General features: G+C 60.9%; 49 protein-coding genes (1 of these 49 cut by a window edge). 28 read left to right on the top strand and 21 right to left on the bottom strand.

Annotated elements, in window-relative coordinates; genetic code table 11:
* Window positions 1-270 precede the first annotated feature (270 nt).
* A complete protein-coding gene (pdxT, locus tag I2G43_RS04210) occupies window positions 271-858 on the bottom strand; it encodes a pyridoxal 5'-phosphate synthase glutaminase subunit PdxT (RefSeq protein ID WP_195535205.1) in 588 nt (195 codons plus the stop codon).
* 20 nt (window positions 859-878) lie between these two features.
* Entirely contained in the window at window positions 879-1,769 is an 891-nt protein-coding gene (gene pdxS / locus I2G43_RS04215; RefSeq protein WP_117797685.1) for a pyridoxal 5'-phosphate synthase lyase subunit PdxS, read from the bottom strand.
* Window positions 1,770-1,914: 145 nt separating this feature from the next.
* Between pdxS and I2G43_RS04220 the strand changes: the two genes are divergently transcribed.
* Both I2G43_RS04220 and I2G43_RS04225 read left to right on the top strand, forming a co-directional pair.
* Window positions 1,915-3,354: a PLP-dependent aminotransferase family protein gene (locus I2G43_RS04220; protein WP_195535206.1), complete on the top strand. Its 1,440-nt coding sequence runs from the start codon at window positions 1,915-1,917 to the stop codon at window positions 3,352-3,354.
* A 539-nt stretch (window positions 3,355-3,893) separates the two neighbouring features.
* Window positions 3,894-4,775, top strand: a complete 882-nt coding sequence (locus I2G43_RS04225) for a hypothetical protein (protein WP_195535207.1) — start codon at window positions 3,894-3,896, stop codon at window positions 4,773-4,775.
* 241 nt (window positions 4,776-5,016) lie between these two features.
* Here the strand turns inward: I2G43_RS04225 and I2G43_RS04230 are convergent, their stop codons facing one another.
* Together I2G43_RS04230 and I2G43_RS04235 are read right to left on the bottom strand one after the other, a co-directional pair.
* A complete protein-coding gene (locus I2G43_RS04230; protein WP_070097113.1) occupies window positions 5,017-5,580 on the bottom strand; it encodes a ferritin family protein in 564 nt (187 codons plus the stop codon).
* Between the two features lie 154 nt (window positions 5,581-5,734).
* A complete protein-coding gene (locus tag I2G43_RS04235) occupies window positions 5,735-6,628 on the bottom strand; it encodes a DUF5131 family protein (protein ID WP_195535208.1) in 894 nt (297 codons plus the stop codon).
* A 190-nt stretch (window positions 6,629-6,818) separates the two neighbouring features.
* Between I2G43_RS04235 and I2G43_RS04240 the strand changes: the two genes are divergently transcribed.
* From I2G43_RS04240 to I2G43_RS04270, 7 genes are all read left to right on the top strand, one after another.
* Window positions 6,819-8,039 (top strand): iron-containing alcohol dehydrogenase, encoded by a 1,221-nt coding sequence (locus I2G43_RS04240; protein WP_195535209.1) that lies wholly within the window; start codon window positions 6,819-6,821, stop codon window positions 8,037-8,039.
* An 8-nt stretch (window positions 8,040-8,047) separates the two neighbouring features.
* Complete coding sequence (locus tag I2G43_RS04245) at window positions 8,048-9,427, top strand: aldehyde dehydrogenase (RefSeq protein WP_195535210.1); 1,380 nt, start codon at window positions 8,048-8,050, stop codon at window positions 9,425-9,427.
* Window positions 9,428-9,852: 425 nt separating this feature from the next.
* Window positions 9,853-10,179 carry an HIRAN domain-containing protein gene (locus tag I2G43_RS04250; RefSeq protein ID WP_195535211.1) on the top strand — a complete coding sequence of 109 codons (327 nt, stop codon included), beginning with the start codon at window positions 9,853-9,855 and terminating at the stop codon, window positions 10,177-10,179.
* 18 nt (window positions 10,180-10,197) lie between these two features.
* Entirely contained in the window at window positions 10,198-10,377 is a 180-nt protein-coding gene (locus I2G43_RS04255; RefSeq protein ID WP_195535212.1) for a hypothetical protein, read from the top strand.
* 66 nt (window positions 10,378-10,443) lie between these two features.
* Window positions 10,444-10,989: a metallophosphoesterase gene (locus tag I2G43_RS04260; RefSeq protein ID WP_229071564.1), complete on the top strand. Its 546-nt coding sequence runs from the start codon at window positions 10,444-10,446 to the stop codon at window positions 10,987-10,989.
* 64 nt (window positions 10,990-11,053) lie between these two features.
* Window positions 11,054-11,818, top strand: coding sequence for a ChbG/HpnK family deacetylase (locus I2G43_RS04265; RefSeq protein WP_195535214.1), 765 nt, complete (start codon window positions 11,054-11,056; stop codon window positions 11,816-11,818).
* Between the two features lie 140 nt (window positions 11,819-11,958).
* Window positions 11,959-13,716 carry a DUF2130 domain-containing protein gene (locus I2G43_RS04270; RefSeq protein WP_195535215.1) on the top strand — a complete coding sequence of 586 codons (1,758 nt, stop codon included), beginning with the start codon at window positions 11,959-11,961 and terminating at the stop codon, window positions 13,714-13,716.
* A 78-nt stretch (window positions 13,717-13,794) separates the two neighbouring features.
* On the opposite strand, the gene I2G43_RS04275 is transcribed toward I2G43_RS04270, so the two are convergent.
* From I2G43_RS04275 to I2G43_RS04285, 3 genes are all read right to left on the bottom strand, one after another.
* Window positions 13,795-16,476 carry a DEAD/DEAH box helicase gene (locus tag I2G43_RS04275; protein WP_195535216.1) on the bottom strand — a complete coding sequence of 894 codons (2,682 nt, stop codon included), beginning with the start codon at window positions 16,474-16,476 and terminating at the stop codon, window positions 13,795-13,797.
* Between the two features lie 109 nt (window positions 16,477-16,585).
* A complete protein-coding gene (trmB, locus tag I2G43_RS04280) occupies window positions 16,586-17,425 on the bottom strand; it encodes a tRNA (guanine(46)-N(7))-methyltransferase TrmB (RefSeq protein ID WP_195535217.1) in 840 nt (279 codons plus the stop codon).
* 118 nt (window positions 17,426-17,543) lie between these two features.
* On the bottom strand, window positions 17,544-18,416 hold the full coding sequence (locus I2G43_RS04285) for a hypothetical protein (protein WP_195535218.1): 873 nt from the start codon (window positions 18,414-18,416) through the stop codon (window positions 17,544-17,546).
* Between the two features lie 267 nt (window positions 18,417-18,683).
* On the opposite strand from I2G43_RS04285, the gene I2G43_RS04290 reads away from it, so the two are divergent.
* The 4 genes from I2G43_RS04290 to I2G43_RS04305 all read left to right on the top strand — a co-directional run bounded on the left by I2G43_RS04290 (window position 18,684) and on the right by I2G43_RS04305 (window position 23,188).
* A complete protein-coding gene (locus tag I2G43_RS04290; protein WP_195535219.1) occupies window positions 18,684-19,406 on the top strand; it encodes a helix-turn-helix domain-containing protein in 723 nt (240 codons plus the stop codon).
* Window positions 19,406-20,302: a DUF4097 family beta strand repeat-containing protein gene (locus I2G43_RS04295; RefSeq protein ID WP_195535220.1), complete on the top strand. Its 897-nt coding sequence runs from the start codon at window positions 19,406-19,408 to the stop codon at window positions 20,300-20,302. The genes I2G43_RS04290 and I2G43_RS04295 overlap by 1 nt, the downstream gene beginning before the upstream one ends.
* A gap of 102 nt (window positions 20,303-20,404) precedes the next feature.
* Window positions 20,405-22,309, top strand: a complete 1,905-nt coding sequence (locus I2G43_RS04300; protein ID WP_195535221.1) for an elongator complex protein 3 — start codon at window positions 20,405-20,407, stop codon at window positions 22,307-22,309.
* The gene (locus I2G43_RS04305) at window positions 22,310-23,188 is read left to right on the top strand and encodes a spermidine synthase (RefSeq protein WP_195535222.1); all 879 of its coding nucleotides are present in this window, start codon (window positions 22,310-22,312) and stop codon (window positions 23,186-23,188) included.
* A gap of 27 nt (window positions 23,189-23,215) precedes the next feature.
* On the opposite strand, the gene I2G43_RS04310 is transcribed toward I2G43_RS04305, so the two are convergent.
* From I2G43_RS04310 to I2G43_RS04350, 9 genes are all read right to left on the bottom strand, one after another.
* Window positions 23,216-25,660: a DEAD/DEAH box helicase gene (locus I2G43_RS04310; RefSeq protein WP_195535223.1), complete on the bottom strand. Its 2,445-nt coding sequence runs from the start codon at window positions 25,658-25,660 to the stop codon at window positions 23,216-23,218.
* Window positions 25,661-25,776: 116 nt separating this feature from the next.
* Window positions 25,777-27,081, bottom strand: a complete 1,305-nt coding sequence (locus I2G43_RS04315; protein ID WP_195535224.1) for an ATP-binding protein — start codon at window positions 27,079-27,081, stop codon at window positions 25,777-25,779.
* The gene (locus tag I2G43_RS04320) at window positions 27,074-28,834 is read right to left on the bottom strand and encodes a TerB N-terminal domain-containing protein (protein WP_324249495.1); all 1,761 of its coding nucleotides are present in this window, start codon (window positions 28,832-28,834) and stop codon (window positions 27,074-27,076) included. The genes I2G43_RS04315 and I2G43_RS04320 overlap by 8 nt, the downstream gene beginning before the upstream one ends.
* Before the next feature lie 89 nt (window positions 28,835-28,923).
* Entirely contained in the window at window positions 28,924-29,640 is a 717-nt protein-coding gene (locus I2G43_RS04325) for a DUF554 domain-containing protein (protein WP_195535225.1), read from the bottom strand.
* Window positions 29,641-29,758: 118 nt separating this feature from the next.
* Complete coding sequence (locus I2G43_RS04330) at window positions 29,759-31,171, bottom strand: hypothetical protein (protein WP_195535226.1); 1,413 nt, start codon at window positions 31,169-31,171, stop codon at window positions 29,759-29,761.
* A 39-nt stretch (window positions 31,172-31,210) separates the two neighbouring features.
* Window positions 31,211-31,504 (bottom strand): hypothetical protein, encoded by a 294-nt coding sequence (locus I2G43_RS04335; RefSeq protein WP_195535227.1) that lies wholly within the window; start codon window positions 31,502-31,504, stop codon window positions 31,211-31,213.
* The gene (locus I2G43_RS04340; protein ID WP_195535228.1) at window positions 31,455-32,057 is read right to left on the bottom strand and encodes a hypothetical protein; all 603 of its coding nucleotides are present in this window, start codon (window positions 32,055-32,057) and stop codon (window positions 31,455-31,457) included. The genes I2G43_RS04335 and I2G43_RS04340 overlap by 50 nt, the downstream gene beginning before the upstream one ends.
* Window positions 32,058-32,147: 90 nt before the next feature.
* Entirely contained in the window at window positions 32,148-32,657 is a 510-nt protein-coding gene (locus I2G43_RS04345) for a hypothetical protein (protein WP_195535229.1), read from the bottom strand.
* On the bottom strand, window positions 32,654-32,950 hold the full coding sequence (locus tag I2G43_RS04350) for a hypothetical protein (RefSeq protein ID WP_195535230.1): 297 nt from the start codon (window positions 32,948-32,950) through the stop codon (window positions 32,654-32,656). Before I2G43_RS04350 ends, I2G43_RS04345 begins: the two co-directional genes overlap by 4 nt.
* Before the next feature lie 345 nt (window positions 32,951-33,295).
* Here I2G43_RS04350 and I2G43_RS04355 point away from each other — a divergent pair, with 345 nt between their 5' ends.
* The 3 genes from I2G43_RS04355 to I2G43_RS04365 are packed head-to-tail and all read left to right on the top strand — an operon-like array spanning window position 33,296 to window position 36,921.
* Window positions 33,296-34,897 carry an FAD-binding oxidoreductase gene (locus tag I2G43_RS04355; protein ID WP_195535231.1) on the top strand — a complete coding sequence of 534 codons (1,602 nt, stop codon included), beginning with the start codon at window positions 33,296-33,298 and terminating at the stop codon, window positions 34,895-34,897.
* A 2-nt stretch (window positions 34,898-34,899) separates the two neighbouring features.
* The gene (locus I2G43_RS04360) at window positions 34,900-35,715 is read left to right on the top strand and encodes an electron transfer flavoprotein subunit beta/FixA family protein (RefSeq protein ID WP_195535232.1); all 816 of its coding nucleotides are present in this window, start codon (window positions 34,900-34,902) and stop codon (window positions 35,713-35,715) included.
* Window positions 35,716-36,921, top strand: a complete 1,206-nt coding sequence (locus I2G43_RS04365; protein WP_195535233.1) for an electron transfer flavoprotein subunit alpha — start codon at window positions 35,716-35,718, stop codon at window positions 36,919-36,921.
* Here the strand turns inward: I2G43_RS04365 and I2G43_RS04370 are convergent.
* Entirely contained in the window at window positions 36,918-37,730 is an 813-nt protein-coding gene (locus I2G43_RS04370) for an HD domain-containing protein (protein WP_195535234.1), read from the bottom strand. The two genes, I2G43_RS04365 and I2G43_RS04370, sit on opposite strands and share 4 nt — an antisense overlap.
* A gap of 128 nt (window positions 37,731-37,858) precedes the next feature.
* Here I2G43_RS04370 and I2G43_RS04375 point away from each other — a divergent pair, with 128 nt between their 5' ends.
* The 4 genes from I2G43_RS04375 to I2G43_RS10640 all read left to right on the top strand — a co-directional run bounded on the left by I2G43_RS04375 (window position 37,859) and on the right by I2G43_RS10640 (window position 41,361).
* A complete protein-coding gene (locus I2G43_RS04375) occupies window positions 37,859-38,551 on the top strand; it encodes an AzlC family ABC transporter permease (RefSeq protein ID WP_195535235.1) in 693 nt (230 codons plus the stop codon).
* The gene (locus I2G43_RS04380) at window positions 38,541-38,864 is read left to right on the top strand and encodes an AzlD domain-containing protein (RefSeq protein ID WP_195535236.1); all 324 of its coding nucleotides are present in this window, start codon (window positions 38,541-38,543) and stop codon (window positions 38,862-38,864) included. The genes I2G43_RS04375 and I2G43_RS04380 overlap by 11 nt, the downstream gene beginning before the upstream one ends.
* 142 nt (window positions 38,865-39,006) lie before the next feature.
* Window positions 39,007-40,029, top strand: a complete 1,023-nt coding sequence (locus I2G43_RS04385) for a 2-keto-3-deoxygluconate permease (protein WP_195535237.1) — start codon at window positions 39,007-39,009, stop codon at window positions 40,027-40,029.
* A 189-nt stretch (window positions 40,030-40,218) separates the two neighbouring features.
* On the top strand, window positions 40,219-41,361 hold the full coding sequence (locus tag I2G43_RS10640) for a sensor domain-containing diguanylate cyclase (protein WP_195535238.1): 1,143 nt from the start codon (window positions 40,219-40,221) through the stop codon (window positions 41,359-41,361).
* Between the two features lie 110 nt (window positions 41,362-41,471).
* On the opposite strand, the gene I2G43_RS04395 is transcribed toward I2G43_RS10640, so the two are convergent.
* Together I2G43_RS04395 and I2G43_RS04400 are read right to left on the bottom strand one after the other, a co-directional pair.
* Complete coding sequence (locus tag I2G43_RS04395; RefSeq protein ID WP_195535239.1) at window positions 41,472-42,407, bottom strand: DMT family transporter; 936 nt, start codon at window positions 42,405-42,407, stop codon at window positions 41,472-41,474.
* Window positions 42,408-42,506: 99 nt separating this feature from the next.
* Window positions 42,507-46,253, bottom strand: a complete 3,747-nt coding sequence (locus I2G43_RS04400) for a phosphoribosylformylglycinamidine synthase (RefSeq protein ID WP_195535240.1) — start codon at window positions 46,251-46,253, stop codon at window positions 42,507-42,509.
* Between the two features lie 184 nt (window positions 46,254-46,437).
* Here I2G43_RS04400 and I2G43_RS04405 point away from each other — a divergent pair, with 184 nt between their 5' ends.
* Window positions 46,438-48,000, top strand: coding sequence for a cation:proton antiporter (locus I2G43_RS04405; protein WP_195535241.1), 1,563 nt, complete (start codon window positions 46,438-46,440; stop codon window positions 47,998-48,000).
* Between the two features lie 121 nt (window positions 48,001-48,121).
* Here the strand turns inward: I2G43_RS04405 and I2G43_RS04410 are convergent, their stop codons facing one another.
* Both I2G43_RS04410 and I2G43_RS04415 read right to left on the bottom strand, forming a co-directional pair.
* On the bottom strand, window positions 48,122-48,871 hold the full coding sequence (locus tag I2G43_RS04410) for an SDR family NAD(P)-dependent oxidoreductase (RefSeq protein ID WP_195535242.1): 750 nt from the start codon (window positions 48,869-48,871) through the stop codon (window positions 48,122-48,124).
* 225 nt (window positions 48,872-49,096) lie between these two features.
* Window positions 49,097-50,440: a homoserine dehydrogenase gene (locus tag I2G43_RS04415; RefSeq protein ID WP_195535243.1), complete on the bottom strand. Its 1,344-nt coding sequence runs from the start codon at window positions 50,438-50,440 to the stop codon at window positions 49,097-49,099.
* A 249-nt stretch (window positions 50,441-50,689) separates the two neighbouring features.
* Here I2G43_RS04415 and I2G43_RS04420 point away from each other — a divergent pair, with 249 nt between their 5' ends.
* The 7 genes from I2G43_RS04420 to I2G43_RS04450 form a co-directional block, all read left to right on the top strand.
* The gene (locus I2G43_RS04420) at window positions 50,690-51,856 is read left to right on the top strand and encodes an ABC transporter substrate-binding protein (protein WP_195535244.1); all 1,167 of its coding nucleotides are present in this window, start codon (window positions 50,690-50,692) and stop codon (window positions 51,854-51,856) included.
* A gap of 271 nt (window positions 51,857-52,127) precedes the next feature.
* Window positions 52,128-53,315 (top strand): ABC transporter substrate-binding protein, encoded by a 1,188-nt coding sequence (locus I2G43_RS04425; RefSeq protein ID WP_195535245.1) that lies wholly within the window; start codon window positions 52,128-52,130, stop codon window positions 53,313-53,315.
* Window positions 53,316-53,454: 139 nt separating this feature from the next.
* Window positions 53,455-54,336: a branched-chain amino acid ABC transporter permease gene (locus I2G43_RS04430; protein WP_117736810.1), complete on the top strand. Its 882-nt coding sequence runs from the start codon at window positions 53,455-53,457 to the stop codon at window positions 54,334-54,336.
* 9 nt (window positions 54,337-54,345) lie between these two features.
* Window positions 54,346-55,425: a branched-chain amino acid ABC transporter permease gene (locus I2G43_RS04435; RefSeq protein WP_195535246.1), complete on the top strand. Its 1,080-nt coding sequence runs from the start codon at window positions 54,346-54,348 to the stop codon at window positions 55,423-55,425.
* Entirely contained in the window at window positions 55,415-56,275 is an 861-nt protein-coding gene (locus I2G43_RS04440) for an ABC transporter ATP-binding protein (RefSeq protein WP_055287178.1), read from the top strand. Before I2G43_RS04435 ends, I2G43_RS04440 begins: the two co-directional genes overlap by 11 nt.
* A 12-nt stretch (window positions 56,276-56,287) precedes the next feature.
* Complete coding sequence (locus I2G43_RS04445) at window positions 56,288-56,989, top strand: ABC transporter ATP-binding protein (protein WP_035137222.1); 702 nt, start codon at window positions 56,288-56,290, stop codon at window positions 56,987-56,989.
* Between the two features lie 176 nt (window positions 56,990-57,165).
* Window positions 57,166-57,460, top strand: the beginning of a protein-coding gene (locus tag I2G43_RS04450) for a copper homeostasis protein CutC (RefSeq protein WP_195535247.1). Its footprint extends 383 nt past the window's final position; only the first 295 of its 678 coding nucleotides appear in the window; it begins with the start codon at window positions 57,166-57,168; its stop codon lies beyond the right edge, outside the window.

A 57,460-nucleotide genomic window follows, 5' to 3' on the forward strand; every position in this document is an offset into this window, starting at 1 on the left:
GGCATGACCAGAAGGTCTATGCCGTCCTCTTTTCATGCCAATTTGTTCGCTCTGGCGGGCGCTCGCTGTCCGTCCTCTACCTGCGGCGCCGTCACGGTTCAAAGTAAACGTTGGACGTTCTTGTTTGACTAGTCGTTTAAGAACGTCCCCAACGACTAGTCAGAATGAGAGTGGATAATCTCCCGGTTTTGGCCTGAATGTTGGCTCAAGGTGGGAGATTATCCACTCTCAATTTCTATGTGTCCGAAAATCCACTTTCGTTTTATCTGCCTACATTTGCAGGAATAGTTCGTGGAGGCGGGTGTCTTCGTCGAGTTCGGGGTGGAAGGTTACGCCGAGCTGGTTGCCTTGGCGGGCGGCAACGATACGGCCGTCGACTTCCGCTAAGGCCTTGGCGTCGCCGTGGACCTCGACGATGCGGGGCGCGCGGATAAACGTCAACGGCACTTCACCGTCGATGCCGACTACCTGCCCTGTGGTTCGAAAGCTGCCGAGCTGTCGGCCGTAGGCGTTGCGCTCGACGAGCACATCCATGGTCGCCAAACGTGGCGTGCCCTTATCGTCATGGGCGGCAAGATCGTGCGCCAGCAGAATCAAGCCGGCGCAGGTGCCCATGACGGGCATGCCCTCAGCAATGCGGGCGCGAAGCTCGTCGAGCATGCCCAACTCCTCAAGCAGCTTGCCCTGAACGGTTGACTCGCCGCCGGGAAGTACCAGGCGGTCAAAGTTTTGCTTCAAATCGGCTGTCTGTCGCAACTCGACGCAGCGCGCGCCCAGCTCGGACAGCCTTGCCTCGTGCTCGGCAAAAGCGCCTTGGACCGCCAGCACGGCGACCGTCTGGTCTGCGTAATCGCTCATGTGCGATCCTTTCTGCCGGACTAGCGTCCGCGCTCCTCCATGATGATCTCGATCTCGTCGGCGTTGATGCCGACCATGGCCTCGCCCAGGTCCTCCGAAAGCTCTGCGATGAGCTTGGCATCGGTGAAGTTGGCGACGGCCTTGACGATGGCGGCGGCGCGCTTGGCGGGGTCGCCACTCTTAAAGATGCCCGAACCCACAAAGACGCCCTCGGCACCCAGCTGCATCATCAACGCAGCGTCGGCGGGGGTCGCCACGCCGCCGGCGGCAAAGTTTACGACGGGGAGCTTGCCCGTGGCGTGAACCTCGCGTACCAGCTCGACCGGAACCTGCAGCTGCTTGGCTGCTTCAAAGAGCTCGTCGTCGCGCAGGGCGACAACATCGCGGATCTGCTTTTGGATCTTGCGCATGTGGCGCACGGCCTGGACGACATCGCCCGTGCCCGGCTCGCCTTTGGTGCGGATCATCGTGGCGCCCTCGGCAACGCGGCGCAGCGCCTCTCCCAGGTCGCGAGCACCGCAGACAAACGGGACGTCAAACTGGGTTTTGTCGATGTGATAGACATCGTCGGCAGGGGAGAGGACCTCGGACTCATCGATGTAGTCGATCTCGATGGCCTGCAGGATTTGCGCCTCGACGATGTGGCCGATGCGGCACTTGGCCATAACGGGGATGGAGACGGCCTCCTGAATTCCCTTGATCATCTTGGGGTCACTCATGCGCGACACGCCGCCGGCGGCGCGGATGTCGGCCGGGATGCGCTCGAGCGCCATGACGGCGCAGGCGCCCGCCTCCTCGGCGATGCGTGCCTGCTCGGGCGTGGTGACGTCCATGATGACGCCGCCCTTGAGCATCTGCGCGAGTTCGCGGTTGAGTTTGACGCGATCGGCCTTGCTAGTCTGTTCTGCCATGGTTACTCCCTTGTGTGGCATGTGTATTGCTTGACGGAACATCCTATAGGGGAGCTGGGTATAGCGGAATAATCAGTTTTAGAGATAATAGTAAGGTCAGACTAATACCAGATTGAATGACACGATAAGGTCAGGTGGCAAGTTCATGCTTGACTACGATTTGGAACAACGCGGCGAAGCATCGCTCTACGAGTATGTTTACCAGCAAATTCGAGACGATATCGTTGCCGGGCGCATTGCGGCGGGGGAGCACCTGCCCTCCAAGCGTGCCTTTGCCAGTCATCTGGGAATTAGCGTTATTACTATCGAGAATGCATATAGTCAGTTGCTTGCCGAGGGCTATATTTGCTCAAAGCCGCGTCGTGGCTACTACGCATGCGAGCTTCCCGAAGCCCCGGTTCTGGCTTCGGCTGCGGAGGATGCCGATCGAGATTCCGCTCCTGTGGGTCTCAACGCACAGGATGCTGGTGGACAGCCTGAGCAATTCGCTCCGCTCTCTCCATCTGCCTTGGAAGCCGCGCGCCTCTGGCAAAGTGCTCTGCGGGCAACGCTGACGTCCGAAGATGAGCGCGAAATCTTCTCGCCCGCGCCTGCGCAAGGTACCGCTCGGCTTCGACATGCAATTGCGCATCATCTTCGCGGGACGAGGGGTATGAATGTCAATCCAGACAACATCGTCATCGGTGCGGGCGCCCAGTTGCTCGATACGATGCTGGTGCAGCTACTTGGCGCGGACAAGATATACGCTGTCGAGGACCCGGGCTATTTGCGTCTGACGCGCATCTATCAGGCCATGGGCTGCAAGGTGCGGCATATTCCGCTGGATGGTGAGGGCGTTAACTTGGGTGAGCTGCTCGATGCCGGGGCGGATGTTCTTCACCTTATGCCGTCTCATCAATATCCGACTGGCCTGGTGACGAGTATCGCGCGTCGCTACGCACTGCTGAGCTGGGCTGCCGAGCGGCCGGGTCGATATCTCATTGAGGACGATTTCGATTGCGAGTTTCGCCTTGCTGGCAAGCCGATCCCCGCGCTCGCATCGATCGATGCTGCCCAATCGGTCATCTACACCAATACCTTTTCTAAGAGCCTGTCATCGGCCTTGCGTTTGGCGTATATGGTCCTGCCCGATGAGCTCATGGAACGATTTAGGCGTGAGCTGGGTTTTTATGCCTCGTCGGTCAGCTCCGTAGATCAGGTTGCGTTGGCGCGCTTGCTCGAATCGGGCGATTACGAGCGCCATGTGAACCGGGTGCGCGTTCGTGCTCGTGAGGTGCGCGATAGCTTGACGACGCTTGTGCGGAAGGCATTTCCGGCGGGGGAGGTCTCGATTGAACACGCAGACGCGGGTCTTTACTGCACCGTGGTTGCGGAGTGCGAAGCGGGCGGAAACTCTTTTGCACGGGCCCTCATGCACTCGAGTATCCCTTTTATCGATATCAGTGACTGTTTTTGGTGTACCGATGGCGCATCTGTCCCTGAAAACTCAACTCAAATTCTTGTCCAGTATGACGATCTGAGCCCGAAGGTGCTTAATACCTTGGAATTGCAGCTAACGGGGGCGCTCTGTAACCTAAGTGAGTAGACTTGTGGCACTTTGGCGACTAGGCAGTTTTGTAACAAGCTATCTACCTGTGGTTTTGAGAAGCAGAATGACCGGTCTGCTCGGGGTGTTCCAAATAGTCTACTCACTTGCCGCGCAAAGCTTCGGCATGAGAAATAAAAGGGGTTTTCAACAGGGCTTCGTCCAGTTCTCGGCAAGCTTTTGGTCAGTTGGGGAGGGCTGTTGAAAACATAGTAGTCCGTTCGACGCCATTTTTTGGTGCGTTCGCGCCAATGCGAGACCGATTGGGTTGAAATTCGTGTTTTCCTGTGCTTATGAAGGATCTGCTTTGTGACATATCGGCTTTTAGGTACTGGCGTTTGCCCCCTCAGGTCCGCGCTTTGTGTCCGCCGCTTCCACGGCCGGAAGAAGACCGGCAGCGATATAATCTCGCCCGTAACCCGACGGCTGCGGTTGCGCTCGGCTTTCCGTTGTATACATTGGTTCGGACGAGAAACAAGCGGACTTGTCCTGCCAGCATTAGGCAGCGGCTGTTCCTCGGTGAGCTCCCCAGGGAATCCGTGCTGGAAACGGAGCATGGATTTTTGATTACGTCTCCTCTACTGACGGCATTCATCATGTTGCGGCATCTGACGGATCTTCAGCTTCTTTTGGTATTGGCGGAGATGTGCGGCTTGTTTGCGGTGTGCGCTCTGCCGGCGGCGCTTGAGGCGGAGCTTACGCGCGCAATTGATTCGGGCGCGATTTCGACAGCGTTCGGTTGGGTGCGCTGCCCGTCCGAAGACGGCACCGCTTCAAATTTATGGCGTCGAGACGCTTTGGTTTTGGGCGGAGACCTTGACCGTTTTTGTTCAGATGTTTGCGGGATGCGTTACGGCAATAGATTTATGGCGGTATCGCAACTCGTTCCATTGGGTGCCGCGTCGCCTTTTGAGGTCGAGGCGTATTTGTTGCTTGGACTGCCGCGAGCCCTGGGAGGCGAAGGGTTCTGCGGCATAGAGCTCAATGTCGAAGTGAAGCTAAGCACAAGTGCTCGAGCGATTGTGGGAAAGTCCCGTGTATATATCGACCTACTTCTTTCTTCGCCGGACGGCAGGCGACAGGTGGCCATTGAATGTCAGGGGAAGGCCTCGCACGGACGCGCAGGGGATGGCTTGCGTGACGCTGACCGCATGACAGCCCTTCAGGCCATGGGCTACGATGTACTTCTCCTGACACACAGACAGATATCCGATGAGGGTAGATTCCGCGCGATTGTTAAGGCCGTATGCAGGATGCTCGATGCTGAATATCGTGATAAAAGCTCAGATGAGCAAAGGGCTGAGACATTACTTCGGTCTGAACTATTCGTTGACTGGACAAAATTGGGAGTAATTGACGGAAAGATGCCCGTTAGACACAAAACAGCTCGATCGTGGACGGCTGCGGTTCTAAGTGAGTAGACTTTTGGCACTTTGGCGACCAGGCCGTTTTGCAACAAGTCATTTACCTGCGGCTTTATAAAGCAATATGGATGGTGTGCTCGGCAAGTTCCAAAAAGTCTACTCACTTAGTTTTTGACGAGAAACCGATGCCTAAGGTGGTCTTATTTCAGGGAGTTAACAAGTTCGTGAGGCACGAAAAAGGCCCGAACCGTGCGGTCCGGGCCTCATCGAGCTAGAGATTGTCTCTCAGGCGGCTGTCTTAGCCAAAGTAGCGCTTGAGCAGGCCGGCGAAAGCCTTGCCGTGGCGGGCCTCGTCGCGAGCCATCTCGTGCACGGTATCGTGGATGGCATCGAGGCCAGCGGCCTTGGCGCGCTTGGCAAGATCGGTCTTGCCGGCGGTGGCGCCGTTCTCGGCCTCAACGCGCATCTCGAGGTTCTTCTTGGTGGAGTCGGTCACGACCTCGCCCAGGAGCTCGGCGAACTTAGCGGCGTGCTCGGCCTCCTCGTGGGCAGCCTTCTCCCAGTACAGGCCGATCTCGGGGTAACCCTCGCGATGAGCGACGCGAGCCATGGCCAGGTACATACCGACCTCGGAGCACTCGCCCTCAAAGTTGGCGCGCAGGTCGGCAACGATGTCCTCGGAGACGCCCTCCATCTTGGCGACGCCCACGACGTGCTCGGCAGCCCACTCGAGCTGGCCCTCCTCCTGCTTCAGGAAACGAGAACCGGGAACGCCGCACTGGGGGCACTTGAAGTCCTCGGGCAGCTGGTCGCCGTCGAACTCTTCCACATAACCGCATACGGGGCAAACAAACTTCATGATTCGATCCTTTCGATCGATGGCGATGGGGCGCTTGTCCGGTCCCGTAAGGGCCCTCTCCGGACGCGCGTCTTGACGAGTTCTATTATCCATAAATGAGACCGAATGTGAAGCCTATTAGGAATGATTTTTAATAAAACAATTTTGATACTGTCTTCTAACAGCGCCCGCATAGTCCGCAGCGGACGCAGCCGTTGCAGATGAACTTGCTTCCGCAGGTTTCGCACCACTCATAATACGGTGGATCCCAAAGCTCCGAGCTGGGGATTTCCAAGCCGAGCGGGTCCCTTAGGTCCCATTCGATTTGGCTGCCGCGGTGCTGGAGGCCTGATTTCCATGCCTGCTCGCTTTGCAGATTTTTGCCACGAAGGTGATAGGTTTGCCCGTCCTTAACGAAGGTGCTTCCGGTTTCGATGAAAGCGAACGTTGCATCTGCCGCCACGCATTCGGCATACAGCTGGCGCACCCATTCGTAATGGCAGGGGCGTGCTCCCGCGTAGTTTTCTCCGCCTGCGATGACCTGCTCGATCCCATCGGGCTTTCCAAGGCTGCCGGGGGCGGCTTTCTCGACCGACACACTTCCGATAAATGGCGCGCACATGATGCCGCGGTGTGCTGCGGGCGTGGCGAGCAGGAGGGGAATCCGCTCATCTGCCCGGCGCTGGTTCTCGCAGGTTACGTTGAGCATGACGTTTCGCCAGCCATCGCCCCAGTCGCCGGGAAGGCATTCGCTAAAACGCTCGGGACGTTTGGTCAGAATAAAGAACTTTACATCGGGCCTCTGGCGAATGATGTCCCATACTTCTGGTCGCCAGGGATCGGCCTCGGGCAACAGGAAGTCGCTCGTCATGCAGATGCGGATAAGCTCGCCGGCGCGAACTTTGTAGCTGCCGTCCCGGCGGCGTTGGAGGGGATAGGTAAAGCCCGACTTGCTTTTGCTAATCACGGAGGGGTCGATACCGCGTTGTCCGTCCATGTAATACATGTAGCAGTTGTCGCATCCCTCGCTGACGCGCGTGCAGCCATGCCAGGGGTTCCAGATGTCGTGCATCTTGATGCCTCCTTTGCGGTAGATGCGCGTCTGATGGACTCTGAAAGATTAACACCGGCAGATGAGCGCGATGGCCCCGAACAATATGAAGATGTTGATTGATTAACGATTAATGGGTCGCTTGCGTTCCGCGATGAGTACAATCGGTCGAGCAAATGTTGACCCATCAACAAATGAAGGAGTTTCCTTTATGCATCTAGCCCGTCGCGCCTGGTGCCGAACATATCAGACGGTTTTTCGCATCGCATTGCCGATCCTGCCCTATACCGAGCCGCGTATTTTGGAGCATGCCGAGGATGTGCCCGCGGTGCTTCAAAAGCGTTCGATTCAGCGTGTGCTCATCGTGACAGACCCTGGCATTGCCCGTTTGGGGCTCACGGCGCCGCTCGAGCGCGCGCTCGCGTCCAAGGGGATTGGCGTTACGGTCTATGCCGATACGCGTGCGAACCCCACGGTTTCGAATGTGGAGGAAGCGGCGGCGCTGTATCGCGAGAACGACTGCCGGGCCATTATCGGCTTTGGTGGCGGTTCGGCTATGGACTGCGCCAAGGGCGTGGGCGCGCGCATTGCGCAGCCAAACAAGCCCATCAACAAGATGCGCGGCCTGTTGCGTGTCCACCGTCTCCTGCCGCTGCTTATCGCGGTTCCCACTACCGCCGGCACGGGAAGCGAAGTCACGCTCGCGGCGGTGATTACCGATGACGAGACGCACTATAAGTACCCCATCAACGACTTTGTGCTCATCCCGCGCTTTGCGGTGCACGATCCCGAGTTTACGCGTGGCCTGCCTGCTGCCATTACGGGACAGACGGGCATGGATGCCCTGACGCATGCCGTAGAGGCCTTTGTCGGCCGCAGCACTACGCCCTACACGCGCAAGATGGCGCGCCAGGCGGTTCAGCTCATCCACGACAATTTGCTCGAGGCCTATGAACATGGCGACAACATGCGTGCGCGCCGCAATATGCTTTCGGCGGCGTATAAGGCGGGCGTCGCATTTACGCGCTCCTATGTCGGATACGTGCACGCCATCGCGCACAGCCTGGGCGGCCGATACGGCATTCCACACGGTTTGGCCAACGCTATCATCCTGCCGCACATGCTTCGCGCCTATGGCGACACCGCCGCTCCCAAGCTTGCCGATCTTGCTCGCATGGCGGGCATCGCGCCGGCCACCGCGCAGGACAGTCTTGCCGCCGAGGCCTTTATCGATTGGGTCGATCGCATGAACGAGGCCTTGGGAATTCCTAAATATGTCTCGGGTATTCGTCGCTCCGATATTCCGCAAATGGCGGCCCATGCCGATGCCGAGGCCAATCCGCTGTATCCTGTCCCGCTTTTAATGGACCGTTTGGAGCTCGAGCATATGTACGAGGTCGTCGCGGGTGGTATGTTTGAGGACGAGAACTAGGAGGGCCCATGAACACCGAGGAAATCGCATGCATCGTTAGCAGTCAGCGCGCCTATTTTAAGACGCATGCCACGTTCGATGTCGATGCTCGCCGCCGCGCGCTCGTGCGCCTGCGCGATGCGGTGCGGGCGCACGAGGACGATATCGCCCGGGCGCTCAAGACCGATTTGGGCAAGTCGCACGACGAGGCGTATATGTGCGAGATCGGCACGTCGCTTTCCGAGATTCGCCATCAGATTGCGCATGTGGCCCGATGGAGTCGCGCACGCCTGCGCCCGTGCGACCTCGCCAATGCCATTAGCGTGTGCAGGACGCAGCCGGTTCCCTATGGCGTGACGCTGATTATGGCGCCTTGGAACTACCCGTTTTTGTTGACGCTCGAGCCGCTCGCCGGTGCACTCGCTGCGGGCAACACGGTGGTCATCAAGCCGAGTGCCTATGCGCCGGCTTCAAGTGCGGTGCTCAAGCAGATTTGCGAGGAAGCGTTTAATCCGCGCCTGGTGACGGTCGTCGAGGGCGGCCGTGCCGAGAACGAGGCGCTGCTCGATGAGCGCTGGGACAAAATCTTCTTTACCGGCAGCGTTCCGGTCGGCAAGCTTGTCATGGAGCACGCGAGCAAAAATCTCACGCCCGTGACGCTTGAGCTGGGTGGCAAGAGCCCCTGCATCGTGGACGCCTCCGCAAATCTGAAGGTCGCGGCGCGGCGTATCGCCTTTGGTAAGTGGCTCAACGTGGGCCAGACCTGCGTGGCGCCCGACTATCTGCTGGTTGACGCGCGCGTGCACGACGAGCTATTGGGCCTCATCAAGGAGGAAGTCCGCCGCATGTTTGGCGAGCACCCGCTCGACAACGAGGACTACGGCCATATCGTCAACGCCAAGCATTTCGCGCGCGTGCGCGGGCTGATCGATCCCGACAAGGTTGTGCTGGGAGGTGCGGCACGCGAGGCCTCACTCAAGATTGAGCCGACGATCCTGGACGGCGTGACGCCCGAGGATGCCGTGATGCAGGAGGAGATTTTCGGCCCCATCTTGCCGGTGCTGACGTTTGAAGGTCTAGACGAGGCCGAGGCGTTTATTATGGAGCGTCCGACGCCGCTGGCCCTGTACATCTTTAGCCGGGACCGCGCGGTGCAGCAGCGCTTTGTGCGCTACGTGCCCTTTGGCGGCGGCTGCGTTAACGACACGATCATGCATCTGGCTACGAGCCATATGGGCTTTGGCGGCATGGGCGCAAGCGGCATGGGACAGTACCATGGCCGTGAAAGCTTCGATGCGTTTAGCCACAAGAAGAGCATCGTGAGCAAGGCAACCTGGCTGGACGTGCCGTTCCGCTATGCGCCCTACGCAAGCTGGAAGCACAAGTTCGTGCGCATGTTTGTGCACTAGAAAAAGGCGCGGGCAATACGAACAGGTGTTCCTATTGCCCGCCATTTGCGTTAGACTACTGCCACGGGGTACGGATGGGCCAACTCTCTTTAGAAGGGAATTGGTATGAGCGTAAGCGATGTTATTTCGTTATTGGCGTTGTTAATCGCGGCTATCGAACTCGGCCTGTTTATCGGCCGAACGAAATAGCCGCCCCCGCGTAAGCGAAGACGGCCACTTCTCACGATGTAAACGTGTATCGGAGTTGGCAAGACCCGCTGCCACGGGTGCCATCCGTGCTCCTATCTTATCTGCAAGCGCTCTGGCATGCAAGCGTTGCGACAAACGGTCGAAAAGACCCGGGTTGGTCTATTTGTGTCCGCACGAGTTCGTAGACTTCTCAATAAGGTTAAGTGCCGGTTATTCCGGCCGTTAGAGGAGCTGCCATGTACGAGCCTTCACGTGTTCTTTTATCGTTTCACATCGCTGGATTTCAGTATGCCGACGGCGCATTGGTTCTGGGCGATCTGAAAGCGGGCGATAAACTGACACTGTGTGCCGAGCGCGATAATCCCCACGATCCCGAGGCGGTCGCGATCTATTTCGGCAAGATCAAGCTCGGCTATGTTCCGGGAAACGAGGTTGGCCCGCTGTCCGTGATGATGTATTACGGGCACGAAGATGTGTTTGAAGCCCGCGTGCAGCAGGTTGCGCCCGAGCGCAGCCCCTGGCATCAGGTGCGCGTTGGCCTTTACGTGGCGGATGCCCGCTAGCCGCTAGGGGAGGCTGTCATGTTTGATGACGACGACCTGTTTGATCTGACGGATGAACCGTTTGAGTGGGACTTGCTGCTCGATGACGATGAGCTGGAGCAGGATCGAGAAAAGCGGAAGGATAAGAACGCACGGGACGACGTATCGAAGAAGAATGACAAGCGCCGCCGTGGACTGTTTGGCGGGCTCTTTGGGTAACCGCTGCGCCAAAGCGTCTGTATACTAGGCACGTGTTAGACGCGTTGCGAAATGAGGACACAGACGATGATGTGGTTTACCGCCGACCTGCACCTGGGCGATACGAATATCCTGCACGATATGGATCGGCCGTTCGCCTCGGTCGAGGAGATGAACCGCAAGGTTATTGACGCCATTAACGAGTGCGTTGCTGCGGACGACCGCCTCTATATCCTGGGAGACTTTACGTATCGCTTGCCCATGGCGGAGGCCGTGCTCCTGCGCGAGCGCATTGCCTGTCAGAACGTGACGCTCATCCGCGGTAACCATGACGGCGATTGGGAAGATCCGGACGCACCGCACATTTGGGATGACGTGCGCGATTACCTGGAAATTGCCCCCGGCTATGCCAAGGGACATCGCCTGGTTTTGAGCCATTACCCCATGCTCAGTTGGAACGGCAAAGCGCGTGGCGCCATTATGCTGCACGGACATATCCACAGCAGGGGAGACCGCACCAACACGCGCAACCGTGATCGCGAACGCCCCATCTACCGCTACGATGTGGGCCTCGACGCCAATGGCTACAAGCCCGTAAACCGAGACCAGATCTTGAGCTTCTTTGGACTGTAGCTTTCAAACCGCCATAAAGGGGACAGGCACCTTTGTGGTGGTTTTTCCATAGATTGGAGTCGTTGTGAAACAACTGCTTATTCGTGCCGACGATATCGGTTATTCGTACGCTGTTGATTTGGGGATTGCCCGTAGCGTCAACGAGGGTTTGGTGCACTCGGTGGGCCTTATGCCCAATATGCCCGAGGCGGAGCGTGGTTGGTCGCTCGTGGCCGATGCCGGCATTGCGGTGGGCCAGCACACCAACGTGTGCCTGGGCAAGCCGTGTGCCGACCCGGCGCTCATCCCGAGCATGCTCGATGAGAACGGCGAGTTCCATAGCAGCCGTACCTTCCGCGATCACTTTAAGCGTGGCGAGGAACTGATTGACTTCGACGAGGCCTGCATTGAGATTCGCGCACAGCATGACCGCTTTGTCGAGATCGTGGGTCGCGAGCCCGATTACTTTGAGGCCCACGCTGTCATGAGCAAAAACCTCAATCGAGCGATTTCGGCGGTGGCACAGGAGCTGGGCCTTAAGGAGCAAAAGGCGAGTTTCGACCCCACGGCCGTGGTACGCTGCGGAGACACCGATCTGCGCATGGTGATGCGCTCGATGGAGCCGGGCTACGAGCCCAAGGACTCGATTATGCAGACGGTTCGCGAGATGGACGATGGCGAGACGGTCGTCTTCGTGTGCCATCCGGGTTATCTCGATCGTTTTATCCTCGAGAACAGTTCGCTTACGACCGATCGTACCAAGGAAGTCGATGCGCTGATCGACCCCGAACTGCGGGCGTGGCTCGAGGCTCAGGACGACCTGCGTCTGATCGACTACCGCGACCTGTAAAGCACCCAAACCACCACGATGGGGACAGGCACCTTTGTGGTGGTTTTGGCGCCGTTGCCATTATGGCGGCGGCGCCTTTTTTGTCCGCGCGGCGCGGTAGAGTGTAGGCGATTAGAATTTGCGTCCATCGAGGAGCTGCTATGAACGAGATCAAGTGCCCGCATTGCGGCGAAGTCTTTAAGGTCGATGCATCCGGCTATGCGGATATCGTCAAACAGGTGCGCGATACGGAGTTCTCGCGCGACCTGGATGAGCGCGTGAAGGCCGTCCAGCGCGAGGGCGAGCAGGCACTGGAGCTTGAGCGCTCACGCTCGGCTGCCGCCTTACAGGAGGCGGAGTCGGAGCGTAACGCTCAGCTCGTTGAGCAGAAAAACGCCGCGGCTCAGGAGCTGGCGCAGGAAGTTGCCAGGCGCGACGCCGAGCTGGCCGAGCTGCGTGCCAAGCTCGAGGGCGCTGCCGCAGAGCGCGAGAGCGCAAGCCAGCGTGCGGCGGTTGAGGCTCGTGCCGATGCGCAGAAGGAAAACGCTGAGCTGCAGCGCGAAATTGACAACCTGCGTGCGCAGCTGGGACGCAAGGACGACGAAGCCAAGCTTGCCGAGGCCGCGGTGCGTAACGCCGCTCAAAACGACCTGGCCGCCCGTGACGCTCAGATTGCCGAGCTGCAGGCAAAGCTCTCCTCGGCGGACAAGGCCCAGGAGATGGCGCTTGCCGCCGCGGCCGCCGAATCGCAGCGCGAGCTTGATGCTGCTCGCAGCGAAGCTGAGCGTACGCTTGCCGACTATCAGGCGAAAGTGAAGGAGAAGTTCTTCACCGCAAAGGCTCAGTCCGAGCAGGAGGCAGAGGGCCTGCGCGCCCAGCTGCGTGAGCAGGAGCTGACGGCAAAGATGAACCTGTCGGAAGCAGTCGCCGCGGCGGAGCGTGAGCGCGACGAGGCGCGTGCCAAGCTGACGAGCGAGCTGGCAGTGCGCGATTCACGCGAGGAGCAGGCCAAGGCAGCACACGAGCTCGAGCTTGCGCAGGCCAAGCGCGCGAGCGATGAGCTGATCCGCTACAAGGACGAAGAGATTGAGCGCCTGAAGGACATGAAGGTGCGCCTGTCCACCAAGATGGTGGGCGAGTCGCTCGAGCAACACTGCGAGACTGAGTTCAATCGCTTGCGCATGACGGCGTTTCCCAACGCGTATTTTGAGAAAGACAACGATGCGTCCGAGGGTACCAAGGGCGACTTCATCTTCCGTGAGTGCGACGCGAGCGGCAACGAGATCATCTCGATCATGTTCGAGATGAAAAACGAGAATGACGAAACCGCGACCAAGCACAAGAACGAGGACTTCTTTAAGAAGCTCGACCACGACCGTCGTCAGAAAGGCTGCGAGTACGCGGTGCTTTGCACCCTGCTCGAGCCCGAGAGCGAGCTCTATAACGCCGGCATCGTGGACGTGAGCTACCGCTACGAGAAGATGTACGCGATCCGCCCGCAATTCTTCATTCCCATGATCACGCTGCTGCGCAACGCCGCTATGGGATCGCTGCGCTATAAGCAGGAGTTGGCGGAGTACAAGCAGCAGAATATCGACGTCACGAACTTCGAAGCCAAGATGGAAAAGTTCAAGAATGATTTTGGCCGTAACTACGAGATTGCGAGCCGCAAGTTCCAAACGGCAATCGACGAGATTGACAAGACGATTAGCCATCTGCAGAAAACCAAGGAGGCATTGCTGTCCTCCGAGAACAATCTGCGCCTAGCTAACAAGAAAGCCGATGATCTTACGATTCGCAAGCTCACTTGGGGCAACAAGACCATGAAGGCGGCGTTTGACGAGGCGCGCGAGGCCACAGCAGATGCGGGCGATGAGCCTGCCGAAGCTGATGCCTATGAGGTCGAGGATGCCGAGTAGGGGATAGCGCATGGCGCAAAAAGCGGGGCCGCTGGCGATGTTGCCAGCGGCCCCGCTTCGTTTACCTGGCTGATTCGGCTAGTCTTCGAGCAGATCCTCGATAAAGCCGACGCGGTAGTTCTTGAAGATGACCTCGCCGCCGTCTTGCGTGGCATCCAGATCGACATCGCCCATGATGCCAAAGTCGTGGTCGCCATCCTCGTCGGCAAAGATCTGGTGCACGTGCCACACGTGATCGGTTTTCTCGTCGCTCTCGTCGATGGTAAACATCGCCGAACTGCGGGCGTCGCCGTCGGTGAGGATTTCCTCGTGCTGCTCGTGGTAGGCATCGAGCGCCTTTTGCCAGCGGACCTCGCTCATGCCCCAGTCCTCGTCGAGCTCGCCCAGGTCGCGGACGTGCTCGCGGGCAGCAAGGGTCACGCGGCGGAAGAGCGCGTTGCGCACCAGCAGGGTGCAGCCGCGGCGATCGGCCACGACCTCGTCGATGCCCTGCGGCGGCGCGGCGTCGAGCGCAGCCGGGTTGCCGGCGTTCTCCCACTCGTCCACCAGGCTCGAGTCCACCGAGCGCACCACAAAGCCCAGCCACGAAATGATGTCGCGCAAGCGCTCGTCGCGCTTCTCAATGGGCACGGTGCGATCGAGCGAGCGGTAGGCCTCGGCCAGGTAGCGCAGCAGAATGCCCTCGGAGCGGGCGATGCCGAGCTTTTGGATATAGCCCTTAAAGTCGCTCGCGCTCTCCAGCATATCGCGCAGGACGCTCTTGGGCGAGAGCTGGTAGTCGTTGGCCCAGGGCACTTCCTGGCAGTACTTATCAAAGGCGGCGTCGAGCAGCTCCTCGAGCGGCTTTTCGTAGGTGACATCTTGGATGCGCTCCAGGCGCTCCTCGTACTCGATACCGTCAGCCTTCATCTCGGCCATGGCACGGTCACGCGCGGTACGCTCCTGCGCGCGCAGCACCTGTTTGGGGTCCTCGAGCGTCGCCTCAACCATCGAGATGAGGTCCATGGTATAGGTCTCGCTCTCGGGATCAAGTAGCTCCAGCGCGGCAAGCAAAAACGGTGAGAGCGGCTGGTCGAGCGCAAAGTCTTCGGGCAGGTCGACTGTCAGCGCATAGTCGATGTCGGGCGCGGCGTCGGCTGGGGCGTCGGGTGCGGGCGGCACCTCGGTGCGCACGACGACGCCGGAGTCGATGAGCGTGGCGAAGATCTCGTCGGCGCGAACCTCGAGCTTCGCCTTTTCCTCGGGCGTTTGCAGGCTTGTCTCGATGAGGTCGTGTACGCGGGCGCGAGCGTCACCGCCCTGCTCGACCACGCTAATCACCATGGAGTGCGTGATGCGCAGGCGCGGCTTGAGCGTTTCGGGCTGCGTCTCGATCATGCGTTCAAAGGTCTGCTTGTTCCAGGTGACAAAGCCCTCGGGAGCCTTCTTCTTTTTAATCTTGCGGAGCTTTTTGGGGTCGTCGCCCGCCTTGGCCATGAGCTTGGCGTTTTCGATCTCGTGCTCCGGGGCCTCGGCGATGACCATGCCCTCGGTGTCAAAGCCCGAGCGGCCGGCGCGTCCAGCAATCTGATGGAACTCGCGGGCGCGCAGGCGACGCATTTTGTAGCCGTCGAACTTGGTAAGCGCGGTGAGGACCACGGTGTGGATGGGTACGTTGATGCCGACGCCGAGCGTGTCGGTGCCGCAGATGACGGGCAGCAAGCCCTGCTGCGCCAGGCGCTCGACCAGCAAGCGATAGCGCGGCAGCATACCGGCGTGGTGCACGCCGACGCCGCAGCTGAGCAGGCGCTTGAGAATTTTGCCAAAAGCCGTTGAGAAGCTCGTGCCCTTGGTGGCTTCCTTGATGGCCTCGCGCTGCTCCTTGCTGGCAATGCCAAAGTTGGCGAGGGACTGTGCCGTTGCAAGTGCGGCATCCTGGCTAAAGTGCACGATGTAGAGCGGAGCCTCGCCGCGGCGCATGGCGAGCTCGACGGTGCCCTCGAGCGAGGTCGTCACGTAGTCGTAGCTCAGCGGCACGGGACGCGGGGCGTCGACGACCAGGTCACAGGTGGCGCCGGTGTGCTCTTCGAGCGAGGCAGCAATGGCGGTGACATCGCCAAGTGTGGCGCTCATGAGCATGAATTGCGTGTGGGGCAGGGTGAGCAGCGGCACCTGCCAGGCCCAGCCGCGGTCGGGGTCGGCAAAGTAGTGGAACTCGTCCATGGCGACGCAGCCCACGTCGCCATCCTCGCCCTCGCGTAGCGCGTCGTTGGCAAGGATCTCGGCCGTGCAGCAGATGACGGGCGCCTTGGTATTGATGTGCGTGTCGCCGGTGATCATGCCAACGTTATCGCGGCCGAGCACCTGCACTAGGTCGAAAAACTTCTCGCTGACCAGGGCCTTGATGGGGGCCGTGTAGTAGCAGCGCTTGCCCTGCGCCATGCCCATAAAGAGCATGCCCAGCGCGACGAGCGATTTGCCCGATCCGGTCGGTGTGCCCAAAATGACGTGATCGCCGGCAGCCAGGTCCATGAGGGCCTCTTCCTGGTGGTCCCACAGCTCGATGCCGCGCTCGCTCGTCCATTCAAAGAAGCGCTCGAAGGCCTGGTCGGGCGTGAGCCACGGTTCGGGCTCACTGCCGTCCTCGGGCTCCCACCAGGTGGGGGAGAGCGCTCCGAGCGAGCCGAACTCGGCCTCGGTGCCTGTGCCGCCCGAGAACGAGCTGGCGGCGCCGGCGCCGGAGACGGTGCTGGCGGAAGTATCTGTCGTGGTCTGTGCCATGTGGTTTGCTTTCTCTCGCATTTGTCCGCCATCCATTATGGCGTAGCGGCGGCGTGGGGCGCCAGCGCGCGAGAAAATGCAGGAAATGGGCGTGTGATGCGAGCGGTCGTTAGCGTTCTTGCGGCAGGCGCTTCTTACCCTTGCGGGCGCGGTTCTTAAAGTTCTCGACGGCCTCTTCCATGCCGAGGGGCACGTAGGTGAGCTCATCGAGGTCGTCGGGCAGGTAGCAGGCGAGGCTCTGCTCCTGCGCTCGGCCTGCCGCGAGCTGCTCTTCGGTAGGCTCCGCGCCGGGTGTGGCGCAGATGCCGTAGACAACGGCGCCCATCTCGCGCGTGCGGCATTCGTACTCGGTCTCGGGATGCTCAGGATGGTCGCGGCGCACGTCGTCGCTCGCCCAAAGCGTATCGTAGCCGGCCGCGGCAAACTGCCCCAGGGCGTAGTCGCGCAACGGCTTGCTGTCGGTGCGCAGCGTGACGGTGGCGCCGGCAGCAAAGAGCGGGCGGTAGAGCATCAGATGGTCGACATGGACAAGTCGCTTTTTGGCGTACTTGGCCTTGGGCTGTGGCGTCGGAAAGTTGATGGTGATGGCATCGAGCTCGCCTGCGGCGAACAGCTGCGGCAGCGATGCGGCGCCTCGGGGTAGCACGAGCGCATTGGGCAGCTCCTGTTCGCAGATCTTTTGGGCGGCATAGGCAATGCAGATGGGCTCCTGGTCCATGCCGATAAAGAGGGTATCGGGCTCGCGGTGGGCGCGCTCAACCAGGTAGGTTCCTTTGCCGCAGCCCAGGTCGAGATGAAGTCGGGCGAAGGGCTTGTCGCCAGCCGGCGTGCATGCCTCACACCAGTGTCCGGCATAGTTCTCGGGGTTCGTCTCGATGGCGTCGGCGTAGCGCTCCAGGCGCTCCTCGAGCACAAAGTTCTTAGGCGTGCGAACGTGGACGGCTCCCATGAGACTCCTTGGTCATAAGTATGGAACGCATGGCTGAACGCTCCGGCAATGGGTTGGAAAGGGGCGGGCGCAATGTGCCCGAAAGTTGCGGTGCGACTCAGCGGCGAGTCGCTTGGTCCTACAGGCGCTTAAGAATTACATAGCGATTGAGTTCGCCGCTGCGACCATCGGCATGGAAGCGCTCAAGCTCGCGCACGGGGACCTCGCCGCTCTTGTAGAACGTGCGCACGCCGCGCACCAGGTCGGTGATCTGCTGATCGTCAAAGTGGTGGCAATAGCGGTAAGCGTGGCGGTCGTTTTGCCAGCCAATGAGGTGGTCGCCGGCTTCAAACTGCGTGGAGTCGTAACCCTCAAACGGCGGGGTGAGCTCGGCGCGGGCCTCGGCGCGAACGGCCTTGCGCGCCATGCGCTCGTCGTTCATAAACTCCCAAAAGCTGATGGCGATGATGCCGCCCGGGCGCGTTTGGCGCACCAGGGCGTCGAGCACGCGTACGCGGTACTCACACGACGGCACGTGGTGCATAAATCCAAAGCAGACCGAGATGTCGGCGAGCGGGGCGTCGAAAAGCACGTCGGGTGTTTCGGCGGGGTTGAGCTTCATGAGGGCGTCGAGCACGTCGAGTTCCTGGAAGTGCAGGTTGGGAATGCGCAGGGCGTGACCATGTGCATCGATAGCCAGGTCTTGGCACGAGTCGACGCCATAGAACTCAAACGGGCAGCTGGCATCTGCCGAGGGGTTTGCGCCGTCGACGCCCTTGGCGGCAAGCGTGCCGCCGGCGGCAAAGTTCTCGAATCGCATATTGCCGCAGGCAAGGTCGAAGACGCGTACGGGGCGCTCAATTGTGGCAACGTCGAGCTGTTCGAGCGCGATATCCATGGTGCGCACCCAGCCGGGCCACGGTGCTTGACGGGTATCGGAAAAGGAGGCGGAGTGCTCGCGATAGAACGTATTGTTGAGCTGGATGAGCGATGAGGCGAAATCGCGGTTCACGGCGCGGGACTCCCTCCGTTGGCGGTGCGGAATAAACGGTACGACCATACTACCGTTATCGCCGCAACGGGGACAACCGGGCTGCGGGTCATTGCTTGGTTTGGACACATTTTCGCAGCTCATGCGCGCCCGCAACCGCCGGTTGTCAAAAATCCCACTAAAATAGGTGGCATGTTTTTGGCGGTGGCGGATAGATTTTAACTGTGCAAGGCGCCTTAAGAACAAAAGCGGTCCGGCGGCACGGCTGGCAAAAGCATAGGAGGAACCATGAATGTAGAAACTGCGCAGCGGCTCGCCGACCTTCGCCGCAGCAAAGGCTTTAGCCAAGAAGGGCTGGCGCGAAAGCTGGGGCTGTCGCGCCAGGCGGTCAGCAAATGGGAGCGCGCGGAGAGCTCGCCCGATACCGAGAACCTGATCTCGCTCGCCAAGCTTTATGGCGTGAGTCTGGACGAGCTGCTCAATCCGAGCGACGAGATCGAGGACGATATCGAGTTTGAGAACGAGGACCGCGCCCGCCAGCGCGAGGCCGAGGCGGCAGAGCGCGCTCGCACCCATGAGGCGGCGGTGCGCGCCACCGAAGCGGCAACGCAGGCGAGTGATGCCGCGGCTAAGGCGGCACAGGCGGCAAGCTGGAGTGCACAGGCCGCCAACGCTGCTACGGCGCAGGCGACGAGTGGCCACGCAGTTGGCTCGACTCCGGTGAAGGGCCCCTTCCAGTCGTTCCCGTATTGGGCCGTGTGCTGGCTGCTGTTCTTTTTGCTGATGTTCCTGGTTGGTGCCAGCCCTTTTCCCGCACTGATCTTCTTTACGATTCCCATCTATCACTGGGTGGCGCGTGCGCTCGATGGCGATTGGGCGCGCGGGGATATCCAGGTTGGTCCGGCGCCGGTGGCGGTCAAGGCCCAGGGGAAGGATACTTCTGCGGAACCTGATGCTGACGTGGCTACCGCAGCCACCGCTGAGCCGTGTGCCAAAGAGGGTGACGAATGATGAAGCTTTCGCATGAATCCAGGCTGCGTCTGGGCGTTGGCATCGGAGCGTTTGTGCTCATCATCGGGCTTGTTTTTGGCATTTCACGGACTTTGATTCATTATGATGGCCCGTGGGATCTCGACGATGTCGTATCCGGCTTGTCTGGTATGGACGATGCGGTTGACGAGGACAATCTCTTGGACGACGGCAGCTATTCCGCTCGGCCTCAGCAACTTTCGAGCGAAACGTTTGATGCCGACGCGTTCACATCGCTTGACCTGGATGTGACGTCGGGCACGGTCGAGGTCAAACACGTCTCCGGCGGGCCGGTGCGCGTAATTGAAAGCGGTCGCGTGGCAACGGGGACCGTTGCCTTCGATGCGGCAACCCAGAACCTGGCCGAAATCAAGGGCTCTACGCTCAAGATTCGCCAGTTCGATTGCGATGACGAGCGCGCCATTGACCGCACGGTTACCGTCGAACTGCCGCGCGAAGTTGCCGATAACCTGGTCGGCATTACGGCGAAGGTGGGATCGGGTGATCTGACGGTCGCGGGCATTGCGTGCCATGACCTCAACCTGACTTTGGACTCGGGAGATGTTGAGTTTACTGGCACCGTGACCGATACCCTGAATGCCGAGGTCGGTTCGGGCGATGTGACGCTCGAGCTTTACCAGGCCCCCGCGAAGTCGATGGACGTGAGTGTGGGCTCGGGCGATGTGGAGATGACGGTTCCGAACTCGACGGGCTTTAAGGCGAGCCTCACCTTGGGCAGCGGCGACTTCGAGAGCGATTTCCTTCCGCTTGGCTACGACGGCGAGACCATTTTGAATCTTGAATTCGATAACGGTGACAAGTCTGCCACGTATCGTTTTGAGGTCGGTTCGGGCGACATGTCGTTTGATCCGGAGTGATGGCTGCGGGCTGGTCCGCAAGCATAGATGCTTAGACGCGCTGTTTGATGGAGGCGCCGGAGCCGTGGTCGGCTCCGGCGCCTTTGCCTTTACAATGGGGGCATGGAACAGATTATTTTGAACATACTCGAGGCCCTGCGTCGCGGTGAGACCGTGGACGACAAGGCGCTCGTCAAACTGATACATGCCGAGGCGCGTCGTGAGGGCGCCGACAAGCGCGATCTGGCCAAGCGTCGCCTGCTGCCGTTTTACCAGCGGGTGAAGCGCGAGGAACCGGCGCGTTGGGCTGGGTGGAATGTCGATGCCGAGCTGGAGCGTCAACTGCTGCAGGTCCTGCGCATGAAGCCGCGCCGCACGGCTTCGGGCGTGGCGACCATTACCGTCATCACCAAGCCGTGGCCGTGCTCGGGCGATTGCCTGTTTTGTCCCAACGATTTGCGCATGCCTAAAAGTTATCTGCATGCCGAGCCGGCGTGCGCCCGTGCGGAGCAAAATTGCTTCGACCCGTATCTGCAGGTGAGCGCTCGTCTGACCGCGCTTTCGCAGATGGGGCATGCGACCGACAAGATTGAGCTTATCGTGCTCGGCGGTACCTGGAGCGACTATCCGCAAGGGTATCAGACGTGGTTTATGTCGGAGCTCTTCCGCGCGCTCAATGACGATGCCGTCGCCGGCGTGGCTGCCAACCCCATGTTGGCGCGTCCGGGCATCAGTCGTGTCGAGGCAGGGCGTCTGCTCGATGACGCTCCCGCCGACGCCTTGCCGCCGGTGGTAACAGAGCGCCGTGAGCGCTATCGGGCTGCCGGTATTGCGACCGACGAGGCCGAGCTTGCGAGCGGTGTTGCCGACGAGCAGGGGCGTGTGGATGCTGCCGTGGGCGGCTATAACCGTGCGGTGCGTCGTCTGTACGGCCCCGGCACGCCGTGGGGCGAGGTCGCCGAGTGGCAGACGGCCACGATGGAGGAGCTCGGGCGTCAACAGCGCATCAACGAGACGGCGAAGCATCGCGTGGTGGGCCTCGTTATCGAGACGCGTCCCGATGCCGTGACGCCACAGGCCCTCACACTCATCCGCCGTCTGGGCTGCACCAAGATTCAGATGGGCATCCAGAGCCTCGACCAGCACCTGCTCGATATCAATGAGCGTCGCATCACGGTGGCGCAGATTGAGCGGGCGTTTTCGCTCGCGCGTCTGTTTGGCTTTAAGATCCATGCGCATTTTATGCTCAACTTGCTGGGCGCCACGCCCGAGGGGGATAAGCGCGACTACGAGCGTTTTATGACCGAGGGCGCCTTTATGCCCGACGAGGTCAAGGTCTACCCATGCGCGCTCATCGAGGGTTCGCGCCTGGTGGGCTGTTATGAGCTCGGCGAGTGGCGTCCCTATACCGAGGACGAGCTGCTCGATGTGTTGGCCGACGACATCGTGGTGACGCCGGCATTCTGCCGCATCAGCCGCATGATTCGCGACTTTAGCTCCGATGACATTATGGTGGGCAATAAGAAGCCCAACCTGCGCCAGCTGGTCGAGAATCGCCTGGCCGCTCGCGGCGACGGTGCGACGGTGCGTGAGATTCGCTATCGCGAGATCAGCACGGCGGGTGCCGACCTGGATGAGCTGTCTCTTGACGAGGTTGCCTACGAGACCCCGGTGACGGGCGAGCGCTTTTTGCAGTGGGTGACACCACAGGGCAAGATCGCGGGCATTTTGCGCTTATCGCTGCCCGACCGCGCATTTGTTGCCGCACATGCGGACGAGTTGCCGACGACGCCGGACGAGGCGATGATTCGCGAGGTACACGTGTATGGCATGGCGGCGCGAGTGGGCGATCAGGGCCAGGCGGCGCAGCATCATGGGCTGGGCCGTTCGCTGGTGGAGCGTGCATGTCAGATTGCTCGGGATGCGGGCTATGCGCACATTAACGTGATTAGCGCGATCGGTACGCGTGAGTACTATCGTCACCTGGGTTTTTACGACCATGGACTCTATCTGCAAAAGGAGCTCTAGATGAACAAGCCGGGTGTTTCTGCCGGGGTTGTTGCCGGTGTTGCCTTGGGAGCTGCTGCGCTTGGTGCGGCCGCTGTCGCTGTTCGCGCTGCCTGCTTGCAGGTCGCGCGGACTCGTAATGGGCTGGCACGCGTAAAGCGCGTGCACGATGAGGGCGGCGATGAGATTCGCGTGCTCGTGCAGGGCGGCGTCTACCAAAGCGCAAGCTATGTTGGCGATCGTTGGGCAGAGCCGGTCTTTGCGTACTATCGTGCATTTGACGATGTGTTTGAGGCCGAGGACGCAATGCGTGACGCTTATGGTCACGGTATCGACCGTACGCTTATGCTGGGCGGCGGTGGGTTTGCCTATCCCAAGTTCGCGCTGATGTCGCACGAGGGCTTGCGCATGGACGTTATCGAGTATGACGGAGAGATTACGCGCCTGGCGCGCCGCTGGTTCTATCTGGACGAACTGGAGCGCGCGGTGGGCGACCGCTTGCGGGTGATTACCGCTGAGGCTCGCTCGTATCTGGGTGTGACGAGCGTGGGTCATCATCGCTACGACGTGGTCGTGAGCGATTGCTTTGGCGGTGTCGAGCCCGTGCGCGAGCTGGCGACGGTTGAGGCGTTGCGTTTGGTGCGAGGCAGCCTGAATCCCGGGGGTATCTACGTTGCCAATATCGTGAGCGCAAACGAGGGGAGCGACGTGACGTTCCTGCGCGACTGCGCTGCCACGGCACTCGAGGTATTCGCCCACGCCTGGGTGGTCCCATGCGGTGATGCGGAGTTCGGCGGCGAGGAGAACTACCTGCTCATCGCCAGCGACGGCGACTACGCCTTTGCCGAAGCCGTGCCCTTCGACGCTGACTTCCTCGGCACCGTCCTTCACGACAAGTAAGTCTCCCCGTCCCAAAAAAGACTGGTCTTAGGCGTGGTCGCGCCAGCTGAGGACGCGCTGCTTCATACCCTCGATGTCGAGCACGCCTTCGGCGAAGCCTTTGCGCACGAGCTCCTCGGGAACGTACTCGTCGTAGCGATCAAAATAAGGCACCTCGCCGGGATAGACGAGCTCGATGGGGTCGAAGTCCTTTTCGGCCTCGGCTGCGAGTACCTTAAAGAACGTCTCCTCGTCAGCCTTCATCTTAAACTGCATAAAGTATGGACGCGACGGATCGAGCCCGCGAAGGCCCAGCTCCGCGGCGCATTTAATCTTGAGCATGCGCTCGAGCGCCAAAAAGGCGTAGCTGCCCAACCAGGGGAAGAGCACCCAAGTGTCGCCACCCAGGTTGATGAGCGGCTTAGTTCCCGCGCCCGAAATCTCGGCGGTATGACGAGCCTGCGCCAAGCGAGCCTGTGCGTTACCCATAAGGTACGGATATGCCGCGTGCTCGTTGAGCGCCTTGCGCATGCGCTCGAGCACATGCGTGTTAATGTCGCCGGGGCAGTCGCCAAAGTAGGCCGGCACCCGGCCTTTGACCTGCGTGGCAAAGACGGTATGGCGCTTCCAGTCCACTTCTTCGACAATCCAGCAATGTCCGGCAATGGCGATGCGCTCACCGGGCGGTGGCGGATTGACGATCGTGCCCAACTCGGCCGACTCGCTGCGAACGGTGAACTCCTCGTTTTCCTGGAACACAGCGTAGAACTTAAAGTTGTTAATGATGCGCTCGCCCGCGAGACCCACGATGAGCCCACCGCCCTCGGTGACCTGGATATGGTCGATTTTGATGAGGTGGCGCAGCAGTACGCGATAGTCATCGGCCGAGACGCGGTGGAAATAGCTCAGTGTGAGCACGCGCTGGGCAAGCTCTGCCGGCGTGAGCTCGCCGGTGCTGGCAAGCGTCGACATAGTCTGGTGGTAGAGCAGGCTGTAGGGGAGTCGATCGAGCTCGGGCGGCTCGACCCACTTTTCCTCGCGATAGAGTTGTACGAGCGCGATGCCCTGCAGGAGCTTCCACGGAATGGTCTCGGGCATCATCGTGCGCGGCTCAGGCTCTTCCTCGCGCATGACAAACCACATCTCGGGCGGAAGGTCGCGGCGTCCCGTGCGGCCCATTCGCTGCAAAAAGGAACTGACGGTAAACGGCGCATCGATCTGAAACGCACGCTCCAGACGGCCGATATCGATACCGAGCTCCAGCGTAGAGGTGGTGATGGTTGTCTGTGCCTGCTCCTCATCGCGCATGAGTTCCTCGGCCGTTTCGCGCAACGATGCCGAAAGATTGCCGTGATGAATGAGGAAACGGTCGGGCTCGTGCCGGTTTTCACAGTAGCTGCGCAGCATGGAGCACACGGCCTCTGCCTCCTCGCGCGAGTTGGCAAAGACCAGGCACTTGCGGCCGCGCGTATGCTCAAAGATATAGCCCATACCGGGGTCGGCGTTGTCGGGCGCCGTGTCCGTGGGGTTGAGAAGCGCCTGCTCGGTCGCTCGTGGGATGTCGACTTCGCCCTCGGGGGCCGAGGAAGTGCGACGGTCTTTGGGAGCGGCCTTGCCCCGTGCCCGCTCACAACGTTGACGGCGCTCCTCTTGTGTGAGCTGTCCGCTGTGACGCATGTCTTGGGTGCCGGCGGGCAGTGCCGCGGATGCCGCCGCCTCGATGCGCTCGCACGCAAGCACTTCGGCCTCTTGAGGACCCGTGCTCTCGAATCCCCGCTGCTGTGCCTGGGGACCCGAGTTGTAGAAGTGCTCCATGGAGATGCGCCACACGCGACGCGGTTCCTCAAAACGGGGGATAACGCAGTCGCGTCCCGTTCCCTGCGAGAGAAAGGCACCCGTGCGCTCGGGGTCGCCGATGGTGGCCGAAAGGCCAATGCGGCGGGGCTGCACGCCTGCCATGCGCGAGAGGCGCTCGATAAGACAGAGCGTCTGCCCGCCGCGGTCGCCGCGCATGAGAGAATGAACCTCGTCGATGACGACGTAGCGCAGGTCGCAAAACATGCGCGGGATCGCCATGTGCTTATGGATCAGGAGCGCCTCGAGCGACTCGGGCGTAATCTGCAAGATGCCGCTCGGTTTTTTGATGAGCTTAGCCTTGTGCGACTGCGAGACATCGCCATGCCAGTGCCAGACAGGGATATCGGCCTCTTCGCACAGGTCGTTGAGGCGGACGAACTGATCATTGATGAGTGCCTTGAGGGGGCCGATGTAGAGGGCGCCAACGCTCGCGGGCGGGTTCTCCCAAAACTCGGTCAGGATGGGAAAGAAGGCTGCCTCGGTTTTGCCGGAAGCCGTGGATGCCGTCAGGAGCACATTGTCCTGAGTGTTGAAGATGGCATCTGCCGCCGCAACCTGAATAGAGCGCAGACTCTCCCAATCGTGGGAGTAGATGAAGTCTTGGATAAACGGGGCGTAGCGGTCAAAGGCGTTCACGGGGCCTCCTTTCAAAAACGAATCTCTCAACGCGGTGGGAAGTGGCTTGCTGCATTACTGCTTCAACGTTCGCCCAGATAAAACCTACCAAAATAAACCTGTCCCTTTTTTGCAGGTTAGATGGTGAATTCGGCGAAGTTGCGGTCGCCGTCTGCGGTTCCGGTGTCGCCTGTTGTGGCTGGCGGCGCCAGCGTGACGCCGCCAACGCTTTGTAGCAGCTCGGCCACGTTGGCATCGGGGTTTTGGCACAGGATATCGAGCAACTCGATAAAGTCGCGGATGACCTCACGGGGCGTCAGGTGCGTGTCGGCTCCCACGCGGCCAAACTCAATCTTGAGGAAGTCCACCAGGTCGTTCTCGGTAAGCGTAGGCGTCCAGCCAAAGTAGCCGGCATGGATCTGCATGAGCTTTTCGATGAGCACCAGCAGCTCCTCATAGGTGAGCGGCTGCAGGCGAATGATGGGTGCGAGCATGTCTTTGAGGTCCTCGCGTGCAAAACGGCCCTGGGCGAGGCGGCTGCGCAGAGCCTCGTAGGAAAATACGCCGCGTCGACGGTCTTCGATGGAGGTTGGCGTGCCGCCCATGATCATGCCCAGGTACTGTGCCTTGCCTTGCAGTGTGTCGTTGTACATGGTCAGGATCTTCTCGTAGTTGTACTGGCGCGTGATGGCGTTGGGGATCTTGTACAGGTTTACGAGTTCGTCGATGAGCACCAGCATGCCCTTATAGCCGCTGCAGACCAAAAAGCGCGCGATGAGCTTGATGTAGTCGTACCAGTCGTCGTCGCTGATGATGGTCGAGGAGCCCAGCTCGGCGCGCGCCTCGCTCTTGGTGCGATACTCGCCGCGAATCCATTTGGTCACGCGGCTCATGCTCTCTTCGTCGCCCTCAGAGACGGCCGTGCGATAACGGCGGAGTATGCGGACAAAGTCAAAGCCGTGGACCATCTCCTCGAGCGGGGCAAGCTGGGCATTAACGGACGACTCGTCGGCGTCGGCACACGAGGCGACCCAGCGATCCAGGATAAGGTTGAGCGCGCCGCCCTCGGGGCGCGTTTTGGTCGATATGTTGCGGATGAGCTCACGGTAGGTGGCAAGGCCCTGACCCTGGCCGCCCTGCAGGCGGCGCTCAGGGGATAGGTCGGCATCAGCGACGACGAATCCCTCACCCATGGCGTGCGTGCGGATGGTCTGGAGCAAAAAGCTCTTGCCGGCGCCGTAACGACCGACCAGAAAGCGGAAGCTCGCGCCACCGTCGGAGATGAGACTCAGATCGGTGAGCAGGGCGCGAATCTCGACTTCGCGTCCCACGGTGATATAGGGAAGGCCGATGCGCGGGACCACGCCGCCCTTGAGCGAGTTGAGAATGACGGCGGCGACGCGCTTGGGCACGCGGGGTGCTGCGGATGCGGTATCACTCATGGTCTAGGTATCCTCTCACGTCTGCTTCGTAGTCCTCGATAATCTGCGGCCCTGCCGCGCCAAATTCAATAACGGTGTCGCCCACGAGGTCAAAGAGGGCCTCGTTGATGCTGTCGACGAGCATATCTTCGCTTTGGCCCGACCGCGCCACCGCCGATACTGCCTGCGCCGCGTTCTGCTCGAGCAGCGCACGAAGATAGTCTTCTGCGGCGGGGGCGAGTGCGGATGCGGTGTCGGCGTGCATGGCCGTCGCGGGTGTGGGTGCTGGCGCGAGGAGCGGGGCTACGACGCCAAACTGCTCGGTGGAGATGGTCGGCTCGTCAGCCTCGTCCTGTTGCATGGTCGTCGCGACTGGTTCGGCAACCATGTTGGCCTCAGGTTCGGCTTCCAGTTGCCCAGAGTCTGCTTCCACGGCTTCCGTAAGCGTGCCGTCCTCACGTTCCTCGTCGATTAAAAGCGCCTCGCGCGTCTGTGCGGCGGCACTTCGGATATGCCCCAGCTGGCTCAGGTCGATATCGATCTTAACGGGCTGGTGCGTGGCATCCCACGAAAGCCATGCCACGATCTCGTCATCGATAATCTTGGCCAGATATTTGGGGATCTTTTCTTCCTTAAGGGGATGGGCGGAATCCAGCGCCAGGCGCAAGCGCTGATCACAAGCGCGCATTATCTCACCGAGCTTGCTACTTTTTTGTCTGCTGCCGTGGATGCGCATACATTCCCAAAAGCCATTTTGGCAGCGGTAGATGTGAATGGGGTCCAGGCGATATTCGCAGTCCTCGTGGCGCTCGGGCGCAAAGAAGACGGCCGAGGCAAACATGGTATAGGGCATGGCCGTCTCCTCCCCAAACAGGCTCGCCACGATACCGGTCTTTCGGTGTGTGTCATAGTAGCGCGCCATGCGGACATATACGGCGCATGCCACGTGGCGCAGGTCGCGATGGTGCCCGCGGTCGAGCCTTGAGTTATTGAGGTTGTACGTGGAGAGCGCGTTGATGGCGGCCATGAGCCGCTCCTCGCGCGTCTCGTCAGGCGGAAGGGGGAGCGTGGGCTCTGAGGTTTTGCGGCGCTTAGCGGTTTGACCGGACGGCGCCTGCGCGGGCGCAAGGTCTCGAGCCGCGCGTCGCAGCTCGATAAGGGCGTTGTCGAACATGACGGTTTTAGAGTCACGAAGCAGCTTGGGGTCGAGCCCGTGGAAAACGGCGTAATCCTGCAGCCACACGCGTGCAAACCGGTCGATGCCGGGCTCAAAGACGCGATAGACATCCCAAAAGGCCTTGATCTTGTCAAAGCCATCGAGCGGATCATCTACGCCAATGTCGCAGATCAGCTCATAGAGATATAAGAAGGCAAAGGATGTAGACGTTTCCTCGATATTGCCGCGGCGCACCTGGGCGCGCCAGGTAAAGTAGCCGCGCAGTTGTCGATCGCTCATGGCGTTGTAGGTGGGAAAGTACGACTTAAACGTGCCGTTGTAGGGACAATCGTCTTCGAAGTCGGCCATCAGTAAGCCCTGACGGTAAAAAAGCTCCGCCTCTGATAGCCAACGCCCCGCGCCGCCCTTGGGATCATCCTGCCAGCGCGATATCTCGCGCATCTTGCGGTACTGGTCGGGGAGGAAGTTCTGCATCTGACGGCCGGTCTTGAGAATCGGCTCGTCAGCATAGATTTTGTTTGAGAAGCGGGCGGACTGATGGGTCCGAGCCTCGGCCATAATGCGCTCGATGAGCATCTTGACGTCCTGGTCGGCCACCGCCCTCTCCTCTCCCTATACGGTGTCGGTGACCTCATATCATAGCACAGCATCAAACAGATGTTCGAAATACCGCAACGTAGATAGATTTAGAACAGGAGAGCGTAGATGACGGCAATGACGACGGCTGGCAGCATGTTGGCCGTGCGGAAGGTCTGAGGTCGGATAAGGTTGACGCCGACGCAGAAGATGAGCATGGATCCCACGAGTGAGAGACTGTCGAGGGCTGCGGTGGTCATGATGGGGGAGAGTGCGCCGGCAAACAGCGTGATCGTCCCCTGGAACACGGCGACGGGCAGGGCCGAGAAGATGCAGCCGCGGCCGAGCGAGGCCGTCATGGTGCAGACGATGATGCAGTCCAGTGCGCCCTTCAGGGCGAGCGTGGACCAGTCACCGAGCAGGCCGTCCTGAATCGATCCCACGATGGCCATGGCACCGATGCACACGGTGAGCGATGCCGAGACAAAGGCGTTGGTGAACTCGTTGTCTCCCTCGCTTCCGGTTTTGCGCTTGAGCCATTCGCCGAGGTTTTCGATGGCAGCTTCCAGGTTGATGGCTTCGCCGATGAGCGATCCGAGGGCAAACGAGACGATCAGCATGGTGGTACCGGTGGTCGACAGGGCGCCGCCGTCGATAACGAGCATCTTTTGCATGGTGCCGCCCAGGCCGATAAACAGAACGCACAGCCCCGACGCCTTCATAAGGGTATCTTGGATACGGGGCGTGATAAAACGGCCGCCCGCTAATCCCAAAAGACCGCCTGTAATCAAAAGTGCGACGTTGATGATCGTTCCCAAACCCGGCATGGACCCTCCCGTATTGATGCCACCTTGGCAATCGTAGCAGAATGGAACGCAGGGCATATTGCGACTTGTCTAATACGTTATATGAGTGGTATTAAGTCTGGCGTACAGCGGGTAGGCCCTAGGTTGTCGTCGGAACGTAGGGATAGTATTCAAAGCGTAGCGTCATCAGCCGTTGCGGGGACTCGATGGCCGCGGCGATGATATCGGCATCTCGGGCGCGGTCAAACCCTTCAAGTTCAATCTGGTACGAGACGTCTTCCATAATGTCCAGACGCCGCCAAGCTAGGAGCGTGTCGCCATCGAATTCCAAGGTTTTGCTTCCATCTGGGGCAACGGCGTATAGGCACAGCTTGGCAGTGGTTGCAGGGTCAACAACCGTGATCTTTTTAATTTCGTTTCGAGTATTCTTAGCACCCAGCAAGGTGAGCAGCGTCGGGGCCACGACCTCGCCCGATGGCAAAAAGACGACCTCGACGGACTCCGGAAATGCGATGATGGCAGATTTGCGAACAGGTTGATTGGCCGCAGCAACTTCGATGCTTGCTGCATCGACGGTCGTCGTGTGGTCGAGTGCGGTGAGCATACAGCAGTTGCCCTCATCGACATCTTGGGACGTCGCAAGGCCTAGGCTGTCCTCGAGTTGGGGATCGTTTGGCTCGATAACAGTTTCATCCGGTTCCTCTGAAGGGGCGGAGATGCCGTTTGTCGGCAGTGACGCGCTTTCTGCTTTTCTTTCTGTTACGGCTGCGTTCGTGGTGCCATCTTTTGATGGGAAGGCCATTTCGTTCAATGCAAAGGGAGCAATCCCGACGGCTCCAGCTCCATTCCATTCCATTTCGAGGAGCGCCGGGTCGGCAAGTACGTGCTGCCTGTCTTGCGTTTGGACATCGATCTCGATAGGGCAGGGTTTCGCCCCTCGAGTAAGGCTGAGCGACCCGTTTTGCTTATCGTCTTTGATTTTGGCGCCTTCGGCATTGTCGGCGTAGAACAACAGGGGGGTCTCTCCCGTTGCGACGGCGTCGGTGCTGGCTTTGGTTATCCGCAACGATGCCGTGAATGAGAGCGTGGGCTGCGCGCCGTCGGCGTGCGAGACAACGCAGCCCAGGCATACACCTCCTTCTTCTTCGAAAAACGCGCTGTCGAAGGCGACCTTCGCTTCGTTCGCCGAGTCATCGACCGAAGCGATGTCGATGCGTAGCTCCAAATCGCAAGGGTCGTCATCTGCATCGAGCGCAACTGAGCGCCACGTGCAGATGGCGCATCCTGCCTGGGAGCCGTTCGTCTTGTCCGAACGCTTGATATCCACGACTATCGAGCTGTCCGTGTCCTGGCGAAGGCATCCCGAGGTCGAGACTGTTGCCTGTGTGAGCGAAAACCGCTTGCATGCAATGACGCTCGACGGGTCCGGTGCGGGGCTTAGGGCTGCCGGCAAGGAGTCCGCCATGACGGGGGTCGCCCAAGCGGCGATAGGCGTTCCGGTTGCGAGTGCGCCGCAGAGCGCGACGACGGGCAAAAGGTTCTTCGATGCCATGGGGTCTCCTTGCTTTATATTGTGCGAGCTGGTTGTGTCTTATTGCTGGTTGCGTTTGATGCACAGTCCGAGGCCGGTGGCTCCCGCGCCCGCCGCAGCGACGCTTGCTGCCAAGAGCTGCTTTTCGTCGTCCGTTTGCGCCAACGGTTCCTGGCGGTCGCCGCGATCGAGCCCCGAGAGGTCGACCGTCACTTGCGTGGCGGCCTGCGCCTGCTCTTGTTGGGCAAAAGCCACTGCCGGCGCGAGCACCAGGATGCCGACGATGGTGGCCGATGCGATCGCCTTATGCCGTAGCGTGTGCACCGGGCTCGACCGTCCAAGTGATTGTTGCAACCTGATCGCCTTCGCCGGTTATATGGAAGATGTCGCGCGTGACACGGGCGACGTTTCCGCTCGTCTTGAGCTTGATCTTGTCCGAACCGCCGGCAATACCCTGATAGCCCATGTCAAAGGTTGCGTTCTTGGAGAGATCGATTCCCGTTCCCTGCGTTGCGGCGCTGGCATCTTGGAGCGCGCCGTCGGGGCCGACCTTAAAGTCGATGGAGTTCTGCGCGGATCCGGTCTTGGCGTCGGCGGCAATGGTCCAGGTGTTCATGGCGTCGATCTTCATGTTGGTGACATGGATGCCGTAGGCCGAAAGGTTGTCGATGGTGGTTGCATCTTCTGAGGGGCCCTGAAGCGTGCCGTCGGCCTTGGCGACGAACGGAATAACCGTCGGAACTTTGAAATTAACGTTGTCGATCTCGGTTCTGACCATTACCTTCGTGGTTCCAACGCGCCCGGCTGCCATGGCTGGCGTCGGCGCCGCGCCCATTGCGAGTGCGAGCGCCAGTCCTGCGCCCACGACGAGCGCTCTGGCTCCGTTCATGTTCCTGGTGATGTCCATGGTCGTTCCTTTCTATTCGCCGCGGGCCGTCCCCGCGATGATTGGACGAGTGTTGGTGACCGCGCGCAATGACGCAGCGGGCGTTAGGGGCTAGTTCTCGGCCTGTTCCACCCGGACCTTGACGCGCGTCGGATTGCCGTGGTTGTCATGGGTCTTGGTGTCGAGTGCCTGGATTTCGATATACGCTTCGCCTTCCTCGATGTCGCCGGCGGGACACGTCTCAACCGTCTTGCCGGTTTCGACGATGCCGGACTCATAAATGGTCTCGTCGTTTTGAATGACGCGGAATCGCTGGGGAAACTTGTTGTCCTGGACGTTTTGCACGTTGACGCGCAACTTGCCGCCCTCCTGCAACTGGGCGACCGGCGCGACCGAGATCGTCATCATGTTGTCGCGGACGATGGCGTCGAGCTCATCTTGGATCTCTTGGCGCGATTTGCCCTCGGCCGTCGTGACCGAGGCACCCGCTTCGGGTACGGGCTGCGACTGCCAGGCGTACAAGCCTACGGCGACGAGGGCGCAGGCGATAGCCAAGCAGACAGCGATGAGTTTCTTGCGATACCCCGGACTCGCGAATCGGGGCAACTTCTTCGCACTCATGCGGCGTCCTTGGTGGTGTAGACGCGTGCGAACGTGGACGGGTCCGCTCCAAAGAGCATGTGAAGCATCAGGCGGCGCGAGTAGACAAGCTCATCGAAGTCGGGAGGGAGCTCGATGTCGTGGATGCGTGCGATGTGGTGAGCGAGCGCCGAGAACGACTCGGGGTCGCAGATCACATCGGTGGTGACGTGGTAGACCGCCGTATCGGGGAATGCCTCTTCGTCGAAAGGCAGGAGATAGGGATCGTCGTCGACTTCGATGGCGACGCCGTACTGGGGCCAGTAATATGCCATGGGAACCTCCCTGCTTCTGGGGCCAAAACTTCTCTCGGTTTGGCTGTCGATGCCGACCGTATCAGCCACTACTTGACCAAAAGCTGACCAAATGCTTGACGGATTTGCATCACCGCAGGTAATAGGTGGTAAAAAATACTTCAACATTTTTTGAGTGCCAATTTCGCGATCGTTGGCGGCAAAGCGATATGTGTCAAAAACATCGCCTGCCGAGATCTAGCGGCCGCTCGCCGAATTGCGCGAACGTAAAAATCCTCAATTATGGAGACGGTCTCGAACACGTCAACGAAACGATGCGGTAACATCTCCCTGCAAACACTGTAGTTAGCTAAAGGGGAGTTCTGCATGTCTGCAACCATCAAACCCTTCACCGATGAGTTCGAGGAATACGGTCGCGACGAGTCTCGCTCGTCGGGCGAGGCCTCGAGCATTTCGTTTCCAACATCGGAAGGCGAGGCTTGCGCCATCCTGCGGCAGCTCCATGCCGAGCGTGTCTCGGTTACGGTTCAGGGCGCCCGGACCGGTCTTGCCGCCGGCGCCGTGCCCCATGGCGGCCACATCCTCAATACCTCCCGTATGAATCGCTACCTTGGCCTTCGTCGCGATGACGAGGGCCACTTTCTCTTGCGTGTTGAGCCCGGCGTCGTGCTGTCCGAGCTGCGCAAGCAGCTGGGCAAGAAGATGCTCCCGACCGCAGGCTGGGACCAGGCTTCACTTAAGGCTTACGAGGAATTTCAAGAAGCCCCCGAGCAGTTCTTTCCCACCGATCCCACCGAGGCATCTGCCTGCTTGGGCGGTATGGCGGCATGCAACGCCTCTGGCGCCCGTAGCTACGCTTACGGTCCCATGCGCCCCCACATCACGGGTCTTCATGTCGCGCTGACCGATGGTGACCTGGTCGAGCTTCAGCGCGGCGAGGTTTTTGCCCGGGGTCGCCACCTGTCACTCGTGACAGCGGAAGGTCGTGCGCTCGAGTTCGATCTTCCCAGCTATACCATGCCCGAGACCAAGAACGCATCGGGCTATTTTGTTGCGGATGACATGGATGCCATCGACCTCTATATCGGTGCGTGTGGCACGCTCGGTGTCATCACCGAGCTTGAGATCGTCCTGCAGGCGGCGCCTGCGGTCGTATGGGGCGTCAGCTGCTTCTTTGACAGCGAAGACAAGGCCGTGTCCTTTACCGATTCCGTGCGTCCCGTCCTATCCCATGCAGCCGCCATCGAATATTTCGATGCAGGCGCCCTGGATATCCTGCGCCGCCAGCGTGAGCAGTCGACGGCGTTTTCTTCGCTGCCGGCGCTCGACAAAGAGGCCAAGGTCTGCGTCTACGTGGAGCTCGACTGCGACGACGAGGCCCAAGCGACCGAGGAGCTGTATCACTTGGGTTGGGTGCTGGAGCTTGCAGGTGGCCGCGACGATGCGACGTGGGTCGCGCGCACCGAGGTCGATCGCGAATGCCAGCGATTCTTCCGCCATGCGGTGCCCGAGAGCGTCAATATGCTTATCGACGAGCGTCGCCGCACCGACCCCACCATCACCAAGCTGGGTTCGGACATGTCGGTGCCCAACGCGCGCCTGGCCGATGTCATCGCCCTCTATCGCCGCACATTGGCCGAAAGTGGGCTCGAGTCTGCCGCCTGGGGACACATTGGTAACAACCATCTGCATGTGAACATTCTGCCGCGCGATGCGCAGGATTACCGCCGCGGCGGCGAGCTGTTTGCCCAGTGGGCCTCCGAAGTTACGGCTATGGGCGGCGCCGTCTCCGCTGAGCACGGCGTCGGCAAGATCAAGGCGGGCTTTCTTGAGACGATGTACGGCCACGAGGCCATGGTCGAATCGGCGCGGCTCAAGCTCCAGCTCGATCCTGCCGGACAGCTGGGTCGCGGCAACCTGTTTTCGGAGAAGCTCTTGGATGAACTCGTCCAGAAAGGGGGCGCGTGAAGATGAGCGATTTCCATATGGTGGTGTGCGTCAAGGCGGTGCCGGGAAGCACCGAGGTCAAGATGGACCCCAAGACCAATACCATTGTGCGCGACGGCAAGCAGGCGGTCATCAATCCCTTTGATGCGAGTGCCCTGGAGTGCGCGCTGGCGCTCAAGGACGACTTTATCGGCTTTGGCATGGATGTGCGCGTGACGGTGGTGTCGATGGGTATTCCCGCGACCGAAGCGCTGCTGCGCGACTGCATCGCCCGTGGCGCCGACGACGCGCTGCTGCTAACCGATCGCGCCTTTGCAGGTGCCGATACCTTGGCGACCACGTATGCCCTCAAATGCGGTATCGAGGCGCTCGACGAGGACTTCGACCTGCTTATCTGCGGCAAGATGGCGGTGGACGGCGATACGGCCCAGATTGGTCCCGAGCTTGCCGGCGCCTTCGAGATTCCCTGCGTGACCGATGTGAGCTGCGTGCAGAGCGCGGGCTTTACGACGTGCGGTTCGCTGGCGCTCGTTCACGGATGCGATGCCGGCGAAGAGACGGTCTATCTTGAGATGCCGTGTGCGATGACGACCGCTAAGGAGATCGGCCAGCTGCGCATGCCGAGCATCGCCGGTATTCGTGCGGCTGAGGAGGCTGACGTGCGCGTGGTCAACGCTGCCGACGTGCATGCCGACCCTGCGCGCTGCGGTCTTGCCGGCTCGCCGACGCAGGTCGTGCGCTCATTTGTGCCCGACCGCGATCAAACGTGTGAAGCCGTTGAGGGCAAACCGACCGAGCAGGCGGCAAAGCTTGCCAAGATTATCGAGGGGATGGCATAGATGAGCGGACTGGTTATCGATAGCGAAGCCTGCATCGGCTGCGGTCGCTGCGTTCGTGCCTGCGCCTCGGGCGGTATTGTGGTGGAGGGTGAGCGGCCAAACCGCTGCGCCCGCGTAACCGACGGCTGCATCCTGTGCGGCGGCTGCGTCGACGCCTGTCCGGTCAGCGCTATCTCGATTGAACGCGATGAGGCCACTGACGCAGTCGATCTCGACGCATACCAAGACATTTGGGTATTTGTGCAGACTGACGAGCATGACACCGTAGCCCCTGTGGCCTATGAGCTCATGGGCAAGGGACGCGAGCTTGCCAATGCCCGTGGCTGCCGTCTGGTGGCGCTGGTCGGCATGGGTCCCGAGAGCTCACTTGGGGAGCTGGAGCATCTGGTCTGTGCCGGTGCAGACGAAGTTATGGTCTGTCGCGACGAGCGCCTGCGCCAAAACGACGCGGAGGTCTACGCCCGCCTGATCTGCGATTTGGTGGCCGAGCGCAAGCCCGAGGCCATTCTGTACGGCGCGACCGCTTTTGGGCGCGAGTTGGCTCCCGGCGTTGCCGTGCGCTTGCAGACGGGCCTTACGGCCGACTGCACCGTGCTTTCGATGGATACGGAGACGGGCCTGTTGCAGCAGACGCGCCCGGCGTTTGGCGGCAACCTGATGGCTACCATCGTTTGTCCCAATCACCGTCCCCAGATGGCAACGGTGCGTCCCGGCATCTTTAAGGCGCCCGACTTTGACTACGGCCGCTCCGGCACGATTACCCAAGTAGCGCTTGCGGAAGACGCCAAGGCTCGTGTCGAGATCTCAATCCCTGCCGAGGAGTGGGGACAGCAGGCCTCGATCGCCGATGCCGAGCGTCTGGTTGTGGTGGGCCGCGGTATCGGCTCCAAGAAAAATCTTCCGTTGATGAGAAAGCTTGCCGAAGCCCTCGGTGCCGAGCTCGGCTGCACGCGCCCCGTGGTGGAGGCGGGCTGGCTGGAGTATCGCCACCAGATCGGCCAGACGGGCGTGTCGGTCTCGCCCAAGCTCCTCGTGAGCATCGGTGTCTCGGGTGCCATCCAGCATCTCGCCGGCATCGGCGGGGCGGAGTGCATTATCGCCATCAATGAGGACCCGGACGCCCCCATCTTTGGCGCCGCCCAGTATAAGGTCGTCGGCGACGCCGTCGAGGTCGTCGAGGAGCTGCTGGCCCAGCTTGAGCGCTAGGCACGCGCCAGCCAGTCGCGCATCTCGTCCTTTAGGCGCTCCCAGGCCGTCTGTGTGGTGGGATCGGCGAAAGGCCGCGTAATGCCAAAGGGTGCGTCGAGCAGGCGGTAGATATCGCCCTGCTCGCACGCCAGCGCGCGACTTGCGGGATAGACAAGTTCAAACATAAAGCAGATGAGCCCTACCAGGAAGTCTGCAGGTTCGTTGCGCTCATCGCGTGAGACGCAGCGACGCTCGTCAAAGGCGTCAAGTGTCGGCGATGAGAAATGGCTGGCGAGAAACGTCTTCTCGTCCACCTTGAGGATAGTATCGACGGTGCTGTCGGCGATGGTGCGCATAATGTCGACCTTATCGCCGTCGCGCACGATATCGCAGAAGCGCCGCGTGCGCTCGTCGAGCTCCTCGGGTAGGCGGAAATCGCTGTGATAGGCAATGCTCGCGCGAATGAGCTCGTCGTTCTCGTCGGCCTCAATAAAATTGCGGATGCTCGTTGCGGCTGGTGCATCGGCGGGATTCTCGCCAAAGAGGACCTCGACGCCCAACGCTGCATGGCTCATGCTCTCGGCATCTTTAAAGGTGTCCCAGCGTCGCAGCTGCTCAAAGCGGCCCATATCGTGCAGCAAGCCGCAAAGCCAGGCCAGGTCGATATCATTCGGCGTCCAGCCCTGTTCGCGCGCCACGGCATCGCACGCTTCCGCCACGTGATAGGTGTGTTCGATTTTGAGCGCGATGCGCGGATTGGTGGCATCGTAGGCATCGGTATAGGTCTTGAAGGCCCTGGCTGCCCGCGTTCGATCGATAGCTGTCATAATGACTTCCTAAAAAGTTTGCGTTGTTCGATCCGGTGGCAATTGTAGGTGAACTCGGTTGCCGTCGGACGATAATTCTGCCGCATCGTTACATGCGGCTCGGATGCCTTGTCGGGATAAGGAACGTTATGGTGTTCAAAATCGTTAAAACTGTCTGGCCGGTGATGCTTACCTATGTTGCGATTGGCGCGCCGTGCGGAATGATTATGGCGCAGACGGGGATGGAGCCCTGGATGGTCTTTGCCCTGAGTGGCACGTTCGTGACAGGCAGTGGGCAGTTTATGATCTGCAACCTGTGGCTGGCGGGCGTGCCGGCAGCATCGATCGTCGCAAGCGTCGCCGCGATCTCCTCACGCTTCGCACTTTATTCAGCATCGATCGCACCGCATCTGACGGGTGCCTCGAAGCGTCAAACGCTGGCGGTTGCCGCGACGCTCACCGAAGAGGCGTACGGCATCTCGCTAGCCAAGTTGGTCGAGGGGGATGACTGGGGCCCACGCGAGTCCTTTGCGCTCAACGTGATCCTCATCGCAACTTGGGGCGTCTCATGCACGATGGGCGCCGTTGTCGGCGCCGTCATCGATGTTCCCACCGCTATTGCAGGTTTTGTCTGCACATCGCTCTTTATCTGCCTGCTCTTTTCGCAGCGATTGTCGCGCGGCAATGTCGTGGCCGCCGTTTTGGCTGCGGTATCCGTCGCTATATGCAAGTTTTTTGGGTGGACGAATGTCGCTGTGCCGGTGAGCGTGCTCGTCGGTGTCGCCGTGGCACTCGTGTGCGATGCCCTTACGGATGGAAGGGGTGCCCGCGATGCCCGTTAATGAGTTTTTGGTCCTGTGGCTGTCGTCGTGGGCGGCCATCGCGTTCTTCCGCATCGCCCCGGCGTTTGCCTTGCGTGGACGAACGCTGTCGCCCCGCGTTACCGAGGCCCTGGGCTACATTCCTCCCGCTGCCTTTGCCGCGCTGGTTGCCAACGACTTGGTGAGCCCCGGGGCATTCGATGCGGGACTGTTGCCGGGTGTGGTTCCTTGGATCGCGGCCGCCGGCGTCGTGGTGGTGGCGATAAAGACAAAATCGATGTTGTGGTGCTGCGTTTCGGGCATCGTGCTCTATATCGCCTTGAGTCTCGTGTAAGGCCAAGGCGCGCTTGCCGCCTTGGCCTAACGAATCGAATTTCTCATCGAGCTGGTCTGCTTCTTCTGGTACCATGGTCAAACTTTACTGTAGCAAAGCATGACGTGGGCTTTTGTTCCCCGTCAGCGGAAATGGGGGTTTCATGGCGCAGGAAGCAACCGTCAACGAGCAAAAGAAATTCAAGGTCCCGCGTATCCCGGGCGACATCATGATCTATCCCATGATCGTCGGCCTTTTGCTCAACACCTTCTGCCCGCAGGTCTTTGAGATCGGCGGCTTCTTTACGGCTGCCTGCCGTGGCGGCTCAAATACCATCGTCGCCGCGATTCTGCTCTTCGTGGGTGCCGGTATCAGCTTTAAGTCCACGCCGGGCGCTATCAAGACCGGCATTGTCGTGCTGATCCCCAAGCTCGTCGTAGCGGCGGCTCTCGGCTTGGGCGTGGCGTATTTCTTTAACGACAACTTCCTGGGCCTGAGTTCCGTGTCCATTATCGGCGGCATCACGTTCTGCAACATGGCACTCTATACGGGCATCATGGGTGAGTTCGGCGACGAGTCTGAGCAAGGCGCCGTGGGCATCCTCTTCTTTACGGCCGGCCCCGCCGTTACGATGATCATCCTCGGTGTCTCGGGTCTCGCTAACATCCCACTGGGCACTATCGTCGGTTCTATCCTGCCGCTCGTTATCGGCATGGTCCTGGGCAACCTGTTCCCGTTCATCAAGAACCTGCTGGTTCCTGGCACCAATCCCGCAATTGCCGTCATCGGTTTTCAGCTCGGTGCGTCCATGAGCCTGTCGAGCTTCATCACCGGCGGCATCTCGGGCATCCTGCTGGGCCTCATCACGCTCTTTATCGTCGGTCCTATCACCTTTGTCTTTGAGCGCCTGTGCGGCGGCAACGGCAAGGCTGCCGTTGCCTGCTCCACCATCGCCGGTACGGCCATGACCACCCCGGTCGCTCTCGCCGAGGTCGCTCCGCGCTATGCCGAGCTTGCGCCTACGGCGTACGCCCAGATCGCCACTGCCGTTATCATCACGGCGATCATGGCCCCGATCCTGACCGGCTGGGTCGACAAGAAGTTCTGCCAGGGCAAGGAGGACCTGTCGGTTGCCGGCGTCGAGGCTATCGAGGAGGCTGTTGCGACCGATATCGACGGCGAGTAGTCGCCTGTTCGAATCAATGAAATCGGCGTGTGCAATTCACGCCATCCGAGCGCCCGTACGGCATCTGTTATTCAGTGTCATTCGGGCGCTCTGCTATTATTCCCTTTACCCCTGGGAGTAAGGGGTGTTTGCTGTCCGAGTGCGTCTCGGGCGATTTTGGCCACTTGGATATAGAGGGGATGGAGCCTGGTGGTTAAGGCACTCAAGATCGAGATATTTATGCTGTGCATGATTATTCTTATCGGGCTTGCCGCGCGAAGTCGCCGCTCCTTGTTCTCGAGCACCCAGCAGCTATTGTTTAGCATGCTCGGCTACACCTCTGCCGCCTACATTTTCTTCGATATGATCTGGACGCTCTCGGACGGCATGAGCACTCCTGTGGGCATTACAGCCAACTGGATTTCCAACGCGGTCTCGTTTTCGCTGTTCGCCATCGCGTGCCTCATTTGGTTCTTCTATTCCGAGACGATGCAGGGCTCGCGATTCCTGGCCACGCGCTACAGGATGGCATTCGTGGCATTGCCTACGGCGGTAGTGGTCGCCCTGGCATTTACCAGCTACTGGACACACACTCTTTTCTATATCGATGCGCAAGGCGTGTATCGTCGCGGTGCAGCTTATATGATTCAGCCTATCGTTAGCTACTGCTACGTCATATATACGTCCTTGCATGCCTTTGTTCAGGCTCGAAAAGTCGAAAGCCTGCAAAAGAAGGCCATTTATCGCACCCTCGCCTTTTTCGCGGTCCCCGCTCTGGTGGGCGGTACCTTTCAGGTCGTATTTTCGGTGCCCGGCCTTTGCGTCGGCATAATGGTCAGTATTTTGCTGCTCTATATCGTCTACCAGGAGCAGCTGATCTCGACTGACCCGTTGACTGGACTCAACAACCGTAACCGTTTTGAGACCTATATGCTGTCGCTGTTCTCGGGTGCTGACCAGGCCGATGATGTGTATCTGCTGATGATGGATGCTGACGGCTTTAAGCAGATTAACGACCACTATGGACATGTCGAGGGCGACCATGCCCTTCAGGTTGTTTCGAAGGCGCTCAAGGACGTCTGTTCGATGTCCGGCGGCTTTATCGCGCGCTATGGCGGCGATGAGTTCGTGGTGCTCCAAAAGGCAGCGACGGAGCATGATATCATCGGCCTGTGTACGGCAATCAACGATGAGTTGGCGCGTGCCGAGGTGCCGCATTCGTTGCGGATGTCCATCGGCTATGCCCGGGTCGGCGATGGTGTCGATACCTGGCAAGACCTGCTTCGCGCCGCCGATGCGGAGCTCTATCGCGTCAAGGGCGAGAAGAAGAAGGCCGGCGTCCAGATACGCTAGAAAAGGGGGCGCACGACCGTTGTGCTGGTCGTGCGCCCCTTTTGCGTTGGTGGGATTAGTAACGGCTGTCGAAGATACGCCTCGTCTTGTTCTCGGAACGGGGTGGCCTACTAGGCCTTTTTAGGTTTGTTGACGATGATGATGCCGCCGCAGACCAACAACAGGGCAACGATAACGGTAACGGGGCTCGTACCGGCGCCCTCGCCGAGCAGCAGCGCGCTCAGCAGTACGCCAAAGACCGGATTCATAAACCCAAAGACCGAGACGCGGCTGACGGGGTTGACGGCAAGCAGACGCGACCACAGCGAGTAGGCGACCGCAGAGATAAGCGCCATATAGATGATGAGCGCGATGGCGGGGACGATCGCCGTGGGGGAGAGCATGCCGCCCATCAAAAAGCCGATCGCGGTGAGGACGAGGCCACCGACCAAGAACTGCCACCCGGCAAGCAAAACGCCGTCGTGCTCGCGCGAGAAGATGCCGATCAGGCAGGTCGAAAGGGCGCCTGCGACGGTGGAGGCCAGGATAAAGCCCTCGCCGTCGAGCGTAAAGCCAAAGGTACCATCTGCGCCCGAAAGGTTGACGAGTGCGACGCCGGCAAAGCCCAGCACGCAGCCGAGCACCTTGGCCGCATCGAGCTTTTCGGTGCGAAACGCCAGGGCGGCAAAGAGGATGGCTAGGAAGTTGGCGCTGGCCTCGATGATGGAGCTCGACATGGCGCTTGCTCGGGAGAGACCGAGGTAGAAAAAGAAGTACTGGCCGATGGTCTGGAAGAGCGACAGCGTGAGGATAGGTTTGACGTCGCGAGCCTGCGGAACGAGCGGACGGCGCTGTGCCGCGCTCATCCCAACGATGACCAAGGCGCCGGCAAGGGTGAAGCGCAGGCCCGCGAAGAGCAGCTGCGAGGCGCTATCGTGTGCCGGGATGCCAAAGAGCGCGTAGCCGATCTTGATGCAGGGAAAAGCCGACCCCCAGAGTGCGCAGCAAACGAGGCAGCCCAGGATGAGCCCGGGCAGGGTGGCGAGATACGGCTTGCGGCTTTCCATGATGTCCTTCCTACATGCGCGAAGCAAAAAAGAACCCGCCACCGGGAGTGCCGGTGGCGGGTGATGTTACCCGATGGGATTGTACCCGATGGGAAAGGTTTAGGCGAAGTAGGCTACGCCGCTCTCAAAGATGGGCATGAACTTATCGCCGGGGACATGCTCGGGCACGTTGCGGTACAGGTTGTCGCCGCGACGCTCGGCGTGGCCCATCTTGCCCAGGACGCGGCCGTCGGGGCTCGTGATGCCCTCGATGGCCAGCGCGGAGCCATTGGGGTTGACGGAGAGGTCCATGCCCGGCTTGCCGTCTTCGCCCACGTACTGCGTGGCGACCTGGCCGTTGGCGATGAGCTGGGCGAGCACCTCGTCGTTGGCGACAAAGCGGCCCTCGCCGTGGCTGATGGCGACGGTGTAGGGGTCGTCGAGGCTGCACTGCGACAGCCACGGGGACAGGTTGGACGAGATGCGGGTGCGCACCAGACGGCTCTGGTGGCGGCCGATGGTGTTGAACGTCAGCGTGGGCGCATCGGGCGTGGCGTCGACGATGTCACCGTAGGGCACCAGACCGAGCTTGACCAGCGCCTGGAAGCCGTTGCATATGCCCAGCATCAGGCCATCGCGGGCCTTGAGCAGGTCGCGGACGGCCTCGGTGACCTCGGGGGCGCGGAAGAACGCCGTGATGAACTTGGCTGAGCCGTCGGGCTCGTCGCCGCCCGAGAAACCGCCGGGGATCATGACGATCTGGCTTTGGCGGATGCGGCGGGCAAGCTCATGGGTGCTCTCGGCGACGGCCTCGGGCGTGAGGTTATTGATCACGAAGGTGTCGGCCTCGGCACCGGCAGCGCGGAAGGCACGGGCGCTGTCGTACTCGCAGTTGTTGCCGGGGAAAACGGGGATGACCACGCGCGGGCGGGCGATCTTGGCGCCACCGTACACATGGATATCCTTTGCGCGGAAGTCGATGGTCTCGACCTCGGCGGTCTCGCCGGCGCTGCGGTAGGCAAAGACGCCCTCGATGCCGCTCTCCCAGGCCTCCTGGAGCTCGGAGAGCTCGATGACCTCGGAGCCGGTGTCGATGACATAACCCTCGACGGTGGTACCCAGGGGCTCGACGACAACGCCGTCGGCGACCTCGGGCAGCTCGGCGTCCTCAGCGAGCTCGACGATAAAGCTGCCGTAGAGCGGGGTGAAGAGGCTCTCCACGTCCACATCCTCGGCAAGCTCGATACCGATCTGGTTGCCGACGCACATCTTAAAGAGGCTCTCGGCGCCGCAGCCGTAGCCGGGCGTGGAGACGGCCAGGGCGTCACCGGTAGCGGTGAGCGCCTCGACGGCGTCGAACGCTGCGAGCAGCTGCTGGGCGTCGGGTCGGTAGTCCTCGCCGTAGGTGGCGGGGGCGATGCGGACGACGCGGTGCGTCAGGCCCTTGAACTCGGGGGAGACGGCGCGGGCCGCCTTGCCCACGGCCACAGCGAAGCTGATCAGAGTCGGCGGAACGTTGAGCTCGCCGGCCTCGTCCTCAAACGAGCCGCTCATGGAATCCTTGCCGCCGATGGCACCGGCGCCCAGGTCGACCTGGGCCATGAGGGCGCCGAGTACTGCAGCCATGGGCTTGCCCCAGCGCTCGGCCTCGGTGCGCAGGCGCTCGAAGTACTCCTGGAAGGAGAGGTAGGCGCGCTTGTGCTCAAAGCCGGCGGCCACGAGCTTGGCGATGGACTCGACCACGGACAGGTAGGCGCCAGCAAACTGGTCGGCTTCCATCAGGTAGGGGTTGAAGCCCCATGCCATGGCGCTCGCCGTGGTGGTCTCGCCGTCCACGGGGAACTTGGCGACCATGGCCGAGCTCGGGGTGAGCTGCGTCTTGCCGCCAAAGGGCATGAGCACGGTCGCGGCGCCGATGGTGGAGTCGAAGCGCTCGGAAAGGCCCTTGTTGGAAGCGACGTTGAGGTCGGTGACGAGCGAGGTCATGCGCTCGGCGAGCGTGGCGCCGGCCCAGCTGGGCTGCCACACGCTACGGGCGCAGACGTGGGCGACCTGGTGCTTGGGTGCGCCGTTGGAGTTGAGGAACTCGCGGGACAGGTCGACGATGGCGACACCGTTCCAGGCCATGCGCATGCGCGGCTCGGCGGTAACCTCGGCGATAACGGTCGCCTCGAGGTTCTCCTCGGCGGCGTAGCCCATGAACTCCTCGACGTCACCGTCGGCGACGGCACAGGCCATGCGCTCCTGGGACTCGGAGATAGCGAGCTCGGTGCCGTCCAGGCCGTCGTACTTCTTGGTTACGGTATCAAGGTCGACATACAGGCCGTCGGCAAGCTCGCCCACGGCGACCGAGACGCCGCCGGCGCCAAAGTCGTTGCAGCGCTTGATCAGACGGCAGGCATCGCCGCGGCGGAACAGGCGCTGCAGCTTGCGCTCGACCGGGGCGTTGCCCTTCTGGACCTCGGCACCCGAGGTCTCGATGGACTCGGTGTTCTGGGTCTTGGAGGAGCCGGTGGCGCCACCGATGCCATCACGGCCGGTGCGGCCGCCCAGCAGGATGATCTTGTCGGTGGGGGCGGGGCACTCGCGACGAACGTGGTTTGCCGGGGTAGCGCCCACGACGGCGCCAACCTCCATGCGCTTGGCCACGTAACCGGGGTGATAGAGTTCGTTGACCTGACCGGTGGCAAGGCCGATCTGGTTGCCGTAGCTGGAGTAGCCGGCGGCGGCAGTGGTCACGAGCTTGCGCTGCGGCAGCTTGCCCTCGAGCGTCTCGGAAACCGGGACGGTGGGGTCGCCGGCGCCGGTGACGCGCATGGCCTGGTACACATAGCTGCGGCCCGAGAGCGGGTCGCGGATGGCGCCGCCCACGCAGGTGGCGGCACCGCCGAAGGGCTCGATCTCGGTCGGGTGGTTATGGGTCTCGTTCTTAAAGAGGAACAGCCAGTCCTGGTCCTCGCCGTCGACATCGACCTTCACCTTGACGGTGCAGGCGTTGATCTCCTCGGACTCGTCGACATCGGTCATGACGCCGGTCTTCTTAAGGTACTTAGCGCCGATGGTGCCCATGTCCATGAGACAGACGGGCTTGGCGTCACGACCGAGTTCGTGGCGCATCTCCATGTAGCGGTCGAAGGCCTGCTGCACTACGGCGTCGTCGATCGTCACGTCGTCCAGGACGGTGCCGAAGGTGGTGTGGCGGCAGTGGTCGGACCAATAGGTGTCGATCACGCGGATCTCGGTGATGGTGGGGTCGCGATCCTCATCGCGGAAGTACTGCTGGCAGAAGGCGATGTCCGCCTCGTCCATGGCAAGGCCGCGCTCGGAAATAAAGGCGGCAAGGCCGGCCTCGTCGAGCTCGCGGAAACCGTCGAGTACCTCGACGGGCTGGGGCTCGGGGGTCTCCATGTACAGCGTCTCGGGCAGGTCGAGCGAGGCGATGCGCGCCTCGACGGGGTTCACCACGTAGTGCTTGATGGCATCGATGGCGGCCTCGTCCAGAGCGCCCGAGATCATATAGACCTTGGCGGAGCGCACGGCGGGGCGCTCGCCCTGGCTGATGAGCTGCACGCACTCGCTGGCGGAGTCGGCGCGCTGGTCAAACTGGCCAGGCAGGAATTCGACGGCAAAGACGGCGCCATCGCTTGCGGGGAGCTCGTCGTAGGTCACATCGACCTGGGGCTCGCTAAAGACGGTCGGCACGCAGGAGCGGAAAAGCTCCTCGTCGATGCCCTCGACGTCGTAGCGGTTGATGATCCTCAGGGCCTCGATGCCCTTGATGCCGAGAATTTCGGTCAGCTCGCCCTTGAGCTGCTGAGCCTCGACGTCGAACCCGGGTTTCTTCTCCACGTAGATACGAGAGACCATTGGTTCCTGCCTTCCTGATCGGTTGGGCGTACGGTACGGTATGCGGCAGCGGTCGGTTTACGGGGCAAGCCTCGCGGTCGCCTTGAGCCACATGTTTGTAAACCTCACTATGATACGACAGCTCGCGGCGCGTTGAGGACGGCGAGGGTGCTACAGTGGGGCTCAAACAAGAGAAAGGCATCACATGGCATTCGTTTCGCTCGCCATCATCGCACTCGTGGCCTTTGCAAGCCCCTTCATCGCCTCGGCGATTCCCAGAAAGCCCATTCCCGAGACGGTCTTTTTGCTCGTGCTCGGCGCGGTGCTGGGACCCCATATGCTCGGCGTCATCCATGTAGATGCCGAGGTCTCGCTGGTGTCCGAGCTCGGTCTGGCCTTTTTGTTCCTGCTCGCCGGCTTTGAGATCGATCCCAAGAGCATCACGGGCGTCGAGGGCCGCTACGGCTTGGCGACGTGGGTCGTCACGTTTGGTATCGCCTGGCTTGCTGTGCGCTTTACCCCGTGGTTCTCGGTCAGTCATTTCGACGGTATCGCCGTGACGCTTGCCCTCACTTCCACGGCGCTCGGCACGCTCGTACCCATCATGCGCGAGCGCTCGCTCACTGGCACGCGTGTGGGCGACTCCATCCTTGCCTATGGCACGTGGGGAGAGCTCGGTCCCGTGCTCGCCATGTCGGTGCTGCTGTCTGCCCGCACTGGCATCCAAACGCTCGTAATCCTTGGCTTGTTTGCGGTGGTTTGCGTGTTGCTTGCCGTGGTCCCGAGCCGCTCCAAGCGCGTCGGCAGCCGTTTCTTTGCGTTTGTCGAGGAGCGCGCCGATACCACGTCGCAGACCTTCGTGCGCCTGACGGTGCTCATCCTGGTCACACTCGTGGCGTTCTCGGCCGTCTTTGATCTCGACATCGTGTTGGGTTCCTTTGCTGCTGGCTTTGTCCTGCGCTATATCATCCCCGAGGGCAATCACACGCTCGAGACCAAGCTCGATGGTCTGGCCTATGGCTTTTTGATTCCGGTGTTCTTTACCGTGTCGGGCGCAAAGATCGACCTGACGGCCGTGGCGTCGCGTCCCGGGCTGCTCGTGGGCTTTATCGTGGCACTGCTCATCATTCGCGCCGTGCCCATTCTGGTCTCTATGAGCATCTGCCCCGAGACGCGTGATGTCTCGGCGTATGGCCGCATTACCGTTGCCCTGTACTGCACCACGGCGCTGCCAATCATCGTTGCCGTGACGAGCGTGGCCGTCAACGCCGGCGCACTGTCACAGGATGTTGCGTCGGTTATGGTCGCCGCCGGCGCCATCACGGTGTTCTTGATGCCGCTGCTCGCGCAGCTCTTCTACCGCGTGGTCGATGCCGCGCCGGTTGCCGCCGTGGCAGAAGTTGCCGAGCATCCTTCCGATGCACTCGATATTCTGCGCGCCCATCACGACCTGGCGAGCCTGCTCGCGCGCGAGCATGAGCTTTTGACCTCTCACGGTCACGGCCGCGCGCTCGACGGCGTGCCTACGATCGATACCATTGCCGATCGCCTTTCGGCCGAGGCGGCAAGCGGTCGTATCGATGCCCGTATCGTTGACGCTGCCCATCTGCTGGCCGAGAAGACCTATGGCGACGAGATCGACCCGTCCAAGCTCACCCCGCGCGAGCGCCGTCGCCTGGAGCGCGCCAAGCTCGCCGTGCGCGAATACCGCCGCCGCATGCTGGAGCTCTACGCAAGAGAAGAAGCCGAGGACGACGACGGCAAATAGCAAGGAATACCGGGATACAGTTTCCGCCCAAATAAAAGAAGGCGCGCTGTCTGCATCGATTGCAGGCAGCGCGCCTTTTGCGTAGGGCTCTGTTGAAGGATAAGGCCGAAGCCTGTGTCCCTTAGGAGCGGGCGGCTCCGTCGACGGGGAGTACGGCGCCCGTGACGTAGGAGGACATGTCGCTCGCCAGGTAGACGAAGGCGTTTGCGACGTCCTCGGGCTCGCCCATGCGGCCGAGCGGGATGGTGGCGACGAGCGGCTTGATGACCTCGTCGGGCAGGGCGGCAACCATGTCGGTCCTGGTCACGCCGGGCGCGACGGCGTTGACGCGAATGCCCTTGGGGGCGAGCTCGCGCGAGAGCGACTGGACCATGCCGTTGACGGCGAACTTGGACGTGGGGTAGCCGACGCCGGAGGGCTGACCATACTTGGCGACCATCGAGGTCGTGGTGGTGATGGTACCGCCGTGACCGGCCTCGGTCATGATCTTGGCGGCGGCGTGGTGGCCGTTAAAGACGGCGGTCACGTTGAGGTCCATAACCTTGGCGAACTCCTCGGCGGTGTAGTTGAGCAGCGGGGTGCTCTGGGAGATGCCGGCGTTGTTGACAACCGTGTCCAGGCCGCCCATGTCGGTGGCTGCCTGGGTAAAGGCCTCGGTTACGGCCTCGAGCGAGGTGAGGTCGCAGGAGCGGCCCCAAACCTTGGCCTCGGGATAGGCTGCGGTCAGTTTTTCAACGGCGGCGTCGGCGGTCTCCTGGCGAGAGCCAAAGACGGTGACGGCAGCGCCTTCCTCAATAAAACGGCAGGCGATGGCGTAACCGATACCGCGCGTGCCTCCAGTGATGATTGCTTTCTTACCCTCGAGCAACATGGTGCCTCCATTCTTCGGGGGTGTGGACATACGCAGCACAGCATAGTGGCGGCCCAAAACGAGCACGTTCGCTTATCGGTGAACGGTACCCCCGGTTGCCAATGAGCGGTCGAGTTGTTCAAACGTAAGCCACGCCGATGCGCCCCGAGCGCGCAAACAAAAGGGCTCCCGTCCAAGATCGGACGGGAGCCCCTCAAACAAATATGTCGTATACCGAAGACCGGACTAGTTGGCCATGACGCCTTCGGTCCAGGCCTCGACGTCCTCAATACGCAGGACGTTGGCGACCTCGGCCACGCAGTCGACGCCTGCAAGCTCGGCGGCGGCAGCCTGGACGTCCTTCTCGAGTGCGCGGTGCGTCAGGAAGATGACCGAGCAGGTGTCGCTGACGCCCGATTTGCCGTCCTCGACCTGGTTGATGAGCGAGATCGAGATGTTGTGCTTGGCGAAGATATCGACCGTCTCGGACAGGGCGCCCACGCGGTCGGCGACCTTCAGGCGCACATAGTACTTGGTCTGGAGCTCGTCCATGGGCTTAAAGGCGAGGTTGTGGCCGTAGGGCTCAATCTCGGGCAGCGGTGCCACGCCGCGGCTGATCTGCTCGGACAGCGACAGAATGTCGCCCACGACGGCGCTCGCGGTGGGGAAGGAGCCTGCGCCGGCACCGTAGAACATGGTCTCACCCACGGCGTCGCCCACCACGTAGACGGCGTTCATGGCGCCATTGACCTTGGCGAGCATGTGATCGGCGGGGATGAGCGTGGGATGCACACGGACGTCGACGCCGGCATCGGTGTTGCGGGCGATGCCCAGCAGCTTAATGGTGTAGCCGAGCTCGCGGGCCTGGGCGATGTCCGCGGCGCCGATGGTACGGATGCCCTGCTGGTAGACGTCGTCGGTGGTCACGCGGGTGCCAAAGCCGATGGAGGCGAGGATGGCCGTCTTGCTGGCGGCGTCGAAACCGTCGACGTCGGCGGACGGATCGGCCTCGGCGTAACCCTTGGCCTGGGCGTCGGCGAGCACGTCGGCGTAATCGGCGCCCTCGGCGTCCATGCGCGACAGGATGTAGTTGGTGGTGCCGTTGAGGATGCCGGCGATGGTCAGGATCTTGTTGCCCACCAGGTCGTGCTCGAGCGTGCTGACGATGGGGATACCGCCGCCGCAGCTTGCCTCGCACTTGATCTGCACGCCGCACTCACGCGCCTTCTCGGCGAGCGTCTCGACATGACGGCCGAGCAAAGCCTTGTTGGCAGAGACGACGTGCTTGCCGTTCTCGAAGGCCGTGGTGAAGATCTCGGTCGCGGGGTGCTCGCCGCCGATCAGCTCGACGACGATGTCGACGGCGGGGTCGGTGACGACGTCATGCCAGTCGCTCGTAAAGGCCTCGCGCTCAATACCGGCGGCTTCGGCCTGCTCCCAGGCAAGCGCGCAGGCGCGGGTCAGCTTAAGGTCGATGCCGTAGGCGGCCAGGTACTCATCGTGGTGGCTCTTGATCAGACGGGCCACGCCGCCACCGACGGTTCCCAGACCGATCAGGCCGACGTTCACGGTGCGCAGGGGTTCGCTCATAGATAGCTCCTTCGTGCATCTGTATGGATGATTGACCAGTTAAGGTTGAGTGCATTCTAGCGTGAACCGAGAGCGCGTGCTTGCCAGGCAACAGGAGCCGCTCAAAACGCTACCCCCGAAACGCTGCGGAAACATTGGAAACACGCTCGCTACAAACGAAGTTCCGTAACAAACTGTCAACGTTTGAACCATAAGGTTTGCCCTGTACCGCAAGACGGCCGCACCGCGGCCAGCGAAAAGGGGGACACCATGTTCAACATCAACAGCACGCTCAGCCGTAGGAACTTCCTCGCCGGCGCCGTCGCGCTCGGTAGTACCGTTGCGCTTGCCGGTTGTTCGTCGGGTGGCTCGGATGGCGGCTCCGCCGATGGAGACGGCGCATTCAAGATCGGTGTCATCGGCCCTTTGACCGGTGCCGCGGCAACCTATGGTGTCTCGGTCGAGAAGGGCGCCAAGCTCGCCGTAAAGGATTTCTCGACCAAGGACCTCAAGCTCTCGCTTAAGTCCGAAGACGACGTCGCCGACGGCGAGAAGGCCATCAACGCCTTCAATACCCTGTGCGACTGGGGTATGCAGGCGCTTGTCGGCCCCGTTACCACCGGTGCCGCCGTCGCCGTTTCGGGCGAGATTGCCGACGACATGCTTATGGTCACGCCTTCTGCCTCGTCGCTTGACGTCACCAAGGACAAGACCACGGTCTTCCAGGTCTGCTTCACCGATCCCACCATGGGCACGAGCGCTGCGAAGTTCTTGGCCGAGAAGTACGCAGACGCCAAGATCGCCCTGTTCTACAACTCCGGCGATACGTATAGCTCGGGCGTTGCCGATGCCTTTGCCGAGCAGGCCAAGGAGTCCAAGCTCGATATCGTCGACACCGAGACCTTTAAAGACGACTCTTCCACGAGCTTTACCAACCAGTTGACCAAGGCCAAGGAGGCCGGCGCCACGCTCATCTTTGCGCCCATCTACTACACGCCGGCATCCGTCCTGCTCAAGAATGCGAGCGACATGGGCTACGACATGACGCTCATGGGTACCGACGGCATGGACGGCCTGCTCTCCGTCGAGGGCTTCGACACCTCGCTTGCCGAGGGCGTGCTGCTCATGACGCCGTTCTCCGCCGATGACGAGAAGAACGCCGACTTCGTCAAGGCATACAAGGAGGAGTACGACGAGACCCCCAACCAGTTTGCCGCCGACGCCTACGACTGTGTCCACGCTATCGCCGAGGCTATCGACAAGGCCGGCATCGACACGACGGCCGACGGTGCCGACATTGCCACCGACCTTGCCAAAGCCATGCGTAAGATCAAGATCGAGGGCTTGACGGGCGAGCTGACGTGGAACGACGAGGGCCAGGTCGAGAAGCCCGCCACGGCTTATGTGATTCAGGGCGGCAAATACATCGCCGCCTAAGTGCGCATGAAACGCGACCGGTGAGGCTGCTTTATTCAGAACAAGGGCGCTTGTAACAGAATGGAAACATTACTTTCACACAATAAAGTGGCATAGCTGCATAAAGCGATAGAAATACGCAGAATTATGGATATAAGGACAAACCGAAAGAAAAGTTGAAATAATCGCCACTTTTCCCAACTAAAGCGTCTACTATTTTGCGAACGCCGAACACGGCGAAGGATGGCCTGTCGGGTAACCGAAACCCGACGAGAAATGAGAGGAGAGCCGCATGTCGAGCCTCACCGGTAAGTCATTGAACCCTGTTATGAATCGCAGGAGCGTTATCGCGAGCGCAGCAGGTCTGGGGGCGATGTCCATTCTAGCTGGCTGCTCCTCCAACGGCGGCGATAGCGGTTCCGCTTCGAGCGACGCCTCGTTTAAGATCGGCACCATCGGCCCGCTGACCGGTGCAAATGCCTCCTATGGCAAGTCCGTTACTCAGGCCGTCGAGCTTGGCTGCAAGGATTTCTCCACCAAGGAACTTCCGCTTGCCAGCAAGGCCGAGGACGATCAGGCCGACGGCGAGAAGGCCGTCAACGCCTTTAATAATCTTCTGGACTGGGGTATGCAGGCCCTCGTCGGCCCGACCACCACGGGCGCATCGGTTGCCGTTGCCGCCGAGTGCGGCAAGGACCCCGAGACGTTCATGATCACCCCGTCCGCGTCTTCCGAGGACGTCACCAAGGGCAAGGATTGCGTCTTCCAGGTTTGCTTTACCGACCCCAACCAGGGCGTCAACGCTGCCAAGTTCCTGGCCGAGAAGTATGCGGACGAGAAGTTCGTGCTCTTCTATAACTCCGGCGACGCATATTCTTCGGGTATTGCCGATGCCTTTAAGGCCCAGGCCGCTGAGTCCAAGCTCGAGATCGTTGACGAGGAAACCTTTAAGGACGACTCTTCCACGAGCTTCACCAACCAGCTGACCAAGGCCAAGCAGGCCGGTGCCACCATGATCTTCGCGCCGATCTACTACACGCCGGCGTCTGTCCTGCTCAAGAACGCTAAGGACATGGGCTACGACGTCAAGATGATGGGCTGCGACGGCATGGACGGCATCCTGGGTGTGGAGGGCTTCGACACCTCCCTTGCCGAGGGCCTGCTGCTCATGACCCCGTTCTCCGCCGACGACGAGAAGAATGCCGACTTCGTCAACGCCTATAAGGACGCTTATGGCGATACCCCCGACCAGTTTGCCGCCGACGCCTACGACGGCGTGCACGCTGTGGTCGAGGCTCTCAAGGAGGCCGGACTGGGTGTCGACGCCGATCCCACCGAGGTCGCCGAGAAGCTGCCCGAGGCCATGCTCAAGATTACCGTTGACGGCCTGACCGGCAAGCTCTCCTGGAATGACAAGGGCCAGGTCCAGAAGGACCCGACGGCGTACGTCATCACCGACGGCAAGTACGTACAGGCCTAATAGGCCGCCTTACATAGAGCGGTTTTGATCCCAAGCAGGGGAGGTTTTGGCCTTCCCTGCTTGCTTGGTATCTAGGGACGATGTAACGTCCCTGTTTCATACATCAATTGGAAACCTATTCGAAAGGGGGATGTGGAACATGACGGTCTTTATCCAATACCTGGTCAACGGCCTGTCCATGGGCAGCGTCTACGCCATCATCGCGTTGGGCTACACCATGGTCTACGGTATCGCCAAGATGCTGAACTTCGCTCACGGCGACGTCATCATGGTCGGTGCCTATGTCTCGTTCTGCGCCACGTCGTATCTCGGCCTCCCGGGCTGGGCTTCTGTAATTCTCTCTTGTGCGGTCTGCACGGTTCTCGGTGTTCTCATCGAGGGCCTGGCCTATAAGCCGCTGCGTCAGGCGGGCCCGCTGGCCGTTCTGATCACGGCCATCGGCGTGTCCTACTTCCTGCAGAACGCCGCCCAGCTCCTGTGGGGCGCCACACCCAAGAACTTTACTTCGCTCGTCACCTTCCCGGTGCCGGAGTTCTTGGCCAAGTACAACGTGAGCGCCGTCTCGCTCGTCACCATCGTCGCCTGCCTGGTCATTATGGCCGGCCTGGTGTTCTTTACGGGCAAGACCAAGATGGGCAAGGCCATGCGCGCCGTGTCCGAGGACAAGGCCGCCGCTCAGCTCATGGGCATCAACGTCAACCGCACCATCTCGATGACGTTCGCCATCGGCTCTGCCCTTGCCGCCATCGCCGGCGTGCTGCTGTGCTCCTACTCGCCGGTCCTGCAGCCCACGACGGGCGCCATGCCCGGCATCAAAGCCTTCGACGCCGCCGTCTTCGGTGGTATCGGCTCCATTCCCGGCGCCTTTGTCGGTGGCATTCTCATCGGCATCATCGAGGCCATGGCACAGGCCTACATTTCCACGAGCCTTGCCAACTCCATTGTCTTTGGCGTTCTGATCATCGTCCTGCTCGTCAAGCCTGCCGGCCTCTTGGGCAAGTACGTCCCCGAGAAGGTGTAGGTGAGCGTTATGAAGTTCCTTAAAGACAAGCAGACGCGTCACGACTTTGTCACGTACGCCATGTGCATCGTGGCCTTCGCCATCGTGTTCTTTATGCAGTCCAACCACATGATCCCGCGCATGATCGCCGGTCAGCTGGTTCCCATTACGGCCTACATCGTCATGGCCATCTCGCTTAACCTCGTCGTCGGCATCGCGGGCGACCTGTCGCTGGGCCACGCGGGCTTTATGAGTGTGGGTGCCTACACGGGTATCGTCACCGCGGTCGCCCTCGAGAGCGCCGTTCCCTCCGATCCGGTGCGCCTCATCATCAGCATTGTGGTCGGCGCTATCGCCGCAGCCATCTTGGGCTTCTTGATTGGCATCCCGGTCCTTCGCCTGAGCGGCGACTACCTGGCCATCGTGACGCTTGCCTTTGGCGAGATCATCAAAGAGATCGTCACCTGCCTTATCGTAGGCGTCGACTCGCGTGGTCTGCACGTGATCTTCAATATCACGGGCAACTCCACGATCGACGACCTGCACCTGCTCGAGGACGGCACCGCCATCATCAAGGGCGCCCAGGGTGCCTCGGGCGTGTCGACCTATTCGACCTTCCTTGCCGGGGCCATCTTGGTCATGGTCGCGCTCGTGATCGTGCTCAACCTGGTCCGCAGCCGTACCGGTCGTGCCATCATGGCCGTGCGCGATAACAAGATCGCTGCCGAGTCCGTGGGCATCTCCGTCACCCAGTACCGTATGATCGCCTTCGTGGTTTCCGCTGCCCTCGCCGGTGCCGCCGGAGCCCTCTTCGGCGGCAACTTCTCGCAGCTCTCCGCCACCAAGTTCGACTTCAACACGTCGATTCTCATCCTGGTGTTCGTGGTCCTGGGTGGTCTGGGCAACATGCGCGGCTCCGTCATCGCTGCGGCGCTGCTCACAGTGCTCCCCGAGCTGCTCCGCCAGTTCTCGGACTACCGCATGCTCATCTACGCCATCGTGCTGATTCTGGTCATGATTTTTACCAACAACCCGCAGCTCAAGGCGTTCTTCGGTCGCATTAAGGACCGCATTGCTCCCAAGAAGGAGGTGGCAGCCGATGCCCAGTAAGTTTGAGTTCAACAAGGGTAAGATGGTTCCGTATCCGTCTGGCGCCATCGTTCCCGACCGCGACCTGGGCGAGCGCCCGGCACTCGAGTGCATTCACCTGGGCATTGAGTTCGGTGGCCTTAAGGCTGTTGACGACTTTAGCCTGACCATCGGCAAGACCGAGATCGCCGGTCTCATTGGCCCCAACGGTGCCGGTAAGACCACGGTCTTCAACCTGCTCACCAAGGTGTATCAGCCCACGCACGGCACCATCCTGCTCGACGGCGAGGACACCTCGGGCAAGTCGGTCTATCAGGTCAACCGCATGGGCATCGCCCGTACCTTCCAGAACATTCGTCTGTTCAACACCATGACGGTGGAGGACAACGTCAAAGTCGGCCTGCACAACCAGGAGCGCTACTCCGGTTTTGAGGGTGTGCTGCGCCTGCCGACGTATTGGAAGCACGAGAAGGCCGCCCACGAGCGCGCCATGGAGCTGCTGTCCATCTTTGACATGGAGCACCTGGCAAATGAGCAGGCCGGCTCGCTGCCTTATGGCGCCCAGCGTCGTCTGGAGATTGTCCGCGCCCTTGCGACCAACCCCAAGTTGCTGCTGCTCGACGAGCCTGCCGCCGGCATGAACCCGTCCGAGACCGCGGAGCTCATGGAGAACATCGTCAAGATCCGCGACACCTTCGGCATCGCCATCATGCTCATCGAGCACGACATGTCGCTCGTCATGAACATCTGCGAGGGCATCTGCGTGCTTAACTTTGGTAAGGTCATCGCCAAGGGCACGGCCGAGGAAATCCAGAACAACGATGCCGTTATCGAGGCGTATCTGGGCAAGCAGGATAAGGGGGAGAACTAAATGGCAGAGCCGATGCTTTCCGTCTACAACATCAACGTCTGGTACGGCGCCATCCACGCCATCAAGGACATCTCCTTTAACGTCAACGAGGGTGAGATCGTGGCCCTGATCGGCGCCAACGGTGCCGGCAAGTCCACGACGCTTAAGACTGTCTCGGGCCTGCTGCGCTCCAAGACCGGCTCCATCAAGTTTATGGGCGAGGACATTACCCATACGCCCGCCGACAAGCTGGTGGGCAAGGGTCTGGCTCAGGTTCCCGAGGGACGTCGCGCCTTTTTGCAGATGACGGTCGAGGAGAACCTGGAGATGGGCGCTTACACGCAGCCCAAGTCCACGGTAGCCCCGGGTCTTGAGCGCGTCTACGAGCAGTTCCCGCGCCTTAAGGAGCGCCGTCGTCAGGTCGCCGGCACCCTTTCGGGCGGCGAGCAGCAGATGCTCGTTATGGGCCGCGCCCTTATGAGCAACCCCAAGCTGCTCATGCTCGACGAGCCCTCCATGGGCCTGGCGCCGATTCTGATCGAGCAGATCTTCCAGATCGTCGAGGACCTGCACAAGGCCGGCACCACGGTGCTTCTGGTCGAGCAGAACGCGCAGATGGCGCTTTCCATCGCCACGCGCGGCTACGTGCTCGAGACCGGCAAGATCACCATGACCGGCACCGGCCAGGAGCTCCTGCATGACGACAACGTCCGCAAGGCCTATCTGGGCGGTTAATCCATTCAACAAAGGGGGCGCTGACTATCCCGGTCAGCGCCCCCTTTTTAAGTTGCGGTGAAATAGGGACTAATTGGGGGTTCAAGAAGCCAAAACAGTCCCTATTCCACCGCAACTTCATGGGGGCGTGCGACAATGCCCGTCGGAAAACACTTGCTGCCTTTGGGGGTCTATCTATGCTGTACGAGTTTTGTGCCGAGAACTTTGAGCGGGTGCCGGCGGCTATCGAGGCCGGTGCGGGGCGCATTGAGCTGTGCGACAACCTCGCCGTCGGTGGCACCACGCCTTCCGCCGGCGTTATCAGCGCTACGGTCAACAATGCTCACGAGCATGATGCGCAGGTGATGTGCATGATTCGCCCGCGTGGTGGCGACTTTCATTACAGCCAGGACGAGCTGCGCATGATGGAGATGGATCTGGGCCTTGCCGTGAGTGCCGGCGTTGACGGCCTGGTCTTTGGATGCTGCAAGC

This window comes from Collinsella aerofaciens (genome assembly GCF_015557435.1).
GTDB lineage: Bacteria > Actinomycetota > Coriobacteriia > Coriobacteriales > Coriobacteriaceae > Collinsella > Collinsella aerofaciens_Z.

Excerpts from the sequence above, each read along its gene's own strand:
- I2G43_RS04345 (WP_195535229.1), bottom strand. The coding sequence starts at position 32,657 with ATGAGTGCGAAGAAGTTGCCCCGATTCGCGAGTCCGGGGTATCGCAAG.
- I2G43_RS04395 (WP_195535239.1), bottom strand. The coding sequence starts at position 42,407 with ATGGAAAGCCGCAAGCCGTATCTCGCCACCCTGCCCGGGCTCATCCTG.
- I2G43_RS04380 (WP_195535236.1), top strand. The coding sequence starts at position 38,541 with ATGCCCGTTAATGAGTTTTTGGTCCTGTGGCTGTCGTCGTGGGCGGCC.
- I2G43_RS04360 (WP_195535232.1), top strand. The coding sequence starts at position 34,900 with ATGAGCGATTTCCATATGGTGGTGTGCGTCAAGGCGGTGCCGGGAAGC.
- I2G43_RS04295 (WP_195535220.1), top strand. The coding sequence starts at position 19,406 with ATGAAGCTTTCGCATGAATCCAGGCTGCGTCTGGGCGTTGGCATCGGA.
- trmB (WP_195535217.1), bottom strand. The coding sequence starts at position 17,425 with ATGGGAGCCGTCCACGTTCGCACGCCTAAGAACTTTGTGCTCGAGGAG.
- I2G43_RS04440 (WP_055287178.1), top strand. The coding sequence starts at position 55,415 with ATGCCCAGTAAGTTTGAGTTCAACAAGGGTAAGATGGTTCCGTATCCG.
- I2G43_RS04250 (WP_195535211.1), top strand. The coding sequence starts at position 9,853 with ATGTACGAGCCTTCACGTGTTCTTTTATCGTTTCACATCGCTGGATTT.
- I2G43_RS04375 (WP_195535235.1), top strand. The coding sequence starts at position 37,859 with ATGGTGTTCAAAATCGTTAAAACTGTCTGGCCGGTGATGCTTACCTAT.
- I2G43_RS04425 (WP_195535245.1), top strand. The coding sequence starts at position 52,128 with ATGTCGAGCCTCACCGGTAAGTCATTGAACCCTGTTATGAATCGCAGG.
- I2G43_RS04245 (WP_195535210.1), top strand. The coding sequence starts at position 8,048 with ATGAACACCGAGGAAATCGCATGCATCGTTAGCAGTCAGCGCGCCTAT.
- pdxT (WP_195535205.1), bottom strand. The coding sequence starts at position 858 with ATGAGCGATTACGCAGACCAGACGGTCGCCGTGCTGGCGGTCCAAGGC.
- I2G43_RS04255 (WP_195535212.1), top strand. The coding sequence starts at position 10,198 with ATGTTTGATGACGACGACCTGTTTGATCTGACGGATGAACCGTTTGAG.
- pdxS (WP_117797685.1), bottom strand. The coding sequence starts at position 1,769 with ATGGCAGAACAGACTAGCAAGGCCGATCGCGTCAAACTCAACCGCGAA.
- I2G43_RS04415 (WP_195535243.1), bottom strand. The coding sequence starts at position 50,440 with ATGAGCGAACCCCTGCGCACCGTGAACGTCGGCCTGATCGGTCTGGGA.
- I2G43_RS04370 (WP_195535234.1), bottom strand. The coding sequence starts at position 37,730 with ATGACAGCTATCGATCGAACGCGGGCAGCCAGGGCCTTCAAGACCTAT.
- I2G43_RS04325 (WP_195535225.1), bottom strand. The coding sequence starts at position 29,640 with ATGCCGGGTTTGGGAACGATCATCAACGTCGCACTTTTGATTACAGGC.
- I2G43_RS04260 (WP_229071564.1), top strand. The coding sequence starts at position 10,444 with ATGATGTGGTTTACCGCCGACCTGCACCTGGGCGATACGAATATCCTG.
- I2G43_RS04275 (WP_195535216.1), bottom strand. The coding sequence starts at position 16,476 with ATGGCACAGACCACGACAGATACTTCCGCCAGCACCGTCTCCGGCGCC.
- I2G43_RS04420 (WP_195535244.1), top strand. The coding sequence starts at position 50,690 with ATGTTCAACATCAACAGCACGCTCAGCCGTAGGAACTTCCTCGCCGGC.
- I2G43_RS04365 (WP_195535233.1), top strand. The coding sequence starts at position 35,716 with ATGAGCGGACTGGTTATCGATAGCGAAGCCTGCATCGGCTGCGGTCGC.
- I2G43_RS04235 (WP_195535208.1), bottom strand. The coding sequence starts at position 6,628 with ATGCACGACATCTGGAACCCCTGGCATGGCTGCACGCGCGTCAGCGAG.
- I2G43_RS04220 (WP_195535206.1), top strand. The coding sequence starts at position 1,915 with ATGCTTGACTACGATTTGGAACAACGCGGCGAAGCATCGCTCTACGAG.
- I2G43_RS04340 (WP_195535228.1), bottom strand. The coding sequence starts at position 32,057 with ATGGACATCACCAGGAACATGAACGGAGCCAGAGCGCTCGTCGTGGGC.
- I2G43_RS04445 (WP_035137222.1), top strand. The coding sequence starts at position 56,288 with ATGCTTTCCGTCTACAACATCAACGTCTGGTACGGCGCCATCCACGCC.
- I2G43_RS04330 (WP_195535226.1), bottom strand. The coding sequence starts at position 31,171 with ATGGCATCGAAGAACCTTTTGCCCGTCGTCGCGCTCTGCGGCGCACTC.
- I2G43_RS04405 (WP_195535241.1), top strand. The coding sequence starts at position 46,438 with ATGGCATTCGTTTCGCTCGCCATCATCGCACTCGTGGCCTTTGCAAGC.
- I2G43_RS04430 (WP_117736810.1), top strand. The coding sequence starts at position 53,455 with ATGACGGTCTTTATCCAATACCTGGTCAACGGCCTGTCCATGGGCAGC.
- I2G43_RS04300 (WP_195535221.1), top strand. The coding sequence starts at position 20,405 with ATGGAACAGATTATTTTGAACATACTCGAGGCCCTGCGTCGCGGTGAG.
- I2G43_RS04305 (WP_195535222.1), top strand. The coding sequence starts at position 22,310 with ATGAACAAGCCGGGTGTTTCTGCCGGGGTTGTTGCCGGTGTTGCCTTG.
- I2G43_RS04350 (WP_195535230.1), bottom strand. The coding sequence starts at position 32,950 with ATGGCATATTACTGGCCCCAGTACGGCGTCGCCATCGAAGTCGACGAC.
- I2G43_RS04400 (WP_195535240.1), bottom strand. The coding sequence starts at position 46,253 with ATGGTCTCTCGTATCTACGTGGAGAAGAAACCCGGGTTCGACGTCGAG.
- I2G43_RS04270 (WP_195535215.1), top strand. The coding sequence starts at position 11,959 with ATGAACGAGATCAAGTGCCCGCATTGCGGCGAAGTCTTTAAGGTCGAT.
- I2G43_RS04355 (WP_195535231.1), top strand. The coding sequence starts at position 33,296 with ATGTCTGCAACCATCAAACCCTTCACCGATGAGTTCGAGGAATACGGT.
- I2G43_RS04240 (WP_195535209.1), top strand. The coding sequence starts at position 6,819 with ATGCATCTAGCCCGTCGCGCCTGGTGCCGAACATATCAGACGGTTTTT.
- I2G43_RS04410 (WP_195535242.1), bottom strand. The coding sequence starts at position 48,871 with ATGTTGCTCGAGGGTAAGAAAGCAATCATCACTGGAGGCACGCGCGGT.
- I2G43_RS04290 (WP_195535219.1), top strand. The coding sequence starts at position 18,684 with ATGAATGTAGAAACTGCGCAGCGGCTCGCCGACCTTCGCCGCAGCAAA.
- I2G43_RS04435 (WP_195535246.1), top strand. The coding sequence starts at position 54,346 with ATGAAGTTCCTTAAAGACAAGCAGACGCGTCACGACTTTGTCACGTAC.
- I2G43_RS04315 (WP_195535224.1), bottom strand. The coding sequence starts at position 27,081 with ATGAGTGATACCGCATCCGCAGCACCCCGCGTGCCCAAGCGCGTCGCC.
- I2G43_RS04385 (WP_195535237.1), top strand. The coding sequence starts at position 39,007 with ATGGCGCAGGAAGCAACCGTCAACGAGCAAAAGAAATTCAAGGTCCCG.